The 42,607-nt window shown below is 40.4% G+C and carries 41 protein-coding genes and 1 other annotated feature (1 of these 42 only partly in view); of the genes, 32 read left to right on the plus strand and 9 right to left on the minus strand.

Going from position 1 to position 42,607, the window contains the following annotated elements; translation table 11 throughout:
* A protein-coding gene (locus tag AAV98_RS07180; protein ID WP_060664879.1) for a valine--tRNA ligase crosses the window boundary here: on the plus strand, nucleotides 1-2,289 show its 3' portion. Its footprint begins 360 nt before the window's first position; only the last 2,289 of its 2,649 coding nucleotides appear in the window; its start codon lies beyond the left edge, outside the window; its stop codon occupies nucleotides 2,287-2,289.
* A gap of 358 nt (nucleotides 2,290-2,647) precedes the next feature.
* Here AAV98_RS07180 and AAV98_RS07185 read toward each other — a convergent pair whose 3' ends face one another.
* The 3 genes from AAV98_RS07185 to AAV98_RS07195 are packed head-to-tail and all read right to left on the minus strand — an operon-like array spanning nucleotide 2,648 to nucleotide 5,756.
* The gene (locus AAV98_RS07185) at nucleotides 2,648-3,979 is read right to left on the minus strand and encodes a bifunctional folylpolyglutamate synthase/dihydrofolate synthase (protein ID WP_060664880.1); all 1,332 of its coding nucleotides are present in this window, start codon (nucleotides 3,977-3,979) and stop codon (nucleotides 2,648-2,650) included.
* Nucleotides 3,976-4,854, minus strand: a complete 879-nt coding sequence (locus tag AAV98_RS07190) for an ATP-grasp domain-containing protein (protein ID WP_060664881.1) — start codon at nucleotides 4,852-4,854, stop codon at nucleotides 3,976-3,978. Before AAV98_RS07190 ends, AAV98_RS07185 begins: the two co-directional genes overlap by 4 nt.
* The gene (locus tag AAV98_RS07195) at nucleotides 4,851-5,756 is read right to left on the minus strand and encodes an ATP-grasp domain-containing protein (protein WP_060664882.1); all 906 of its coding nucleotides are present in this window, start codon (nucleotides 5,754-5,756) and stop codon (nucleotides 4,851-4,853) included. The genes AAV98_RS07190 and AAV98_RS07195 overlap by 4 nt, the downstream gene beginning before the upstream one ends.
* Nucleotides 5,757-6,295: 539 nt before the next feature.
* On the opposite strand from AAV98_RS07195, the gene AAV98_RS07200 reads away from it, so the two are divergent.
* Together AAV98_RS07200 and AAV98_RS07205 are read left to right on the plus strand one after the other, a co-directional pair.
* Nucleotides 6,296-7,573: a bifunctional folylpolyglutamate synthase/dihydrofolate synthase gene (locus AAV98_RS07200; RefSeq protein ID WP_197284238.1), complete on the plus strand. Its 1,278-nt coding sequence runs from the start codon at nucleotides 6,296-6,298 to the stop codon at nucleotides 7,571-7,573.
* Between the two features lie 107 nt (nucleotides 7,574-7,680).
* Nucleotides 7,681-9,414 carry a sensor domain-containing diguanylate cyclase gene (locus AAV98_RS07205; RefSeq protein WP_231687715.1) on the plus strand — a complete coding sequence of 578 codons (1,734 nt, stop codon included), beginning with the start codon at nucleotides 7,681-7,683 and terminating at the stop codon, nucleotides 9,412-9,414.
* Between the two features lie 77 nt (nucleotides 9,415-9,491).
* Here the strand turns inward: AAV98_RS07205 and AAV98_RS07210 are convergent, their stop codons facing one another.
* Both AAV98_RS07210 and AAV98_RS07215 read right to left on the minus strand, forming a co-directional pair.
* Nucleotides 9,492-10,619 (minus strand): anti-sigma factor, encoded by a 1,128-nt coding sequence (locus tag AAV98_RS07210; protein ID WP_060664885.1) that lies wholly within the window; start codon nucleotides 10,617-10,619, stop codon nucleotides 9,492-9,494.
* Nucleotides 10,612-11,118, minus strand: coding sequence for a sigma-70 family RNA polymerase sigma factor (locus tag AAV98_RS07215; RefSeq protein WP_060664886.1), 507 nt, complete (start codon nucleotides 11,116-11,118; stop codon nucleotides 10,612-10,614). The genes AAV98_RS07210 and AAV98_RS07215 overlap by 8 nt, the downstream gene beginning before the upstream one ends.
* 166 nt (nucleotides 11,119-11,284) lie before the next feature.
* Between AAV98_RS07215 and AAV98_RS07220 the strand changes: the two genes are divergently transcribed.
* Entirely contained in the window at nucleotides 11,285-14,242 is a 2,958-nt protein-coding gene (locus AAV98_RS07220) for a VWA domain-containing protein (protein ID WP_060664887.1), read from the plus strand.
* A gap of 44 nt (nucleotides 14,243-14,286) precedes the next feature.
* Here the strand turns inward: AAV98_RS07220 and AAV98_RS07225 are convergent, their stop codons facing one another.
* The 3 genes from AAV98_RS07225 to AAV98_RS07235 are packed head-to-tail and all read right to left on the minus strand — an operon-like array spanning nucleotide 14,287 to nucleotide 17,353.
* Nucleotides 14,287-16,008 (minus strand): hypothetical protein, encoded by a 1,722-nt coding sequence (locus AAV98_RS07225; RefSeq protein ID WP_060664888.1) that lies wholly within the window; start codon nucleotides 16,006-16,008, stop codon nucleotides 14,287-14,289.
* 21 nt (nucleotides 16,009-16,029) lie between these two features.
* Complete coding sequence (locus AAV98_RS07230) at nucleotides 16,030-16,677, minus strand: type II secretion system protein (protein WP_060664889.1); 648 nt, start codon at nucleotides 16,675-16,677, stop codon at nucleotides 16,030-16,032.
* Nucleotides 16,661-17,353 (minus strand): type IV pilus modification PilV family protein, encoded by a 693-nt coding sequence (locus AAV98_RS07235; RefSeq protein WP_060664890.1) that lies wholly within the window; start codon nucleotides 17,351-17,353, stop codon nucleotides 16,661-16,663. Before AAV98_RS07235 ends, AAV98_RS07230 begins: the two co-directional genes overlap by 17 nt.
* 101 nt (nucleotides 17,354-17,454) lie before the next feature.
* Here AAV98_RS07235 and AAV98_RS07240 point away from each other — a divergent pair, with 101 nt between their 5' ends.
* From AAV98_RS07240 to pheA, 28 genes are all read left to right on the plus strand, one after another.
* Nucleotides 17,455-17,751 (plus strand): hypothetical protein, encoded by a 297-nt coding sequence (locus tag AAV98_RS07240; RefSeq protein ID WP_060664891.1) that lies wholly within the window; start codon nucleotides 17,455-17,457, stop codon nucleotides 17,749-17,751.
* A 33-nt stretch (nucleotides 17,752-17,784) separates the two neighbouring features.
* A complete protein-coding gene (locus AAV98_RS07245) occupies nucleotides 17,785-19,224 on the plus strand; it encodes a hypothetical protein (protein ID WP_060664892.1) in 1,440 nt (479 codons plus the stop codon).
* Between the two features lie 22 nt (nucleotides 19,225-19,246).
* Nucleotides 19,247-20,917: a GspE/PulE family protein gene (locus AAV98_RS07250; protein ID WP_060664893.1), complete on the plus strand. Its 1,671-nt coding sequence runs from the start codon at nucleotides 19,247-19,249 to the stop codon at nucleotides 20,915-20,917.
* Between the two features lie 10 nt (nucleotides 20,918-20,927).
* Nucleotides 20,928-21,974: a type IV pilus twitching motility protein PilT gene (locus AAV98_RS07255; RefSeq protein ID WP_060664894.1), complete on the plus strand. Its 1,047-nt coding sequence runs from the start codon at nucleotides 20,928-20,930 to the stop codon at nucleotides 21,972-21,974.
* The gene (locus AAV98_RS07260) at nucleotides 21,967-23,175 is read left to right on the plus strand and encodes a type II secretion system F family protein (protein WP_060664895.1); all 1,209 of its coding nucleotides are present in this window, start codon (nucleotides 21,967-21,969) and stop codon (nucleotides 23,173-23,175) included. Before AAV98_RS07255 ends, AAV98_RS07260 begins: the two co-directional genes overlap by 8 nt.
* Before the next feature lie 95 nt (nucleotides 23,176-23,270).
* Nucleotides 23,271-23,786: a prepilin-type N-terminal cleavage/methylation domain-containing protein gene (locus AAV98_RS07265; RefSeq protein ID WP_060664896.1), complete on the plus strand. Its 516-nt coding sequence runs from the start codon at nucleotides 23,271-23,273 to the stop codon at nucleotides 23,784-23,786.
* A complete protein-coding gene (locus AAV98_RS07270) occupies nucleotides 23,773-24,528 on the plus strand; it encodes a prepilin peptidase (protein ID WP_060664897.1) in 756 nt (251 codons plus the stop codon). Before AAV98_RS07265 ends, AAV98_RS07270 begins: the two co-directional genes overlap by 14 nt.
* Before the next feature lie 29 nt (nucleotides 24,529-24,557).
* Nucleotides 24,558-25,541 carry a type IV pilus biogenesis protein PilM gene (pilM, locus tag AAV98_RS07275; protein ID WP_060664898.1) on the plus strand — a complete coding sequence of 328 codons (984 nt, stop codon included), beginning with the start codon at nucleotides 24,558-24,560 and terminating at the stop codon, nucleotides 25,539-25,541.
* A complete protein-coding gene (locus tag AAV98_RS07280) occupies nucleotides 25,541-26,185 on the plus strand; it encodes a PilN domain-containing protein (protein ID WP_060664899.1) in 645 nt (214 codons plus the stop codon). The genes pilM and AAV98_RS07280 overlap by 1 nt, the downstream gene beginning before the upstream one ends.
* On the plus strand, nucleotides 26,182-26,892 hold the full coding sequence (locus AAV98_RS07285) for a hypothetical protein (RefSeq protein WP_060664900.1): 711 nt from the start codon (nucleotides 26,182-26,184) through the stop codon (nucleotides 26,890-26,892). Before AAV98_RS07280 ends, AAV98_RS07285 begins: the two co-directional genes overlap by 4 nt.
* A 165-nt stretch (nucleotides 26,893-27,057) precedes the next feature.
* The gene (locus AAV98_RS07290) at nucleotides 27,058-28,179 is read left to right on the plus strand and encodes a hypothetical protein (protein ID WP_060664901.1); all 1,122 of its coding nucleotides are present in this window, start codon (nucleotides 27,058-27,060) and stop codon (nucleotides 28,177-28,179) included.
* A 260-nt stretch (nucleotides 28,180-28,439) separates the two neighbouring features.
* Nucleotides 28,440-28,997, plus strand: coding sequence for a Maf family protein (locus tag AAV98_RS07295; protein ID WP_060664902.1), 558 nt, complete (start codon nucleotides 28,440-28,442; stop codon nucleotides 28,995-28,997).
* A 72-nt stretch (nucleotides 28,998-29,069) separates the two neighbouring features.
* Complete coding sequence (gene radC / locus AAV98_RS07300; RefSeq protein WP_060664924.1) at nucleotides 29,070-29,741, plus strand: RadC family protein; 672 nt, start codon at nucleotides 29,070-29,072, stop codon at nucleotides 29,739-29,741.
* Nucleotides 29,742-29,934: 193 nt separating this feature from the next.
* Nucleotides 29,935-30,951 (plus strand): rod shape-determining protein, encoded by a 1,017-nt coding sequence (locus tag AAV98_RS07305; RefSeq protein WP_010195904.1) that lies wholly within the window; start codon nucleotides 29,935-29,937, stop codon nucleotides 30,949-30,951.
* Nucleotides 30,952-30,965: 14 nt separating this feature from the next.
* On the plus strand, nucleotides 30,966-31,859 hold the full coding sequence (gene mreC, locus AAV98_RS07310) for a rod shape-determining protein MreC (protein ID WP_060664903.1): 894 nt from the start codon (nucleotides 30,966-30,968) through the stop codon (nucleotides 31,857-31,859).
* Complete coding sequence (mreD, locus tag AAV98_RS07315; protein ID WP_060664904.1) at nucleotides 31,856-32,380, plus strand: rod shape-determining protein MreD; 525 nt, start codon at nucleotides 31,856-31,858, stop codon at nucleotides 32,378-32,380. The genes mreC and mreD overlap by 4 nt, the downstream gene beginning before the upstream one ends.
* A 295-nt stretch (nucleotides 32,381-32,675) precedes the next feature.
* Nucleotides 32,676-33,395 (plus strand): septum site-determining protein MinC, encoded by a 720-nt coding sequence (gene minC / locus AAV98_RS07320; protein WP_060664905.1) that lies wholly within the window; start codon nucleotides 32,676-32,678, stop codon nucleotides 33,393-33,395.
* A gap of 3 nt (nucleotides 33,396-33,398) precedes the next feature.
* Nucleotides 33,399-34,199, plus strand: a complete 801-nt coding sequence (minD, locus tag AAV98_RS07325; protein WP_060664906.1) for a septum site-determining protein MinD — start codon at nucleotides 33,399-33,401, stop codon at nucleotides 34,197-34,199.
* 147 nt (nucleotides 34,200-34,346) lie between these two features.
* Nucleotides 34,347-35,129 carry a M23 family metallopeptidase gene (locus AAV98_RS07330; protein WP_060664907.1) on the plus strand — a complete coding sequence of 261 codons (783 nt, stop codon included), beginning with the start codon at nucleotides 34,347-34,349 and terminating at the stop codon, nucleotides 35,127-35,129.
* A complete protein-coding gene (locus AAV98_RS07335; RefSeq protein WP_231687711.1) occupies nucleotides 35,122-35,991 on the plus strand; it encodes a M50 family metallopeptidase in 870 nt (289 codons plus the stop codon). The genes AAV98_RS07330 and AAV98_RS07335 overlap by 8 nt, the downstream gene beginning before the upstream one ends.
* A gap of 31 nt (nucleotides 35,992-36,022) precedes the next feature.
* Nucleotides 36,023-37,474, plus strand: a complete 1,452-nt coding sequence (locus tag AAV98_RS07340; protein ID WP_156317680.1) for an Rne/Rng family ribonuclease — start codon at nucleotides 36,023-36,025, stop codon at nucleotides 37,472-37,474.
* 58 nt (nucleotides 37,475-37,532) lie between these two features.
* Nucleotides 37,533-37,622 (plus strand) — a sequence feature (ribosomal protein L21 leader region).
* A 15-nt stretch (nucleotides 37,623-37,637) separates the two neighbouring features.
* Nucleotides 37,638-37,946: a 50S ribosomal protein L21 gene (rplU, locus tag AAV98_RS07345; protein WP_060664909.1), complete on the plus strand. Its 309-nt coding sequence runs from the start codon at nucleotides 37,638-37,640 to the stop codon at nucleotides 37,944-37,946.
* A 15-nt stretch (nucleotides 37,947-37,961) separates the two neighbouring features.
* A complete protein-coding gene (locus AAV98_RS07350; protein WP_060664910.1) occupies nucleotides 37,962-38,288 on the plus strand; it encodes a ribosomal-processing cysteine protease Prp in 327 nt (108 codons plus the stop codon).
* A 12-nt stretch (nucleotides 38,289-38,300) separates the two neighbouring features.
* A complete protein-coding gene (gene rpmA, locus AAV98_RS07355; protein ID WP_060664911.1) occupies nucleotides 38,301-38,591 on the plus strand; it encodes a 50S ribosomal protein L27 in 291 nt (96 codons plus the stop codon).
* A gap of 237 nt (nucleotides 38,592-38,828) precedes the next feature.
* Nucleotides 38,829-39,359 (plus strand): Spo0B C-terminal domain-containing protein, encoded by a 531-nt coding sequence (locus AAV98_RS07360; protein WP_060664912.1) that lies wholly within the window; start codon nucleotides 38,829-38,831, stop codon nucleotides 39,357-39,359.
* A 55-nt stretch (nucleotides 39,360-39,414) separates the two neighbouring features.
* Complete coding sequence (gene obgE, locus AAV98_RS07365; RefSeq protein WP_060664913.1) at nucleotides 39,415-40,698, plus strand: GTPase ObgE; 1,284 nt, start codon at nucleotides 39,415-39,417, stop codon at nucleotides 40,696-40,698.
* A gap of 83 nt (nucleotides 40,699-40,781) precedes the next feature.
* A complete protein-coding gene (locus AAV98_RS07370; protein ID WP_010195933.1) occupies nucleotides 40,782-41,225 on the plus strand; it encodes an ACT domain-containing protein in 444 nt (147 codons plus the stop codon).
* 49 nt (nucleotides 41,226-41,274) lie between these two features.
* The gene (gene pheA, locus AAV98_RS07375; protein WP_060664914.1) at nucleotides 41,275-42,135 is read left to right on the plus strand and encodes a prephenate dehydratase; all 861 of its coding nucleotides are present in this window, start codon (nucleotides 41,275-41,277) and stop codon (nucleotides 42,133-42,135) included.
* Between the two features lie 281 nt (nucleotides 42,136-42,416).
* On the opposite strand, the gene AAV98_RS20720 is transcribed toward pheA, so the two are convergent.
* Nucleotides 42,417-42,607: hypothetical protein (locus tag AAV98_RS20720; RefSeq protein WP_231687712.1), on the minus strand; the 191-nt coding region annotated here is incomplete at its 5' end.

A 42,607-nucleotide genomic window follows, 5' to 3' on the forward strand; every position in this document is an offset into this window, starting at 1 on the left:
TGGAAATGGAAAGACGAATACGCGAAACATATTAGAGAACAATGGTCCAAGCTAGGACTTGGCCTTGATTACAGCCGCGAGCGGTTCACATTGGACGAAGGGCTTTCCAAAGCGGTTAACGAAGTGTTCGTAACGCTTTATAGAAAAGGACTTATCTACCGTGGGGAGTACATCATCAACTGGGATCCGGCTACGAAAACGGCTCTTTCTGATATTGAGGTAATCCATCAAGATGTTCAAGGTGCCTTCTATCATATGAGATACCCTCTGACTGACGGTTCTGGTCACATTGAAATCGCAACTACCCGACCGGAAACAATGCTTGGAGATACAGCCGTTGCGGTTCATCCAGAAGACGAGCGCTACAAGCACTTGATCGGAAAAATGGTAACACTGCCTATCACTGGCCGTGAGATTCCGATTGTTGCCGATGACTATGTGGACATGGAATTTGGTTCAGGTGCCGTGAAAATTACACCTGCACACGATCCGAATGACTTCGAAATCGGAAACCGTCATAATTTAGAGCGCATCCTTGTTATGAACGAAGACGGCAGTATGAACGAAAAAGCTGGCAAATACAATGGTATGGACCGTTTTGTATGCCGTAAGCAGCTTGTAAAAGACTTGCAAGAAAGTGGCGTTCTTTTCAAAATTGAAGAGCACATGCATTCCGTTGGTCACAGTGAGCGCAGTGGCGCGGTTGTTGAACCGTATCTTTCTACACAATGGTTTGTTAAAATGCAGCCTCTTTCGGACAAAGCGATTGACCTTCAATCTCAAGAAGATAAAGTTAATTTTGTACCAAACCGCTTTGAAAACACTTATATGCGTTGGATGGAAAACATCCGTGACTGGTGTATCTCCCGTCAGCTATGGTGGGGTCACCGCATTCCTGCTTGGTATCATAAAGAAACAGGTGAAATCCATGTTGACCATAACCCGCCTGAAGACATTGAAAATTGGGAGCAGGATACAGATGTACTTGATACATGGTTCAGTTCTGCACTATGGCCGTTCTCTACCATGGGCTGGCCGGAAACAGAATCTCTCGATTACCAACGTTACTATCCAACAAGTACCTTAGTAACTGGTTATGATATCATTTTCTTCTGGGTTTCCCGTATGATTTTCCAAGGACTAGAATTTACTGGCGAGCGCCCATTTAAAGATGTTCTCATCCACGGACTTGTTCGTGACGAGCAAGGGCGTAAGATGAGTAAATCCCTTGGTAACGGTGTCGATCCAATGGAAGTTATCGAAAAGTACGGAGCGGATTCTCTGCGTTACTTCCTATCAACAGGAAGCTCACCTGGTCAAGACCTACGCTTCAGTTATGAAAAAGTAGAATCGACTTGGAATTTTGCCAACAAAATTTGGAACGCATCCCGTTTTGCTTTGATGAACATGGGTGACATGAAGTTTGAGGATATTGATTTGAGCGGAGAAAAGTCCGTTGCAGACAAGTGGATCCTGACTCGTTTAAATGAAACGATTGAAACAGTAACGAAGCTTGCTGAGAAATATGAGTTCGGTGAAGTAGGCCGTGCCCTTTACAACTTCATCTGGGATGACTTCTGTGACTGGTACATCGAAATGGCGAAAATTCCATTGTACGGCGAAAATGAAGCGGAGAAAAAGACAACACGCTCTATTTTAGCTTACGTATTGGATAACACTATGCGCCTGTTGCACCCGTTCATGCCATTCATCACTGAGGAGATCTGGCAGCAGCTTCCTCACGAAGGAGAGTCTATCACGACTGCCAAATGGCCGGAAGTTCGCGATAGGTTAACGGACAAGGAAGCGGCAGCAGATATGCGTTTACTTGTAGACATCATCCGCAGTGTTCGTAACGTTCGAGCAGAAGTGAACACGCCAATGAGCAAGCAAGTTAAATTGCTTGTAAAAGCGAAGACTTCTGAGATTGCAGAGAAGCTTGAGGGCAACCGTTCTTACCTAGAGCGCTTCTGTAACCCAAGCGAGCTGTTGATTGGAACCGATGTTGCTTTAGATGGCGGCGAAAAGGCGATGACAGCAGTGGTAACTGGTGCGGAATTAATTCTTCCTTTGCTTGGACTAATCAACATGGACGAGGAGATTGCCCGTCTGAACAAGGAACTTGCGAAGCTTGATAAAGAAGTGGAGCGCGTGCAGAAGAAGCTTTCCAATCAAGGATTCATCGCGAAAGCACCTGCAAATGTTATCGAAGAAGAGAAAGCAAAAGAGAAAGATTATGTAGAAAAGCGTGATGCTGTTCAAGCTCGCATAGATGAGTTGAAGGGATAAGTGCTTTTTATGAGATAAATCCTGAGTGGGTGTCCTTTTAGGTGGGATATCTGCTTGGGATTTTTTTTGATTGGGGACGAGGGGGAGATGTCGATGGTGACAATGAGGTAAGCTGTGCCGATATGTTAACATGCTATGTGTGTCGAAAATTGTTGAAAGGTCGAAGGTGGCGTGTAAATGGTAGAACCTCACTTGTTAAGAGTAGAAGGTTTCAGCAAAACGGTAGAAAGTCCTTTGGGAAATGTAGAAGGTCATCTGGGAAATGTAGAACCTCAAAACTTCAAACTCTAAAATTCCCCCTATAAAATCAATTCAACTACGCTCCGGCGAACCTCCTGGAGGTAGCCGAAGCGTCATTTTATCCAATATCCATCAATGAATCCTTCCAAATCTCCTTGGCACTTCCGATCATTGACTGAGTTCCAACAACAAAAATAAGAGTAGGCTCCAAAGTCCGTACCATCTCAACAGCCTCTGATAGCAACTCAGCTTCCATCGCCCCAGCATGATATTTCCGTGCAACCTCAAGTGCATCTTCAGGAAACGTTTTATGCGAGTTATCCGGTCTCGTCACAACCAAAATATCCGAAAACCCACTGCAAACCTTGATGACGCCTTCATAATCTTTATTAGAAGGCACCGCAATAATAGTAACGACCTTCCTGGAATCTACGAATGGCAGGATTTCCTTTAAATAGGCAGCGGAAACGCGATTGATGGAACCATCCAACACAACAGTTGGGTTATCAGCTACAACCTCTAGTCTACCAGGCCACCTTAACTCCCGTAATGCCTCTTTCAATAAGTTGCCTGGAAGCATTCTTCCAATTACTGTTTCACATGTCTGAATCGCAAGTGTCGCATTTTCCACTTGAAAGGATCCCAATAATGGAAGCGATAGATCATAACCTCCCAATCTGGTCTGTAATGTAAAACTACTTCCATTCAAACTAGCAGAAACATTTGAAACCGTGTACTCCTTACCAAAATAAGCCGCTGACCCGCCAAGCAAATCACGCATCATCCCCAGCGCTTCCTCGGACTGTTTCCCAATCACAGCATATTTCGTACTTTCTTTCACAATCCCAACTTTATGCCCCACGATATTTTTCAAAGAATGACCAAGGAAACCTAAATGTTCTTCCATCACCTTTGATACAACAGCCCATTTATTTTCCAACACATTTGTGTCATCATACGTGCCGCCGCGGCCAATTTCAATTACATTGATGTCGGTGCCTTCAGATTGAAAGTGAGCAAGTGCGATAGATAGCAAGATTCCTGTCGGCCCAAGGTAATGTTGAGGATTTTGAATAGAAGCTGTAATGCTATTAATGGCAGGTACATGTCGGTTTAAATAGGTAAGAAATGCTTTATCGGATATTGCTTTTCCATTCACTCGAATGCGCTCATTATAGTTAATCAGGTGGGGGGAGGTAAATAATCCAACCTTCCACCCCATCTTTTGGAGGATAGCAGCAATCATCCTTGATGTGGAGCCTTTTCCTTTACTTCCGGTAACGAGAATTACTTTGTCACCGGAGGGGATAAGGTCAAGAGTATGCAATAGTTCCTTCGTTAAATGGGGTGCCCGTGTTAGCGCATCATTTTCCTCCTGTTGAAAGGGCTTTGCTTTTAGCAGAGAGGAGTAGATATAAGGAACAGCTTCCTTCATTGTATGAAATGTCATGCAGGTTCCCCTCCATATCCAAGCGTTTGTAAAATAAATTCTAAGTACATTCTCACGATATTAATGTCACTTGTTAGACATAATGTTCGACAACCAACCACATCTTCTATTTCATTGAAAAGGAGACGCCCGTTTTCATCAAACAAAAAATCAATGCCAACGAGGCCGAAATTAAACTGTTGAATTATTTTATTTACGACAGTACGCTCAACTTCATTCAGAGTATAGGCTTCTGCCTGTCCCCCTAATGTGAAGTTGGCTTTAAAGCTTTTTGGATTAGACCGAAGCACAGCTCCAACGATGGTCTGCCCTAATACATACACTCGTAGATCTTTACCAGGTGATCCGGCAAGTGGTTGAAGAATAATGGAACCTGTAGATAGGTGCTTATGGACTGCTTCCAACTGTTCAACTCTCTCCACCATAAACACATCCCCGCCGCCTCTGCCTGTCCGCGCTTTTACGATAAAGGGGAATGGAAGTGGCAGATTTCCTGTCAGGAGATCCTCCGATGACTTGAAATACGTATTCAACATCGGTATTCCTTTGCTTGCTAAGTATTGATGGGTCCTCGCCTTATCATTACAAATAACGGAAACGTGGTGGGAGTTAAAGCATGGAATGTTCAAGCGTTCTAGCTGCTCATTAAAAAGTGGATCGATGTTTCTCATGATCACAAAGTCTGGTTGAGCCATCGATTCTTCATCTAACATAATGACCAATTCATTATGTTGAACTCCAAATGAGATTCGGGACTGGAGGATGAAATCCAACTCCATATCCAACTCTTTTGCCTCGTCCAAAAACCATTGAATAAAAGCTTGATTCTTTTTTGCGTGTTCTTCTTCGTATATAAGCCAGCCTTTCGTCCTCATTGCTTGAACTCTCTCCACTTCTGCAAAATATGTGGAACGATATAGGTCGCAACATTGACTCCCGTACAATCATAAATATTTTTGATATGGGCATTGGAATTAATTTCACACACAAGCGGAGAACCGTCTTCAGCAAACAGGAGATCTACCCCAGCGAAGTCTGCACCAACAAGTTTTGCGCTTTTAATCGCGACTTCTTTTTCAATGTCTGTTGGTTCATACTTCAACATTTTTCCCCCGTTGCTCACGTTAGCCCTGAAATCAGTTTCTGAGACACGCATCATAGAGGCAACTACCTCATCTCCCACAACATTCAGGCGAATGTCCTTGCCTTTACTGGAAGAGATGAATTCTTGCATAAGGAAAGGTCGGTTACCTAACTCCTTTACTTTCATGAGCAGTTCATCTATAGAATGAATCAAATAAACCTGCATGCCAAATGAACCGTAGGCTTCCTTTAAGACAAGTGGAAAACCAAGGATTTCTGCAGCGTGGTAAAAGGGTTCTACATTCTCATGGGCGTGAAAAACCATTGGCGCTAAAAGGGTTTTGGGCATTGGTATCCCGTGATCTGCAAGAGTTTGAAATGTGAGCGATTTGTTATCACAGATTTCAATGCAGGCAGCACTGTTATAAACGGGGATTCCCATTTTTTCGAGGTGGCGTGCAAGTAACACATCTTTATCAAGAAAAAAAACGAAATCTGGCAGCTCCTGATGGTTATGCACTCCTTCTACTATTGCGCGGCCGTCTGCAACAGTCGGAAACAGTTCATTATTTTTCAATAGCTTAGTGGAGATATGATATTTTCTAGCTTCCTTATCAAACCATTCTGCTAAATGGATAAATTTTTGCTGAGGTAGATTTCCGTTATAAATAATCCAGCATACTAAATTTTTCATGTGTGATCCTCCATTTATGCGAGATAATGAATGATAGTCTCCAGTACTTTTAAGAACTTTCTTGAAAAAAAGAAAATAATTCGTAGGTGAGTCCTAATTGTTGATGGCTCTGCTACCGATATATTTAACAGACTGCTAAAGACATCTTTATCATACATTTTCAGTACTTAGGCTTTAAGGTTTTGTTACGGTACAATAAGATTACCTTATCCACTTCTTCAATACCAAGCAAAGGTTATGATTCTATTGGTTAAGTAGATGATATTGCTTGTTCCAAAAGTGGTTTAATATTGGCGTTTTTCTAGATTCTTTATAATAATGTTTAACAGGATAGATAAAAGTATGATAGTATCCTGCTTTTTTAATAAACTCTTTCTAATTCAAGTGATGTGCCGTCTTATGAATAAGAAGTGGCTCATAACAGAAAAATAGGGAAAACTCGAAGGCGTTTGGCAATTTGTTAATCATAGCTCCACCTTGAGTTGTTAATACTTTTCATTTTAACCTAACAGATAAGCAAAAAGGAGATTAATATGTTTTTGTCATTTAAAGATTTGCAAGAGCAAGTGAATTTTACGATCAAAAATGAAATAAACCTAGGTTTGAACAGGATTATACAGTTTCTAGAACGAGTCGGTAATCCGCAAAATCAAATCCAGGTTGTACATATCGGTGGAACAAATGGGAAAGGATCCACATTGCGTTTTTTAGAAGGGGTATTAAGAGAAACAGGAATGAAGGTAGGCGTGTTTCATTCACCAGCTTATCAATTCATCAATGATCAACTCTCTGTTAACGGAACGTACATAACAGATGAAGAAATGATAGATATTATTCAAGTGTTTACTAAACATGGATTAAATGAAGCGGGGTTAACTGAATTCGAACTGCAAACAGCCATGGCATTTTATTATTTTGCCACCATCCAAAAGGTCGACATCGCGTTGATTGAGGTAGGACTTGGGGGAAGAGATGATTCCACGAATGTGATGACACCAGTGCTTAGCATCATCACTAACGTTGGACATGATCATATAGGTTTCCTTGGATCATCAGTTGAAGAAATTGCCTATCATAAAGCAGGTATCATTAAAAATGGGGTGCCGATTATTTCCGGGGAACATAAGTCGGCGGCGAAAGAAGTAATTCAAAAAGAAGCTTTGCAGAAAGAAAGTCCCGACTATTTTATTGAAGAAGATTTTTCATATCGATTAGAAGAAGGAGATACGTTCTCTTTTCAATCTGCGGCCAACACCGTAGAGGATTTAGCGTTATCCCTGTATGGAGAGCATCAGGTCACAAACGCTTCATTGGCCATCATGGCTTATTTCTTATTAATAGAAAAGTGGGAAATAGAATATAATGAAAGAGTGTTAAAAGGTGGGCTATTGAAAGCCGTGCACCCTGGAAGATTTGAAATCGTTCAAAAAGAGCCTCCCATTATTCTTGATGGTGCCCATAATGAAGAGGCTATGGACGCGTTAGTGAATACTATAGATAGGAAGTTTTCCAATAAAAAGATAATAGTACTTTTCAGTGCCTTAAAAGATAAACCTATTGATAAGATGGTGGGTATATTAGAAACTATCGCGGATGAAATTATTTTCACTTCCTTTGATTTTCCTAGGGCGGCTCGTGCAGAGGATATTTGTAAGGTGAGCAAACATCATAAAAAAGAGTTTGAAGAGGATTGGAGAATGGGGTTACAGACTGCTGTATCAAGGATTGGAAACGATTCAGTGTTACTGGTCACCGGTTCCTTATACTTTATCTCAGAAATTAGGACTAAACTCACAAAAGAAAGGGGAAAGAAATAAGGGATAATCATCCTATTTTTGTTGTGACAAATGTTAGAAAATTTGATAATATTTAATTATTATGAAAGTGTATTGAAAAAAGGATAAAGAAGGGAGGGGTTAGTTTGGTGGTTCAAGCAGTAAGTCGCCAAAAAGAAGTGGTAATCTGGACAAGCTTTTTTCTGATGGTTCCCGTCTTTTTGTGGCTCGGATATCAGCTTTCTCCTGTTGTGGTAGAAGATTTGCCGATGTGGCATATTATTGGATTTCTGGCGCTGGCTATCATACTCGCCCTAATCCCAATCGTCGTCGGAGAGGTACCTTTGTTTCTGGCACAGGGTGTTTCCTTGGCAGCCCTCTTATCCTTTGGTATATTCATTGAAATGATTGTGACCCTGGTTTCCGTACTGGCATTGATGGCTTATATGCGCTTAAATAGGGAAAACAGATTGAGGATTCCTATCAATATGCTTATGTTTTCAAGCATTTCCTTAATTGCTGGTTTCGTATTTTTTATATTGGGTGGAACCCCAGGAGATACGAGACTATTGAACATTGGTGTCATCACGCCAATTCTAGCGCACGAACTAGTTTATTTTACGCTCAATACTGTGGCACTTTATTTTATACAAGTACAAATCTATGAACGCAAAAGCAAATTCATCACACCTGATACCAAATGGGATGCTGTTACAAGTATCATGGTCTTACCGGTAGGCTTGATCTTATACATACTCTACGAGCAAGTTGGTCCAATAGCATTGCTATACGTAGGATTGCCTTTTGTCATCCTTACACTGATTCTTCAACTCTATCATTCTAGCCAAAAGGTTAATGTTCACTTACAGCAAGCAGCGGATGTGGGCCATCAGTTGACAGAAAGACTTGATACACAAGGTGTACTGGATGTATTCCTAGATAAAATATCGACGCTTTTTAAGGTGGACTATGCTGCCATTATTGATGTAAATGGAGAAAAAATCATGAATATCCTTCGCGTCATGGACAAGCAGAACAGTGTGGAGGCAAATGCTATTTTACATACAGACGATGAAGAGCTTCTGGCTTATGTGCTGAGACGTGGAAAAAGCGTATGTTATATCACCAAAAAAGAGTGGAAGCACATGTCTAAAACGCATCTTCCCGCAAATATTGAGAGTCTAATGTGTGTTCCGGTTATTCGAAATCACAAAATTGAAGGACTTGTATTGCTAGCGAGCACATCTAAACGGACTTATGATAAATCTCAATTGATGATTGTGGATATCCTTTGTTCATACTTTGGAGTTGCAATGGAAAAAGCTCGCCACTATCAAGAGACCAAACAAAAAAGTGAACGCTGTGCATTAACGAAACTATACAACTATCGTTTTTTTGAAAGTGTATTGGATAAAGAATTCGATAAATTAAACAAAGGACATTCCAAATCTCTGTCCCTCATGATGCTAGATCTGGATCACTTTAAGAAAATTAATGATGTGTATGGACACCAGAGCGGCAATGAGATTCTCATGCAGGTTGCTGAAAGGCTCACCTTCCTTGTTGGAAGTAAAGGGACAGTTGCTCGTTATGGGGGAGAAGAGTTCGTCATTTTACTCCCTGATATGGAACGAGGACAATGCTATGAACTTGCTGAACGTATCAGGGTGAACCTTGCGACAAGATCTTTTGCATTGAAACAACATATTAGAGATACGCAGGGAGCTCAAATGGTGAAAGTAACAGCAAGCATCGGCTTCGCCACAGCACCTGATGATGCCGAGGATACACTTGACTTGATCCGGCACGCTGACAGAGCGATGTATGTAGGGGCGAAAAAGGCTGGAAGGAATAAAGTTGCAGAGTATCGGAAAACTTCATAAATAAAAAAACTCTCGCCGGGTTTGCTCGCGAGAGTTTTTTGTTGTTTGGTTAGTGGATGGTAATTTGCGTGTAAATCTTATTCAGCGCTCCAATTCCACAACGCCACTTCGTCAACTTGAATGGAGCCTATCCACTCTTCTTCCTTTAATGAGAGTACTTCCTTTGTCGGTCCGGTAATGACTACACCATGATGGGAGATGCCTTGATCTTCTAAGTAAGAGAGAGATTCTTTTAGTTGGATATCTCCATGCATCTGTTGAATTTCATCGAATTCTTTTTGATAGTCAGCTAAAAAGCGGAGTGTTTTTTTAAAGTATTTGTGCAGCATTTCAGTATCGCCTTCTACATAATTTGGTGCAGCACGAGTTTCAGAGCTTGAAGAACCTAAGAAAGATTTCTCTTCTGTTTTAGATATAAGCTTCCAATCATCGCTATGGAAAATTGGATAGTTGGGGAAACCAATATTTGATGTTGGATAATGGTCCTCTGCTTCTATAGATAGTACGACAGGAAACCAAAGTAAGTCCAAATCTTTTGCTTCAAATAGTTCAAACACCTTTTCCGTCGGAAGAACCTCATCAAATGTCACGAAAGCTGTAGAAACAGTTCCTTCTGGCAGCATTTCTAGCCTATCCCACTCAGAGGACGAATCTATTTCGTACTCTGAAAGTAAGGAAGGGTGATGGATTTCTGGGAGTTGGTCGTCTTTACCATAAAACTTCTTATCTACAAATCCCATCTTTGAGAATAGAAAATTCACTTCCATTTCGCCAATAGGGTATGATTCTTTCCCTACTGTTTTACGAAGTTCCTTTGTTGCGTTCATAGTTAAAAACATTCCTACTTTGGTATCTGCAGTGTACTTGTTTGCATATGGATCTGTAATCACTAGGGAAAAGTTGATCACGTCACTTAATTTTTGCGACCGGCTATACTCATCGGAAAACCCGTAATAATAGAGATTTGTTGAAAAAGAAGATACCATGAGAATTACTAGTAAAAGAGGAATAACTGTTAGTGCAGTATTTATCCGCGCCTTCCACTTGCTTGCCCGCAATATTTTTCGTTGCTTTGATTTTTCCAAAGTGGGCTTCATCCATTGTTCTTCCTGGGCACTCATTTCTTTTTCAAACTCTACCTTTTCTTCGGATGTCATGTCGTTTTTATCATAGCGTTCTAATTTTTTCTTAAAGTCATCATTCATTTATTTCGCTCTCCTTTCTTTGAATGGTTCTTAATTTTTGGCGAGCGCGGTAGAGCAGGACCTTAAAGTAGGTATCCGTTACGCCCATCGCTTCAGCAGCTTCCTTGTAGGTGAAACTGTGATAATCATAGAGAAGAATCGCTTGCGCCTGCTGCTCATTCAGCTTGTTAATGGCGTCCATCGCCTCGGCAACCTCTGACTTTAAGAGAACTTCATGTTCTGTTCCTTTCCCTTTGCTAAAAAGTCGTTGAAAAAAGCCTTGTTCCTTCACGATGGTCCGTTTGTGTTTCCTGTAGTGGTCAATAAACGCATTATGAGCAATTCGGAACAACCAAGGCTTCACGTCCTCACCCCTGTAATTCTCCAAAAACAAATAAGCCCGTAAAAAAGTCTCCTGTACAAGATCTTCCGCAAGGTGATGCTCCCTGCATAAAGAAAGGAGGTACCGGAATATATCCTGCATGTGTTCTTCGTAAATATCATCAATGGATTGTTTCATCTGGCCCCCCTTTCACAACACTAACGGCTGAAATGAAGAAATGTTTCAAGCAAAATGAAAAAACTTAGAAAACTAGAAAAATCTATAATAATTGTTGTATTTTGTAGAAGTCGTTCTGCTATAATTGTAGATATATAGGAAAATGTTACTAGGAGGATGGGGAGTTTTGAAATATATTATACATGTTACCGTCTGCTTACTGATTGTACAGGTGCTTTTATCGTCAATATCACCGAATTCAGTTTCAGCGACCACTCCAACCAACAATGACCAACTCTCATTGAATTTAAATAAAGTGGAACCTGCTAGAAAAGAATTAATTCTTCAAAAAGAAGGAAATCAAAATGTTGCAAGAACTTCATTGAATTTTGAATTATTCCGTGAAGGGATGCTCCTTGAAAATCCTAGGAAACCATTAGACGTGGTGTTTGTATTTGATAAATCTGCCTCCATGAATTTTTCGTTGCAGAAGAATATTTCACGATTAGAAAAGGCTAAGGAAGCAATGCAAACTGCAGCGACAGTGTTTAGTGCAGCAAATGCAGAAAGAATTAATAAAGATAGATTTGGCTTAGTCGAATTTAATAGTAAGGAAACAGTCAGGAAGTTTAATGGACAAGACCTTACCTCAAATATTAATCAAATAAGTGATGTTGTTAAAACCATTACTGCTCCTGAAGGTACTACGCTCAGTGGAACCAATTATAGTGCTTCCCTTCAAGCAGCAGAGGATCTACTTAAGAAGTATAAAGAAAGTTCTAGGGAACAAGTAATAATTTTCCTGACAGACGGTGAACCGACAGTCCTTTATACCAAGGATAAACCTCTAGGGGAATATGAAAAAGTCATCCAAAAATGTGTATGGATTTTCTGTAGGGAAGAAACGGAAAGCTACTCATATGATTTAATAAAAAACCATAAAGACACATCAGATAGAGAATTTATAATATATACAAATGGAACATATAAGATAAACCCTAATACCTTTAATCATGCAGGAAATAAAATTAAGTTTGCTAGCGACGCCAAGGTCTATATAGAAAACCATGCTCAAGAAGTCGCAGCAAATATTACAAAAAAAGAAAGTGGAATCATCCTTTACCCTGTTGGATTTGGGGAAGCCAGCATCAACTATTTAAACAAGCTTGCCAGCAAAACAAGCAATGGTGAATCCATGGCCATTGAAGCGGGAGGCACGGATCTGAATCAAGTATTTGAAGCATTGGTTAATGAAATTGATACTCCATCTTTAAATAATGTAGTAATTGAAGTGAAAATTCCAGAAACCGTTACTGTTGAAGAAGCTCCTGGAGTTAAAGTAGAAAAAAGGAATGGGCAAACCTACGCAATGGTTACTCCATCTAACGGTCGTGTCCAATATCATGTAGGAGAGCCTCCCGGGGTAGTATCCGTTCCAAACCTACCATTAAAGTTCAGTGCCCGTGGTGATTATTTTTTTGAAGTAAAATGGAAATACACCGACATTAAAGGCAAACCAACAGGATACACCTATTCTAAGGAAGTAAAAGTGTCCGTACAGGATCAAGTTGCTCCATCATTTGAATTAAATATGAGTTTATCAAGTGAAGCGCCAAAAAGTAATGACATCATTCGTTTGCAAAAATCAAATGTGGCGAATGAGAACTGGGACAGCTTTTCAATAGAATACACCATTAAACCTTATGGTAAGCTTGCAAACGGAATCAATGGTTCTTTAAAGAACATCCAGTTAAAGCAAAAGTTACCTGCTGGTTTAAAAGCAGAACTAAAAAACGGAATGATTGAAAATCAATTGAGTGACGGCTCTACTGAAATTGTCTATAATATCGATGCAATTCGTTATAACTCTGTTAATGGTAATCTTCAATTCTCAAAAGAAAATGAAAAGTTGTCTATGACGGTAAAGGGCATACACAGTTTCAATGCCCAACCTTTACCTGACCCAATCATATCTTTTGTAGACAATGAAAATCAGTCTAAAACAGCTGTTGTTACCAACAAGCCGCTAGAAAAAATAGAAATGGTTATAAAACTAGTAGATGGGGATATCAATCCTGTAGTGGAATATCGTGGCAACCATGCAGGAAATATTGGTAAATACAATAAAGGAACCGGACAATTATTGTCATCCATCACCCTTCGTGACAATAATAATGAAGCATTCATTAACCCTATCTATTCTATGGAGTTTGGGGAAGGAAAAAGGTCCATTACTATTAAATATGCCAATGGGACGACAAGGGAATTCCCGTTAACTCCTCAAGTAGCAGTCAGGTTAAAAGATTCTTTGAACAAACTGTCTATCGGAGATAACGGAGAATACACATTCAATAAGCAAGCGGAAGTGTTTTTTGATAAAGTTGTCCCTGGTTCTTCAACTCAGAGTCAATATGAAGTTCGCTTTAAAAAGCCAGGCTCATTAATCTACTCTAATTGGCAAACTATCAATCCGTATGAATATCTGTATTCTGTGAGCGAATACGGAAAAACCATTGTTCAAATTAAAGCCAATGGAGGATTTATTAGAACTCCCTTTGAGGAGACAGTCATCCTAAATTACAATGGTGTGAACGACTTCAGCCTTAATTATCTTGACGAAATGTTTATTGGAGAATCGCAGCAGATAGGAACTATTTTTGAAGGTGCAGCTGGTCTAATTGATTTAAAATTGAATTGGAACACTTCTAATAATCAAGTGGCTACAGTTGACTCTGCTGGTGTAGTGACTGCAAAAGGAGTCGGAGTGGTAACCATTACTGCTTCGTTGCAAGGTCAGGAGCTTACGAAACAGGCCATCATTAGGGTGGTAGAGGTTCCAGACTATACACTTGAATTCAAAAAGCCAGTCTATACTACCGAGGTAGATAATTCATTAAACCTTCAAAGTCAAGTAAGTATTAACCCTCCAGATTTAAATGGAAGAATACAAGTGAAGGTTGTCTGGAATTCGAGTGATCCTTCTATCTTTGCAATAGAACAAAATGGAAACGGAGTGGGTATGTCTAAAGGTGTTGTAATGGTGACTGTGACATCCACCGAAGATAGTTCTATACGTGCTTCTACCGTCGTTATGGTAGAGGAGAAAGATGATGGAGGGAGTAATCCTTCAAAATATGAATGGTGATCATAAATAAATCAAGGAGCTCCTACGCTTAAGGAGCTCCTTGATTATTTTACTGTTGAGTCATCTACTATAACTCTTAATCTGTCTGCTATAGGTAATCTTGATACTTGACTGACAAGTACATTTGGGTCATGAACTACTTGAAAACGTGTTTTCATTCCTTCTTGATCTTGGGCAGGAGTAATAACTTTACTCCGTTCAGTGTTGCCTCGGAAAGCGTTAACGATTAATTCCTTCTTTGCGAATAACCCTCCATGAATATGAAACATTGATCCTACACCATACAAAGTCGCTTTGTCTTCGGTATAGAAAAAAGCTTTAAGCGGGGTGGTTTCATTTGACAAGTCGTAGATGTTTTCATTTTCTTGTTCCATTTTAAATTCGTTGAACTCGTTAATTCGCGTGATGGTTAACGGCCCGTTTGAGAAAAGAACTAACTGTTTTGACTCGTCGATCCCCTCAATATTAGTATTAGAGATAAAACTTTCTCCAAAAGCATATATCACACTATCAAATTTAATTGTATCGTTTTCTTTTATTGCGGCTAGGGGTTCTTCATTACCATTAATGATTAGATCTCCATGTACAACTACTGTCCCGGTGATATCCACAGGAGTATCTACCATGTCGATAGATAGATCTCCTACAACCACAAGAGGTTTTTTGATAGAAACAGAGTTGTTGAACGCGGCAGTAATGGATAAATCTCCGTTTATCACCATTTCTTTATCTAATACAATGGGACCTACTGCGCTGTTAATGGCGACAGGTTGATGGGAAACAATGGGCCCGTTTATACTATTTATCGTTCCCATATCAAGCAGTATATTATCTCCTTGCATAACTTGGGGCAAGGTACTTTCATCTAACAAAATGACCTTGTTGCGGATAGCCTGTAGAGAATCTCCTGTATCAAGATCTGAGGTTAAGACAGGCTCAGGTAGAGACAATTGGTCATTTAACACCCTTAAATAAGTCTGTTTGAAATCAACATGAACAAAATCTTCGTTCCCTGAAAAAATCTCTGGCTTGTCAGATTGATAAAAAAATGATGGAAAGAGTTTGTCAGTAGGTAACCATTCTGCTGGGATATTAATTTCTGCATTTGCAACGAGAGTGTCCTTTACAGTAATGTTTTTTTGCACATCAACATTTCCGTTAATTGCTGCAAAAGGAGTAGAAGCCGTTCCATCTCCGTTTAAATCTGTAAACTCTGCTTCATTTTTTATCAGTAAGTGATTTGCAATGACATCCCCATCCACATTAGGAGAGCCATGAATATTTAGTCGTCCTTCTTCCTCTGAAGCACTATAAGAACCAAGAGCATAGTCTAGAAAACTTGGTGCAGGAGATAATACAATCCGTTTCTTAACGGTTTTTGTATTGGGTGCTTCGCCATTTACAACGGAAAACTCATAAATTCTTGTAAAAAGCTCCTGTTTCTGGTCAGTATATAGATTAGTGATATCTTTTACGGTGAAGTCAGGGTACTTTTTCTGAAGACCATCCGTAATCCTATCTAGAGAGGTTTGATAATTAGATGGTAAATCTTCTGCTTTAAGGGGTATGTCTACCACTTGTTCTTTAAATGTTGCAATGAGGAAGTCAAGTTGTTCTTTTCCTTCATAAATATTTTCGTACCTATCAAGTTGAACTTGTGTCCGGATTGTACCACCCAGTGCAACGGTTAAAAGGGAGATTCCCAAAATCATGAACACCGTAACAGTAATCAAAACCACTAATAGACTAGATCCCTTTTCATTCATCTGAACACACCTCATACACTATTAATATCCGAACTTGTTATAAAATTCTATTGGTTCTACATACAATCTGTTTTTCTCATTACTATATATTTCATGAGAAAGGCTAAACTGAAAGGTTATAATGCCACCTTTACATGAAGATTTTTCCAAACTTGTACATTGGAAATCAAAAATAGGCAATTCTGCACCTTTTTCATCTTTAATCGCTTTGATATGATAATTATCGTTATTTAGCTTAACAGATCTTTCTTTCATTTCATCTTCAACTAATAAAGTAGTGGTGAGAAGTATATCCTTTTCAGACAGAGCGTTATCCACTAGTTGAAGTTCCACCTTTTGAATATTAGCACTATCTTTTTCCGTTGAAGTAACAAAATCTTTATTACTTAATTGAAGTTCCGTTTTTCTAAAAAGAGATATCTCTTTTGTATTTTCATCAAAGACTACATCATCTGGCGAAAAAGCATAGAATTCGTTCAATACGTTGGCAACAATATAGTCTGCTTCTTCTTTCAGCTGACTTTCAATACCGATTTTTTTATATAAGTTAATGCCAGTGATAAAAACTCCATAGACTGTACTAAGAACAATACCACTGATTGCTAGGACAGCCAGCAGTTCAAATAACGTAACACCATCTTCCTTTTTCCAATCATCTAATCGTTTCATGGCTTAGTACTCCCTGGATTACGACATCATCTCTTTTATCCTTCCACTCTAGCACTACATACACTTTTAGTAGATGGTCGTGGATAAATTCATTTGGCTGAAGCAAATTACTGAAGTTTTCTTTGTCATTATCAATTAATTCCTTAATACTTGCAGGAAGATTTTGAACGGAAGGGTCATCTTGGGAAATTAGATTTGACAAAGATGATAGCGTCTCGGAATCATTGTATTTCATCAAAAAAATCGAAATATTAGTCTTAGATGAATAAACTTCATTATTAATTAAAGGATCTAATATGGACAGGCAACGCTCTTTATCATCAAAGAGGACAATACCATCTGAGGTGGCATCACTTGTTTGAGAGTCATTGTTCTTTTTGATCGTAACTTCTTTATCACAATACGTTTTATCTAGTGCAATGATATGTACATTTTCATTTGAATCAACCTCGTGAGACAAGTACCCATTGAACTTATTGTAATTTTGTTTCTCCACGTAGTTCATAACATTACGGGCTATCTGCGCAGCAATGGTCTTATCCTCATTTTCATTCACATAACTGTAACTGTTATGAAAGAAGCTCATCATCCCAATAACAACAACAGAAAGTATAGTCAGGGAAAGCAATACCTCTAATAAAGTGAAACCATTTTGTTGATTAAAAAGTTTTTTCATCTATGATTCTCCTATTTCAAATTACCTATCTTTATTATACAATAACAATAGTCTACTTAGTTCTACAATTTTTGTAAAAATAGATAGAAAGTGGTGAGATTTTGGAGTTTTTTAATTATGGAATTGCAGTAGTGTCATTTTTCCTGTTACTATTATTTTTCTTCCTGGTTCCATTAAAGTTAACGAAGACAGGAAAATGGTTGTTGCCTGGGATCTCACTTTTAGTTAGCTTAATCGGCTTATACATAATTGATATGTTTACTTTATGGCACAGTATTATCTTAATGGTGTTTCTTCTACTTCTAGCTGCAATTCTTCTTCAACGATTACCATTATTCATTAACACTTCTCCTTATGATGAAAATAATTCAACTAATCAAGGTACAGATGATAAATAAATTTTTTCAAGAGAATAAAACGGGGGTTGCGGGATGCGGAGCTTAAAATTATTGATTGTCCTAATAGGTTGTACCGGATTTGTTTTTGGATTCTCACAAATTGGGGGGATATTGGCAGGAAAGTGGCTTCCAGAGAATACTTCTTTTGCGGAAGAGACCATGATTGCTAATGAAGAAGTAAGTAACCACTCAAAAGACGAAGCAGCTGCAAAACTGGAAAAAGCAAAAAATGAATGGGTTACAAATGATACAATCTATCTCGAATGGACAGGTGAACTTCTTCCTTTTCCAAAAGACGCATTTATCTATCAAATACCCGAAACAATTGATTTTGTGGAAAGTGGATCGGAAAACGGATTGAAAGTAGAATTACCTATAGGAAAATTACTCGAACAAATAGAAACGATTGCACAGAGCAGTGATATTTTTTCATCGCTCGATTCAGAAACTTTGAAAAAAGATATGGAAAATGTAGCTTCACAGCTAAAAGAAGGCGACCATACTTTTTCTCTAGCAAACTATTTGACAGAAGAGGGGATCGCTGGAGAAACATCTTTGATTGCCGAAGTATCTTTATCTGGAACATCTAGTGTGGAAGAAATGACGGACGTGTTTGGGAATCTAGAATTCATTATTCCTGGGAACACAAGTTTTTCTGTTAATGAGTGGATAAAAAACGAACATACTAATCTATCAGATGAAGCAGCAAGTATCTTTGCATCTTTAGTATATGAACTTATTGGCTCTACAAACTTCCATATTTCAGAGAGGCACATTTCCATTGAGATGCCATTATGGGCATCTGAAGGATACGAAGTTCTTATACAAAAGGATAAAATGGATTTTGTTTTCCATAACCCAAACCCTAATGATTATAAGTTAACATTCAAGACAAGCAACTCCAAAATTTCAGGTGAATTAAATGGTGGGCCACTTCCATATGAGTATATTGTAACTCAGGTGGAAAGAAAGACCCTCTCTCCCAAAACAATTGTCCAATATTCAGCTACACTTCCAAGCAATAGGAAAAATGTAAAAGAAAATGGTCGGGACGGGACATACATACATCTTGTAAGGACTGCAACGGACATGGAAGGAAATGTGGTAGAATCCACCGTCTACAGTGAGGATTTCTATGCTCCAATCCAACGAGTGGAGCAACACAGTCTGTCTACACCAGCGGTAGTAAGTAATCCAATTGTTACTACTCCCCCAGTGAATATTGGTTCTAATACTGGTACGAATAGTAATACGGTTACTCCTCCAGGTGCAAGTGGTCCTATTACCTCGAATACAGGATCTAATACGAACACAAGTAACAATACTAACTCGTCTGGAAGTACCCAATCCAACACTTCTGTAAGTACGGGTACAGAAAAAAGCACTGCCCCATCAAGTCCTGAAAATGGAAATGGTGGATCTAACACTGGTACTACTCCGCCATCTAATCCTGGGCAAGGAACAGGAAAATAAAACGAAAGGATGATCTGTTAAAATGGTTCAAATAAGAAAACGCCTCGGTGATCTCCTTGTTGATGCCGGAATCATTTCAGAGGAACAACTTCACAGCACGCTAAAAGAGAAAACAAAAGATCAGAAATTAGGAGATGTACTGCTTCAAAAAGGATATATCACCGAACAACAGCTAATTGAGGTTTTGGAATTCCAACTGGGAATACCCCATGTTAGCCTATATCGATATCCTTTTGATGAAAAGCTAATACATGTGATATCCAAGGAATTCGCTAAGAGAAATTTACTTATCCCTCTAAAGAAAGAACATGATAAGCTTTTCGTTGCGATGGCAGATCCAATGGACTTCTTTGCTATAGATGATTTAAGGTTATCAACTGGCTTTGAAGTGGAACCTGTAATCGCGACAAAAGATGATATTCTACGTTCCATTACGAAATATTACGATTCAACGGATTCTATAGACGATTTATTTATTGGATTTGACTCTGTTGAGGAAGTAAAGGTTGTACAAGAGGAGAGGGTGACAGAAGAGGACTCTCCAATTGTTCGTATCGTAAACCAATTATTGCAGAACGCAATTCAGCAAAGAGCAAGTGATATCCATATTGATCCACACGAGACGAAGGTTGTGGTGAGGTATCGAGTAGACGGAGTTCTACGCACGGAAAGGACATTACCAAAACATACACAAAATGTGTTGATTGCAAGAATAAAAATCTTGGGGAAAATGGATATTACCGAGCACCGCATTCCACAGGATGGCCGAATTAAAACAAACGTAGATTATCACCCTGTAGATGTGCGTGTTTCAACACTTCCAACCGTATTTGGAGAAAAGGTCGTAATGCGAATTCTTGATATGAGCAGTACATTGAATGATATCTCACAGCTGGGTTTCAATGGGAAAAATTACGACCGTTTTATGGAACTGATCAATCGCCCAACCGGTATCATCTTAATTACAGGCCCTACTGGTTCCGGTAAATCTTCTACCTTGTATGCTGCACTCAACAATCTTAACAATGAAGAGGTAAATATTATCACAGTAGAAGATCCTGTTGAGTATCAATTGGAAGGGATCAATCAAATCCAAGTCAATACGAATGTTGGAATGACCTTTGCTAAAGGGCTGCGCGCAATCCTACGTCAGGATCCAAACGTTATCATGGTAGGGGAAATTCGTGACCGTGAAACGGCAGAAGTAGCTATTAGAGCTTCCTTAACAGGTCATTTAGTCTTAAGTACCTTACATACTAATGATTCGATTAGTACTATTACTAGATTAATTGATATGAAGGTAGAACCTTTTCTTGTAGCTTCTTCCATTAACGGTGTATTGGCACAACGTTTAGTAAGGAAAGTGTGTCGTGATTGCGTTAAACAAGAAGAACCTACCGCAAGGGAAATAGAAATTTTTGCGAAACGTGGATTAACAATTGACCATATCTCAAGAGGCCGGGGTTGCGGGACTTGTAATATGACTGGTTACAAAGGCCGTCTGGCAATTCACGAGTTGTTGATAATAAATGATGACATGAAAAAACTCATTATGAACAATGAACCTTTCTCAAAAATTAGAGACCTTGCAAATGAAATGGATACCATTTTCTTAATTGATGACGGTCTTGAAAAAGTGAAAAAAGGATTGACGACAACTGAAGAAATATTACGTGTCGCTTTATCAGAGTAGGTGAATGAGGATGATTGAAAAAATTAATAATTGGCTTCATGCAGCATATGAATCCAAAGCTTCTGACATTCATCTATCGGTTGGTGTGCCGCCTGTCTTCCGTATCAATGGAGAACTCAAGCGATACGGAGAAGACACGCTTAGCCCTGAAGACACGGAAAAATTATCAAAACAGATGATACCTGAATTTATGTGGGATCGCTTTGAAGAAAAAGGGGAACTGGACTTCTCTTATAGTGTACCTGGAATTTCACGATTCCGCGTAAATGCGTACAGGCAACGAAACTCTGTAGCGATAGCAATACGTATTATCCCAACTAGAATTCCGTCATTGGAAGAATTGCAACTACCATCCATTCTTCAAACACTAATGGACAAGCCTCAAGGACTGGTTCTTGTAACAGGCCCGACAGGAAGTGGGAAGTCGACCACATTAGCTTCCATGATTGACTTTATGAACAAAACCCAGAAAAAGCATATCATTACACTGGAAGATCCGATTGAATATTTGCACCGGCATAATCAATGCATGATTGATCAACGTGAGGTGGGTATTGATACAAGAAGCTTCGCATCAGGTTTACGTGCTTCTTTGCGTCAAGATCCAGATATCATCTTGGTTGGAGAATTACGCGACTTAGAAACAATACAAACAGCAATTACGGCAGCAGAAACGGGGCACCTTGTGCTTGGTACTCTGCATACAACAAGTGCACCATCAACCATTGACCGTATTATTGATGTATTCCCTGGCCCTCAGCAGGCGCAAATCCGTATCCAACTTGCATCCGTACTGGTTTCTATTGTTTCACAACGGCTGTTTCCAACCATCGATAGACAAGGACGCAAAGTGGCCACCGAAATTTTAGTCAATACACCTGCAGTGGCCAATCTTATCCGCAACGAAAAGATTCATCAAATTCAAAACGTGATGCAGACTAGCAAGGCTCAAGGGATGCACACACTTGATATGAGTATTAAAAGACTCATTCAACATGGAGATATAAGTCGTTTGTCAGCCGAAAGCTTTTTACAGGAGTCGATGCATTATGCCTAGGTTTACCTATACCGGCAGAAATACAGCCGGCAAACAAACTGGAAACATTACAAGCAGCTCACGCCGTGAAGCTTTTGTCGCTCTAAAAGAAAAAGGAATACGTGTTATGAATTTAGAAGAGGTACCTGAGTCTATTTTTACAAAAGAAATAACCTTAGGAAACCCTGTCAAACTTCGTGATTTTGTTATCTTTCTTCGCCAGTTTTCCACGCTAATCCGTGCAGGGATATCAGTGGTAGAGGCGACAAATGTTCTAGCTCAACAAACCTCTAGTAAGGTATTAAAACGGGTTCTTTTTGATGTGGAAGAAGAAATGAAGCAAGGAAATCCCTTATCAGAAGCAGCAGCCAAGCATCCGAAAATCTTTTCCACGGTGTTCATAAACATGATCAAAGCGGGGGAAGCAAGTGGAGCCCTTGATGATACGCTTGATCGCCTCGCAACACAATTTGAAAAACAGAATGAAACAAGACAAAAAATTGTTTCAGCATTAACTTACCCACTAGTGCTAGGTGTAATAGCAATCGGCGTAGTTATTTTCTTACTTGTTGGTGTAGTACCAACATTCGTCGCCATGTTTAGTGATTTTGGAGCGGATCTACCATTGATTACGAGATTCGTCCTCGGAGCGAGTGAGTGGATGCAAAGCTTCTGGTGGCTATTCTTGTTGTTGGTAATTAGTGCTGTAACAGGCCTGATGGCGATGAATAAAAAGAAGCAAACAAAGTACTATATTGACTATGTTTTATTGCGTGTTCCTATTTTCGGACCGCTACTTCAGAAAGCGGTTATTGCCAGGTTGACTAGGACGCTCAGCTCCTTATTTTCCAGCTCCGTACCTATTTTACAAGCAATATCAATCGTCGAAAAAATTGTCGAAAATGAAGTCATCGCGAAAGTGCTTGCTGATAGTAAAATAGAACTAGAAAAAGGGGAATCACTAACAGGCCCAATGAAAGAACACTGGGCGTTCCCACCACTCGTAACGCAGATGATCACCATTGGAGAAAGCACAGGATCACTGGATTCTATGCTGGATAAAATCGCAGAATTCTATGAAAAAGAAGTTGATTATGCGACCGATAGATTAAAAAGTTTAATAGAGCCATTAATGATTGTTGTACTTGCGGTGATAGTCGGGACTATAGTCACGTCTATACTAGTTCCAATGTTTGATATTTTTAATCATATACAAATGTAGAAACGTGTAAAATCTTATTGAAATTTGAAAGACAGTATAATAGAATGATAGTAGAATATGATACTACATATTTCCATTTAGGGAGGAAAATTACGATGTTACAAAAATGTAGAAAAATGCTAAAGAACGAAAAAGGATTAACCCTTATCGAGCTACTAGCAGTTGTTGTTATTTTGGGAATTATTGCTGCGATTGCTATACCTAGTATTGGTGGGTTGATAGATAATACAAAAAAAGATGCACATGTTGCTAATGCTCAACAAATGGTAAATTCCGCTAGATTGGCGATTACTGGAGATTCAAAATATCAAACAGGTACTTGGTATGTCAGTTTAGGATATTTAGAAACTGAAAACTATATTGAGGTCTTAAAAGACCCTCATAGTGGTGACACTACAGATGCTGGATCAAAAGTAGGTTATATGAGAGGCGGAACCGGTGCACCAATAGCAGAATCGGGCTCAGGACTAGCGACAATTACTAATGGTTCTTATGTAAAAATTGAAAATGGTACCCCAACTCAAGTAAGACTACAAAATGAGCAAACAACAAAGAGAGGAATTACTACTGCAGTTAATGTTTCCAACTTAAATAGAGATGTTGTTAATTAATACTTCTTTTGTATTTGTATCCGCCCTGCTCCTAGGCTCCTTCTACAACGTAGTCGGCCTACGAATTCCAAAGGGTGAATCAATCGTAACACCAAGATCACATTGTACAAATTGCAAGACCACATTGACGGGGCTAGATTTAGTTCCCGTCCTTTCATATGTTTTTCTTAAAGGGAGATGTCGGCACTGTCATAAGTCCGTGTCTCCTATTTATCCATTATTCGAGCTATTAACGGCTGTGCTTTTTGTCCTCGCTCCTCTTTTAATGGGATGGACGTATGAACTGATTGTTGCTTGGACCTTCATTTCTATGTTGATTATCATTGTCATATCAGACTTGCATTATATGATTATCCCAAACAAGATTTTACTTTTCTTTTTAGGACTTTTTATCATAGAACGTTTTTTCATTCCGTACCAAACGATACCCGAGCATCTAATAGGAATGGCAGTTGGATTCATGATCCCCTTTTTGGTCGCCATCATCTCCAAAGGCGGTATGGGTGGAGGGGACGTTAAATTATTTGCTGTACTAGGTTTTGTTTTAGGCTGGGAATTAGTAATACTTACATTCTTTCTTTCATCACTAATCGGCATGATTGCAGCACTAATTGGAATGCTGTTAGGAAAAGTGAAAAGAGGTGTCCCGTTTCCATTTGGGCCATCTATCGCCCTCGCTGCAATTATTACTTATTTTAAAGGGGAACAAATACTGAATTGGTATTTTACTTTACTCTTCTAGTAAATTATCTTACATAAGGAGCTTTCTGGATGGAATTCTCGTTTCTGCAACCAAAGCAAAACAACTTCATAAATATTATTATCCGTGACCATGTCATTCGAATGGTAGAGTTGAAGAGTTTGGATCCTCTCACCGTCAAACGCACAAATGAGCGTTTTTTGCCGCCTAATATCATTCGTGATGGGAAAATTGTCGATGAAAATGTTTTTCGTCTGATTTTAGAAGAATGTGTAGAGGATTGGGGACTTAAACGAAAGCATGTACGTTTTGTCGTGCCAGATCAATATGTTGTCACACGAAAACTGACCATCCCGTCTAACATTATGGATGATGAAATAATTGGTCACTTGTATTTGGAGTTAGGTTCCACCATTCACTTACCTTTTGAGGATCCAGTATTTGATGTGCATGTACTTCATCGTTCGGAAAAGACAGAACTTGTCCTTTTCGCTTCCCCAGAAGAAGTCGTCACTCAAATGTCCACTTTACTTGAAGAAAGTAAATTAAAACCAGCAGTGGCAGATGTTTCATCTCTCTGTCTGTACCGCCTCTATTATGAGTTCGGTCAACGAAATGAACAGGATCACCTGTTAGTCGTTCATTTTGATGTAAGCTGTATTACGTTAAGCATCTTCGTCAACCATGTTCCTGTTTTTATGCGCACGGTTGCTTTTCCTCAGGACATGAAGGTTTGGGAAGTATCGGTTACCAATACGCAGCTGGAATGGGCAGGGGATATAGTTCAATTTAATGTCTTCTTAGAAGATTTTATTGTGGAAGTGGAGCGAATCATGAACTTCTTCCGTTACTCCTTAAATCAAGGAAATGAAGAAATCAAGCGTATTCTTCTTCATGGCGACCATCCAAATTTCCCATTAATATTATCAAAACTCCGAGAAAAAATTTCTGTAAAAGTAGATACGTTTGAACAAGTTGTTTATACACAAGACCAAGATACGGTTGACCCGAAATACTATTATTCTCTAGGGTTGGCATTAAAAGAGGTGCAATAATGCTAGTTGATATCGACTTATTACCAAAGAGAAAATCACGAAATCTCACCACACCTCTTGTGTATGGCATTTGTGCCTTTTTCCTATTGTTTGTAGCAATCATTCTTTTTATTTTTTCTAATATGGTGAATAATGATGTGGAGACGGCGGAACAGGACCTTGAGATGGTGCAGCAATTAAGGATTGCAAAAGAAGAGGCGATAAATACACCCCAAAATTCTTCTTCCGCAAAGCGTCTAGAAGATACAGTAGCATGGGCAGAAGAGTATCCTCTTGAAATGGTTCCAGTCATGCAGGACTTGATCAGATTGCTTCCAGAACGCGGGTTCATCCAAAGTTTTTCTTATGATGAAACTGGACTATTAAACCTTTCTGTTCAATTTGACGAATCAAGAGATGCTGCGTACTTTCTCTATCATTTAAATGAATCACCTCAATATCATTCTATTGATCTTTCATCTATCTCTACTGTTGAGGTCGGGGATGAAGATTCGTTAGATGTCCTTCCAAGGTATGTTGGTCAATACACGCTTGGTTTTGACAGAACTGCATTTCAGACAATGGATCAGTTAGAAGAAGAAGGTACAGATGATGGCACGGAAACTGATACAGAATCGGACGAGGACGGGGGCGAGGATCTATGATGATTGAGTTAGAGCGCAAACATTATATTCTTCTTAGCTCCTGTGTTCTCCTTATTGTATTAGGAATTGCAGGCTTCTATTATTTATCCTATGCACCAAAGGAAGTTCGTGCTGAACAAATTCAACAGGAAAAAGCAATTGAAGAGCAGCTTATTCAAGTACTAGAACAACAAGAAGAAACTGCACAGGTAAATGGTAGTACAACAGTTGAACTGCAACGTAAAATTCCTGTGACTCCTTTTCTGGAACAACTCATTTTGGAACTAGAAAAAGCAGAAGTGTTATCTGACAGCACCATTGTAAATATGTCTTTTGGAGAAGCGGAATTTGTACCTGCTTCTACAACTTTGGAAGAATATGAGACGATGCATGATGAAGAAGTTGAGACAGTAGAAGAAGAAGCGTATCTTCCGGAAGGATTGAAAAAAGTAACAGTCAATTTGTCCGTCGAATCGGAAGTATATGAGGATCTGTCCACCTTTCTTAGTTCACTAGAGAGTTTAACTAGAATTACTCAGATAGAATCGGTTAATTTCACTGGTCAGCCGGAGGTCACATCAACAGAGCAAGAACTGCAACCATTAACTTATTCTGTGACGCTTTCAGCTTTTTATCATCCAGAGTTGGAAGATTTAATCGAGGAACTTCCTCCTTTGTCCGTCCCAGAACCTGCTAATAGAATTAATCCATTTATCGACAATGATTAAATTATTTCCGTGGAAATGGTCGAAATAGTTAGTCCGTCAAAGAAAGTGTCGGAAAAGAATTAGGACAAGACGACAAAAGTCTTGTTCTTTTTTTTATGGCCTATGATAGGATGAAACAAATCTGATCAAGACAAAAATTGTCAAATGTACACGGAGGTGGGAAAAGTGGACAATCACCAGGTGAAAATAAAAATTAATGGGAAAGAAAACTCGTATGGCTATGGTAAAAAGAAGAAAAAACACAATAAGGAAAAAGTTCAGACACAGCAAAAGGATGTTCCGGTAAAAGATAATCTCCCTGAAGAGGAAAAGCCAATTATCATAGTTGATGAAACTGCAGCCGCAGCGGAAAAAAAAGAGGAAGAATTCGAGTGGGTCCTTCCAGAAGAAACACCAGCGAAACCGAAAAATAACAGTAAAGATTCTTCAACTAAGCCCTCTTATATTGAAGATCTCCGTCAGCTAAACAAGGAAAAAGGAAAAGGATCAAAAGTGCGGCCAGCCCCGTTTGGAAAAAAGAAAAAATTAGTCCCTCCATCTTTCTCTAAACAATTATTAGTTTCCATAGGAATGGCAATCGGAATTGGAACCTGTCTCGGTTTTCTCATTCTAGGAGTCATGAACATGTCAGAATCACCGGGGAACCCTTCTGTGCCTACATCTGCCCCGGCCCCAACAGGTTCAAAGGAATCAACAGACACTCCAGCAGCTGCAAATGGAGATGGCAGTGCAACCATTCCTGCTCAAAATATATCGGTTCTTCAAGCAGGTGCTTTTTCCACACAGGATGGTGCAAAGGCGGAAATGGACAGACTGAAAGCTGCTGGTTTACCTGCAGTTGCTGTCGGGTCTGAACCAACTTTTGTTTTAATGGCGGTAGGTCATAGTGTAGATGGAATGAAACAGATTGCAACTGGAGTGCTTGATAAAGGCTTTGAACCTTTCGCGAAAGAAATGACCATATCAGAAAAAACATTTGATTCCCTTACGCCACAAGATACGCAGTTATTGCAGGAGGGACAAGTACTGTATAATCAGTTAACGGTGGCGACTGCACTTTTAATACAAGGTGGTTCTCTAGACAACGCAACAGCAGAAAGTCTAAATGCTTCCTTTGAAAAAGTAGCAGCCATTAAAGATGCTGAACTATCAGAAGCAACTAAAGGATGGAAAACATCCCTTGACGGAGCCTACCAAGACCTAAAATCCTACCAAGATTCTAAAAATGCCCAAACCTTATGGGGTGCCCAACAAAAACTTTTAGATGCCACGGCATTTTTGTATTAGAGGATAAGTGGATTGGAGCGAATGTCACTTGACTCCTGCGGGAGGAGGCTTCCGGACCGACCGCGGAAAACAAGTGACTGTAACGGGAAGTAACGTGTAACGTATAACGAAAGCCTCAAAACCAAATTTTGAGGCTTTTTTTCTGCTCAAAAAACAATCTTTCTAAAACGCCATAAGATATTTGTTCCAACGACTTTCTTTGTGTTAGGATTAACCTGTATCTCTCAAAATTTCTAACTATTTGCGGAAGGTGATAAAACATGAAACCTCTTATTTTAGCCTCAGGTTCCCCCAGAAGAAAGGAACTTCTCCAACAAGTACATCTCCCATTTAAAGTAAAGGTTAGCAATATTGAAGAAACTTTTGACCCAGAACTAACACCAGAAGAAATCGCCACTACTCTTGCTTATCAAAAAGCCCAAAGTGTGTTCCAAGAAAATCAAGAAGCGGTTGTGATAGGCTCTGATACGATTGTCGTCCTGGGCGATAAAGTTCTTGGAAAACCAGAAGATGAAGAAGAAGCAAGAGCTACGTTAAGAACATTAAGTGGAAACACTCACTATGTCATCAGTGGAGTGGCTATTCTCAGTAAGGAAAAAGAGCTAACTTTTTATGAAAAGACATCGGTTACGTTTTGGGAACTGACGGATGAGGATATAAACTTCTACATTCAATCAGGAGAACCGATGGATAAGGCAGGTTCTTATGGTATTCAAGAAGTAGGAGCTCTTTTTGTAAAAGAAATTAAAGGAGATTACTTTTCTATTGTGGGGCTTCCGCTTTCAAGAACGGTTCGTGAATTGAAAAGTTTTCGGTAAAATGAACGTAGCATGACCCTCCATTTACTTAAGGAGGAAAATGTATTGGAATCCACTAAATCCACAGCACTGATGATTAAAGACTACCCTGAAGATCAACGTCCAAGAGAGAGAATGATGCAGGATGGCCCCAAAAGTCTGTCTAATCATGAGCTACTGGCAATTCTGCTTCGTACAGGATCCAAAGAGGAATCGGTTCTGCAGCTTGCAAACAAGTTGTTAGTGAACTTTGAAGGACTTCGATTGTTAAAGGATGCATCTATGGAAGAGATTACGGACACAAAAGGGATCGGGAAAGTAAAGGCTGTCCAATTAATGGCTGCCGTGGAGCTTGGGAGAAGAATTCACCGGCTGCAATATGAGGACAGGTATGTCATCCGGTCGCCTGAAGATGCAGCGAATTTTGTCATGGAGGATATGCGCTTTTTATCACAAGAGCATTTTGTCTGCCTTTACTTGAATACTAAAAATCAAGTTCTACACCAGCAAACTGTCTTTATTGGAAGTTTGAATGCGAGCATCGTACATCCACGCGAGGTGTTCAAGGAGGCTTTTAGGCGTTCAGCAGCATCCTTCATTTGTATCCATAATCACCCTTCCGGTGACCCCGCTCCAAGTCGTGAAGACATAGATGTGACGAAACGACTCAGCGAATGCGGAAAGCTTATTGGCATAGAGCTTTTGGACCATTTAATCATTGGGGATCAGAAATTCATCAGTTTGAAAGAAAAAGGCTATGTGTAAGTACTATGCTTTTTTCATATCCTACGCTATAATATTACTCATGAGTTTGGAAGGACAACCTTCTTAATCCATCAAATTTCTACAATAAACGTTATCCACATGTTAATGAAAATATATGGGCATGCTTCGTCCTTTTTATCACTTTTCATTTACCACTATTACGCATTAGTATCAGAAAGGGAGATACACTTATATGTTTGGAACGAGAGATCTTGGTATTGACTTGGGAACAGCCAATACATTAGTTTTTATTAAAGGAAAAGGAATTGTTGTGCGTGAGCCGTCGGTAGTGGCGCTGCAAACCGACACACGCTCCATTGTTGCTGTCGGAAACGACGCAAAGAACATGATTGGTCGTACGCCGGGGAATGTTGTCGCATTGCGTCCGATGAAAGACGGAGTTATTGCAGACTACGAAACAACGGCAACGATGATGAAATACTATATTAAACAAGCGTTAAAAAATAAAAGCTCCTTCTCTCGCAAGCCATATGTGATGGTATGTGTACCATCCGGAATCACGGCTGTAGAGGAAAGAGCGGTAATTGATGCCACTCGCCAAGCTGGCGCTCGTGACGCGTACCCAATTGAAGAGCCGTTTGCAGCTGCAATTGGTGCGAATCTTCCGGTTTGGGAACCGACAGGAAGCATGGTGGTGGATATTGGTGGCGGCACAACAGAAGTGGCCATCATTTCTCTTGGTGGAATTGTTACCAGCCAGTCCATTCGTGTTGCTGGAGATGAAATGGATGATGCAATCATCGCGTATATCCGCAAAAATTATAACCTGATGATCGGGGAGCGTACAGCGGAAGCATTGAAGCTTGAAGTTGGTTCTGCAGGAGATCCAGAAGGCATTGAACCAATGGATATCCGTGGCCGTGATCTATTGACAGGTCTACCTAAAACGGTAGAAATCACTGCTAAAGAAGTGGGAGAAGCGTTAAAAGACACAGTAACTGCTATCGTTGATTCTGTAAAAGCGACATTAGAGCGCACTCCACCAGAATTAGCTTCTGATATTATGGACCGTGGAATCGTTCTTACCGGTGGCGGAGCCCTACTTCGCAACTTGGATAAAGTAATCAGTGAAGAAACGAAAATGCCGGTTATCATTGCTGAAAACCCGTTGGATTGTGTTGCCATTGGAACAGGGAAAGCATTAGATTATATTGATGAGTTTAAAAAGAAATCAAGAGATTATCGCTAAGTAGGTGTTAAGTCATGCCACAATTTTTCCTCAATAAAAGGTTGATTATTTTGTTGGTGAGCTTAATTTTTCTGGTGGCATTGATTGGTTTCTCTTTAAAAGAACGGGACGATTTGACATGGCCTGAACAGTTTGTGAAAGACACGACAGGTTTTGTCCAATCTATCTTTTATAGGCCCGCACATGTTGTCGCGGGTTTCTTTGATAATATAGGATATCTAAAGGATACGTATGAAGAGAATAAAGTGCTGCGTGCTAGACTAGAAGAATATGCTCTCTTAGAAACGAAAGTCCAAAAGCTAGAACAAGAAAATGAAGAAATTCGCGAAGTGATCGGCGAGCTTGATTCACTAAGCGACTATGAACCAAAACCAGCCACAGTGATTGGCAGAAATCCAGATCAATGGGTCGAACAAATTACTCTGAATAAGGGTAAGCAAAATGGTGTGGAGAAAGATATGGCCGTTATCACATCAGGCGGCTTAATTGGTAAAATTAAGCAGGCCAATGCTTTTACTTCCACTGTACAATTGTTGAGTTCATTGGATCCTAAGAATCGAATCTCTGCCTACATACAGGGAGAAGAGGACATCTTCGGATTGATTGAAGGATATGATGAAGAAAAAGGTGCCTTGCTGTTAAAAAGAATTCCTCACCAAGCAAAAGTAAAAGAAGGGGAGAGCGTCCTATCCTCTGGCCTTGGTGGTGTATTCCCAGAAGGATTAATGATTGGGGAAGTAACGGAAGTAGTGGCAGATGAGTATGGATTAACGCAAATGGCCTATGTAAAACCTGCTGCTGATTTCTATGACATCAACCAAGTAATGATCGTTAAACGAACACTAATATCAGGTGATGAACCAGTCGAATCAGAAGAAGAAGCAACTGAAGAGGGGGGCTCTGAGTGAGAAAATACGTCTTACCAGCCCTGCTTCTTTTCTTGTTTATCCTAGAAAGTATGAGTGTCGACTTCTTTGGCCTGCACAGTTTTCATGAAGAATGGATTATAGTGCCAAGGTTTATGCTGATTGTCATTGTTTTATGTGCCATTTACACAAGCCCATATGTCGGTTTAATTTGCGCGATGCTCTTTGGCTTTTTGTACGATGTAGTGTACACAGAAATTTTAGGTGTGTATCTGTTTGCATTCGGAATATCCGTCTATATCGTGTCTAGTATCTTACGATTTGTGAATACTAACTATTTGATCTCTTTCTTAATGGTGCTAGTGTCCATCTCTATTACAGAGCATCTCGTATTTGGCATTCACTCTCTAATTGGAACCACCGAACTGACACATTCCGACTTTCTTTCCATTCGCATGGTACCAACACTCATCTTCAATGCCAGCATCGCTTTACTACTGCTCTTCCCAATCAAACTGTTCATGGAACGCCTGGCAATCGAGCAGAAAGATGAGTTGACTTAAAAGGAAATATAGAAAAGTTGATTAATAAATTGGATTTCTAGCTGTTGATTGGAACGGAAGGCTGAGACTCCTGCGGGGGAGTAGCGACAATGTTGAGACCCCGCAGCGAAGCGAGGAGGCTCAAGGTTGCCCCGCGGAAAGCGAAGCCTGGCGTGGAAATCACAGCGGCGTTTAAACAATTCTAAAATTTATATAAGCCCAATCCCTACCAAAAGGGACGGGCTTTTCCATTACATACTAATTCTAGCAATCTTTTTTTATTTTATAAGAATAGGAAAAAGGAAATAGAAGGACAATGTCGAATTATATACTTGTTGAGGTGAACGTCGTGAATAGACAAAAACAACAGTATGTAACCATTAAGGGCACAAAAGAGGGCCTAACTCTGCATCTCGATGATACATGCTCATTTCAAGAACTTTTAGCTGAAATAGAAGCAAAACTAACGTCGAATAGCAATCCAGACGAAACCCCGCTCCTTGGAGTACGTTTAAAAGTAGGGAATCGTTTTCTAACTAATAAGCAACAAGAAAAACTGCGAGATGTCATACGAAGCAAGAAAAATTTTATCGTAGAAGAAATCGAAAGCAATGTCGTCACAAAAGAACAGGCCATTCAGTGGAAAAAGGAATCAGAAATTGTTCCCGTTGCACGGATGATCCGTTCTGGACAAGTCCTTGAGGTAGAGGGAGACCTTCTCCTCATTGGTGATGTGAATCCCGGTGGGACAGTGAAGGCGGGCGGCAATATCTTTATTCTTGGCGCATTACGAGGTAGCGCGTATGCAGGACTTCAAGGAAAAAAAGATGCTGTCATTGCAGCGAGCCTTATGAAACCAACCTTGCTTTCAATAGATAACACGATAAACCGCGCTCCAGATTTAAGTGAGCAACTAGAAGGAAGCAGTGAAATGGAGTGCGCCTATATAAATGATCAAGATCAAATTGTCATAGACCGCTTACAATTGCTTTCACAACTAAGACCGATGTTAACACGGCTTGAAAGGAGAATGTAACAAGTGGGAGAGGCTATCGTAATAACTTCTGGTAAAGGTGGAGTCGGAAAGACAACAACTTCTGCAAATATCGGGACGGCTCTTGCCTTGCAAGGAAAAAGAGTATGTTTGGTAGATACAGATATCGGGCTTAGAAACCTTGATGTTGTCATGGGTCTTGAAAACCGTATTATTTATGACCTGGTGGACGTGATCGAAGGACGTTGCAAAACACACCAGGCCTTAATCAATGATAAACGATTTGAATGCTTAAAACTTCTTCCGGCTGCCCAAACGAGTGACAAGACGGCAGTCAAGCCAGAACAGATGAAGAAACTGGTTGCAGAGCTAAAACAAGACTATGACTATATCATTATCGACTGTCCGGCAGGAATCGAACAAGGGTTTCAAAATGCCATAGCAGGCGCCGACAGAGCCATTGTCGTGACCACACCTGAAGTTAGTTCTGTTAGGGATGCAGACCGAATTATCGGACTGCTTGAAAAAGAGGAAAACATGGAACCACCAAGACTTGTCGTCAATCGTATCCGTAACCACATGGTGAAGAACGGTGAGATGCTGGATGTTGATGAAATTGTATCTATCCTGGCAATTGATATTATCGGAATTGTGGCTGACGATGACAGTGTCATCCGTGCCTCCAACAGCGGCGAACCAATCGTCATGGACACAACAAGCAAAGCATCCATTGCCTACCGCAACATTGCAAGGCGAATCCTGGGTGAATCCGTTCCATTACAATCCCTTGAAGATGAAAACAAGGGAGTTATGTTTAAAATTAAAAAATTCTTTGGTGTACGCTAAAGAATAGGTGAAGTCGTCTCTTTAATAGGGATGGCTTTTTTATTTTTAGAGAATAAATGAGCTTTCAATAAAAACAGTTTCCCTCGTCATATCCTCCCCGGACAAGTCATAAAATGGTACAAACCTATTTGCGGGAAGGGTGTTTGTATGAATGAACGGATAGCAGAAATAAAGAGAAGGGCCGCAAAGAGAAGACGTCAGAGGCAGAATCAGTTGCCGAAACGGAACAACATAGGATCAACACAACAGTTAATGCGTGATGAAGAAAGGTATGGGGGCGCAGGTTATACCTCTTTTGAAGGAGGTCCAGATGGAGGCGGAGGTCATCCGTTATTTAACAAGGAGCTTTTCCTGTTTAAGATTTTGGCATCGGCGATTCTTGTGCTGGTGGTAGCCATTATGTTTCAGAATCCTACAAGTACTTTGGAAAAGCCGCGTCAGTTTGTTTCTAAAACGATGGAGCAGAGTTTTCAGTTTGCAGCGTTCACTTCTTGGTATGAGGATAAGTTTGGGAAATCATTGGCGTTGTTGCCATTGCCAAAGAGTGCCGATCAGCCAAACGTCAATGCCGATGATTATGTTATACCTGCTTCTGGACGAGTTTTCGAAAGTTTTGAAGCGAATGGTCAAGGTGTGATGGTGGAAACAATGGCTCATTCGAATGTAGAGGCAATGAATGGTGGGTTCGTTTCGTTTGTGGGGAACAGAGAGGATACAGGCAAGACCATTATCATTCAGCATCCTGATGATAGTTATACGTGGTATGGACAGCTTGGCGAAGTAGAAGTAAAGCTCTTTGATTTTATTGAAACAGGCGATGTGCTCGGCAAAACGACGGTGCTTGAAGATGGTTCGAAAGGCATGTTTTATTTTGCCATCCAGAAGGATAATGAATTTATCGACCCTATGCAGGTGATTTCATTTGAATAATAAATGGCTGAGGCTAGTACAGAAGATTCATGTACATCCACTAATGTGGTTTCTCGCCGGATTGGCCATTTTAACGGCAAATTTTCGGGAGCTGCTTGTTTTATTTATTATTATATTTATCCATGAAATAGGCCACGGGATTGCGGCAACTCACTATAATTGGCGCATCAAACAGGTATTGTTGCTGCCATTTGGCGGGGTTGCCGAGATGGAGGAGCATGGAAACCGTCCGTTAAAAGAGGAATTGGTTGTGACGCTTGCTGGTCCGCTGCAGCATGTATGGCTTTCAGCAGGCGCATTTCTTCTTTTCAAGTTTGGCTATCTTTCTGCAGGCATGTGGGAGATGTTTTTTACTTTTAATATCATGATTTTTCTCGTGAACCTTTTGCCGATATGGCCGTTGGACGGTGGTAAGATCATGGGGTTGTTGTTTAGTCGTACTTCTGCTTTTGCGCAGGCGCATGAACGAACGTTACAAGCTTCCTTTGTGTTTTTGGCGCTTTTCTGTGCAACATATCTGGTTATTGATCCGTTGCACATTAATATATGGATCATCACAGTGTTCCTGTTTTTCTCCATATATACAGAGTGGAAACAGCGGCACTTTGTCTTTATGCGCTTTCTGATGGAACGTTATTATGGAAAGAATAATTCGTTTTCTACGATTACCCCGATTGTTGTGGATGAAAAAGAGAAGATACATCAGGTGCTTCAGAAGTTTAAGCGTGACTGCAAGCACAATATCATCGTAATGAAGGGGAATGACAAACTGCCTCCGCTTGACGAAAATGAATTGCTGCATGCTTATTTCAAGGAGAAGTTGACGACAATTGATATAGGAGATATCCTGTATTCATACTAAAAACTTCACTTCGAAAGCTGAGGCTAATTCATTGATAGAGTTAATTATGGATATGAAGGCGACGGAAAAAAGAGTCGCGATAAAAGAGGATGATAAAATTGTCGAGTTGCTGATAGATCGGCCGACAACGCATCCGATAGAAGGGAATATGTATGTTGGTCGCGTTGTGAATGTCCTGCCAGGCATGCAAGCCGCTTTTGTTGATTTTGGACAAAAGAAGCCAGGGTATCTTCACCGCGACCATTTGTGTTCCTATCAAATCTCCACCCTTTCTAAAACGGAGAAGGAACAGAAAGGGATCTCTCATTTTGTCCATGAAGGGGAAGCGATTCTTGTGCAGGTAGTAAAGGAGGGGGAGGGAACGAAAGGGGCAAAATTGACTGGGCTTCTAGAGTTTCCAGGTACACATATCGTGTATCAGCCTTATGGAAAGTACAAAGCGATTTCCAAGAAAATGTCGGATGCAAAAAGGCAGGAATGGCGGAAGCTTCTGCAAGAGTGGCTGACTTCCGATGAAGGGGTTATTTTACGAACGGCAAGTGAGCATGTTGCGGCAGATGTGGTAGAGGCAGAACTGCTGGAGTTGCAGCGACAGTTTCTTGAGGTGCAGGAGAAACAGAGTGCATCAGTAAAAGTACCTTCCCTTGTCCATGAAGAGGATCATTTCTTATCAAAAATCATCCGGGAGATTCCACCTGCTGAGGTAAAACTTGTGGAGGTAGATCATGCGGGGACTTCCCAGCTTTTAAAAAAGAATGGCTATCCTGTCCGATTTTATCAAGGTAAGGAAGGCATTTTTAAAAGAAGGGGCATGGAGCAGGAACTTGAGAAAGCGTTGAAACGGATTGTTTGGCTGCCAAGCGGCGGATATATCATTATCGAACATACTGAAGCGATGACGGTCATTGATGTGAACACAGGTAAATACATAGGGAAAACAGGGCTGCAAGAGACCGTGTTGAAAACTAACCTCGAGGCTGCGGTGGAAATAGCGAGACAGCTTCGGCTAAGGCAAATCGGTGGTATCATTATTGTTGATTTCATTGATATGGCAAATGACTCGGAGCGACAACAGGTTTTTAGTCAAGTGAAGGGAGCGGTTCAGAAAGACCGCTCACATGTGAGAGTGATTGGATTCACGGAATTAAATCTGTTGCAATTGACGCGTAAAAAAGTTCGAGAGCCGTTAACGAAGATGTTGTTGCAACCATGTTCTTCTTGTGACGGGAAAGGTGTGGTGTTTTCTGTTGATACCGTCACCTACCAGCTGGAACGGGAACTGTTGGAGTTTAAGGGGAGCGATGTGGAAGCGGTAGTCGTGGAAGCAAGTCAGGAAGTGGTGGACAAGCTAATGGGGTTGCCAGATATATTGGAGCGAAGCGGTCTCCAGATTTATTTTATAGAAAAAGACGTAGCACCACGTTTTGACATACGTTTTGCCGGTTCTGTTGAGGACGCGAAAGAAAGGGTAAAAACGCTGTGAAACCTTATTGACATAAGGGTTTGGAATATGCTAAGATGTTCTTTGTTAGTTTGTAGCACCCGTGCTACAACCGCACAGTCCAGGTTCCATGAAATATGGGCGTGAAATTCGTTACATATACCTGACACTGGCGAGTCTGAGTCTATTGAGGAGGTGCAAGAGAATGTACGCAATTATTGAAACAGGTGGTAAGCAAATCAAGGTTGAAGCAGGTCAAACGATCTACATCGAAAAACTTGATGGTGCTGCTGGAGATGTAGTAACTTTCGACAAAGTTCTTTTCGTTGGTGGCGACAATGTTAAAGTTGGTAGCCCACTAGTAGCGGGAGCAACTGTAACGGCTAAAGTTGAGAAACAAGGTCGTGCGAAGAAGATTACTGTATTCAAGTACAAAGCGAAGAAAAACTACCGTAAAAAACAAGGTCATCGTCAACCTTACACAAAAGTTACTGTTGATGCAATCAACCTGTAATTTAAAGGTGATCGGATGATTAAAGTTACAATTAAGCGAGACGATCACAAGCTGATCCAATCGTTTACCATAACTGGACATGCTAACTTTGCCAAAAAGGGTGCAGACATTGTGTGTGCCGGTGTATCAGCTGTATCTTTCGGTACAGTGAACGCGGTCATGTCATTATGTCAAGTCACTCCTGATATAGAGCAAGGTGCAGATGGATTTTTAAAGTGTTCGGTCCCATCCGGCTTGGATGAGTCGACATTTGAAAAAGTACAACTGTTGCTAGAAGGTATGGTTGTGTCTTTAGAGACGATAGAACGTGACTATGGAAATTATATAACCATTTCTAAGTAGGAGGTGGAATACATGTTAAGATTAGATCTTCAGTTCTTTGCTTCCAAAAAGGGAGTAGGTAGTACTAAAAACGGTCGTGACTCTCAATCCAAGCGTCTTGGCGCTAAGCGTGCAGACGGTCAACAAGTTTCTGGTGGTTCTATTTTATACCGTCAACGCGGTACTAAAATTTACCCAGGAGCAAACGTTGGACGTGGAGGAGACGATACATTGTTCGCGAAGGTTGACGGAATCGTTCGTTACGAGCGTCTAGGCCGTGACCGCAAACAAGTTAGCGTATATCCTGTTGCTCAAGAAGCATAATTCCAAAGGAACTCTAGCCTATGTTTAGGTTAGAGTTTTTTTAATGCCGCGGATTAATGCGCCGCATAAACTGCCCAGCTGTAGATAGCACATGTAACTTGAAGGTAACTTTACATTATTCGACGTCGTTAACGAAAATCCTTTGGGGGTCTGACCCCCTTTTCTTCTTTTTTTATGCTATAATCGACATAGTTAAGTAGGATTTGGAATTAAAGTTTGGACTAGGAGTACGGTATTATGAGAAATAGAGGGACGTTGGATGTGTTGCGTCATTCGAGGCATGATTGGCTTAATCAGATTCAGTTGATTAAGGCGAATTTGTCGCTTGGGCGTTTGGAGCGAGTGAACAATTTGATAGAGGAGATTGTGCTAGAGGCCAATCATGAATCCAACTTGACGAATTTACAAGCCCCTGCATTTGCGGAATATCTGATTACTTTCCATTGGGAACCGAGATTATTTTCGATGGAATATGAAATTATCGGAGAGCCTGTAAATCTGTCAAAAGCGGATGAGCTATTGTACAAATGGATTTCTTCTTTGTTTACCGACCTAGAAAATGCGGTAAACAAAAAAGCAGATAACCATTTGTTTTTAAGTTTGCATATAGAAGAGGCGGAAATTCGTTTCTTTTTTGATATAAATGGAATACTAGAAGATACAGACTTTTTAACGGAGTGGCTGCAAAGACAGCCGGAGAGTTTCTCAGTGGTTGAACAAGAAATAACCCTTGAGCAAAGTACCATCCAAGTGTCTTACAAGTTTTAAAAAATGAACGCAAAAGGTATTTATTTACCTTTTGACATATCGGAGTGAATAATCAATGTTTGTCGATCAGGTCAAGATTTATGTAAAAGGTGGCGACGGTGGGAACGGAATGGTTGCCTTTCGTCGAGAAAAATATGTACCGGATGGTGGACCAGCCGGCGGTGATGGTGGAAAAGGAGCGGATGTCATTCTTCAAGTAGAAGAAGGCTTACGCACACTGATGGATTTCCGTTACAAACGTCACTTTAAAGCAAACCGTGGAGAACACGGAATGTCTAAAAACCAGCATGGAAGAAATTCTGAATCCATGATTGTAAAGGTTCCACCGGGAACTGTCGTTATGGACGATGATACAAAAGAAACATTGGCTGACTTAACAGAACACGGTCAGCAATATGTAGTGGCAAAAGGTGGACGCGGTGGTCGCGGTAATACACGTTTTGCTACACCAAGAAACCCTGCTCCAGAAGTTTCCGAAAACGGGGAGCCAGGTCAAGAGCGCTATGTTGTCCTTGAATTAAAAGTTCTTGCAGACGTTGGACTTGTTGGCTTCCCAAGTGTAGGAAAATCAACTCTTCTTTCTGTCGTTTCGGCAGCAAAACCGAAAATTGCAGAATACCATTTTACTACTATTGTCCCTAATCTTGGGGTAGTAGAAACCGAAGATGGCCGCAGCTTTGTTATGGCCGATCTACCTGGCTTGATTCAAGGGGCACATGAAGGCGTGGGGCTTGGACATCAATTCCTTCGTCACATCGAGCGTACAAGAGTCATCATCCATGTCGTGGATATGGGTGGATTAGAAGGCCGCGATCCTTTTGAAGATTACAAAACAATCAATGAAGAGTTAAAAGAATACAATCTGCGTTTGACTGAGCGTGCGCAAATTGTGGTAGCAAACAAAATGGACATGCCGGATGCTGAAGAAAATCTTGAGACATTCAAGCAGCAAGTAGGCGATGATGTAAAAGTTTTTCCTATCTCTGCGCTAACTCGCAGCGGTCTGCGTGACCTTTTATATGCAGTAGCGGATGAGCTGGAACATGCACCAGAATATCCATTATATGAAGAAGAAGCAATTGAGCAACGCGTAGTTTACAAGCACGAGGAAGAAGAACTTCCATTTATGATTACACGTGATCCGGACGGTGCCTATGTACTATCAGGTGAAAAACTTGAAAAACTGTTTGTCATGACAAACTTCAACCACGAAGAGTCCATCAAACGATTTGCCCGTCAGCTTCGTGGTATGGGAGTAGATGAAGCATTACGTGCACGAGGTGCAAAAGACGGCGACATCGTTCGTCTACAGAAATACGAGTTTGAATTTGTTGAATAGATTGGTCAGAGGGGATAATTCATTTTATCCTCTCTTCTTTACATATGTATAATTTTGATTGATAAAAAAAGGAGAGATATCCGATGTTAGAGGAGAAGTTCTTTTTAGTGCGGGAGGACGTTTTGCCAGAAGCGATGAAAAAGTCGATTGAAGTAAAAGAGATGCTCGCACGCGGAAAAGTGGATTCCATCGCTGAAGCAGTTCAAAAAGTGGACCTCAGCCGCAGTGCCTTTTACAAATATCGGGACACCGTTTTTCCGTTTCACACCATGGTAAAAGAAAAAATTATGACCTTGTTTTTTCACCTGGAAGATCAAACAGGTGCATTATCACAACTTCTGGCAACGGTAGCAACTGTCGGCTGTAACGTGTTGACCATTCACCAGACCATCCCGTTACAGGGAAAAGCAAATGTCACACTTTCCCTTGATATGTCTGGCTTAAAAGGTGATATCAACGCTTTACTTTCGATGTTGAAGCGATTAGAATTTGTAGATAAAGTAGAGATCTTAGGGACAGGCGCTTAGCTTTAGTGCTACCCTTAGGAAGCATAGTGGAGATAGGGGAGTAGAGAGCATGACGAAAATTGGATTTTTAGGACCGAAAGCAACATTTACCGATATGGCAGTTACAAAATTTTTTCCGGAGTCTAGTAAAAAAGCATTTTCCACGATACCTGAGTGCATGGATGCGGTGTTAGAAGGCAAGGTCGACATGGCAGTCGTTCCACTTGAGAACGCAATTGAAGGCTCTGTAAATGTGACACTTGATTACCTTATTCACGATTGTCCTTTGCCGATTGTAGGCGAACTGACCATTCCAATTAGTCAGCATTTATTAGTTCATCCTGATCATATAAAAAATGGCGGAGAGCTGGAAGTAATCTACTCCCACTCCCACGCAATTGCCCAATGCCATAAATACTTACATAAAAATTTTCCGAATGCAGTATATGAAACCACGTCCTCCACTGCCGCAGCCGCAAAACTGATTTCCGATCACAGGCTTTCCAAAATGGCCGCGTGCATTGCGAATTCGCTTGCTGCAAAAGAATATAACTTAAGTGTGTTGCAAGAAAATATTCATGACTATGACAACAACCATACCAAGTTTATTATCCTCCATCGAGATGAGACGGTGATGCTTCAAAATAAAGAGTACACCAATGCGGGGGAGAAGACTACCCTCATGGTGTCGCTCCCTACGGACCAATCAGGTGCACTACACCAAGTGTTATCAGTATTTGCATGGAGAAAGTTGAACCTGTCGAAAATAGAATCCCGCCCAATGAAAACGGGTTTGGGTAACTATTTTTTCATTATTGATATTAATGAGGAAGTAGAGCATCCGTTAATTCCACCAGCGATCGAGGAGCTGGAGGCACTTGGTTGCTCGGTAAAAGTGTTGGGGAGATATAAAAGTTATTTGTTGAAATAGTTTTGTTTTGTTGGGAAAACTCGTCTAAGGGCGCTGAAATTAGATGCATCTTTGGGCGGTTTTTTTGTTGTTGATGGGGGAGGGCATTTTATACGACATTGAAGAGAAGAAGAAGCAGGGTGAAAAGTGAAATAAACCGTTGTATACGCCCGAAGCCGAGAGAAAGTAGGAGGAAAAGTGAAATAGATGCGTTCTATATGCCGAAGCGTGAGAAAGTAGGAGGAAAAGTGAAATAAAAGCGTTCTATATGCCCGAAGCGGGAGAAAAAGCAGGTGATTGGTCTAATAGAAACTTGTCTCTCTGGCCGAAACCATATCGACCTTTGCAAACCGGTAGTAGAGAAGCCCTGTCTCCGCCCGAAATAACAGCAACCTTCGCAAACCGGTAGCAGAGAAGCCTTGTCTCCGCCAGAAACCACCGCAATCTTCGTAAACCGGTAGTAGAGAAGCCTTGTCTCCGCCCGAAACCGCCG

It is taken from the genome of Bacillus sp. CHD6a, assembly GCF_001293645.1.
Lineage (GTDB): Bacteria > Bacillota > Bacilli > Bacillales > Bacillaceae_I > Sutcliffiella_A.

What these genes read in the sequence shown, in the direction of transcription:
- AAV98_RS07215 (WP_060664886.1), bottom strand. Translation starts at nt 11,118, where the DNA reads ATGAAACAATCCATTGATGATATTTACGAAGAACACATGCAGGATATA.
- AAV98_RS07225 (WP_060664888.1), bottom strand. Translation starts at nt 16,008, where the DNA reads ATGAATGAAAAGGGATCTAGTCTATTAGTGGTTTTGATTACTGTTACG.
- AAV98_RS07185 (WP_060664880.1), bottom strand. Translation starts at nt 3,979, where the DNA reads ATGACATTTCATACAATGAAGGAAGCTGTTCCTTATATCTACTCCTCT.
- AAV98_RS07350 (WP_060664910.1), top strand. Translation starts at nt 37,962, where the DNA reads ATGATTAAAGTTACAATTAAGCGAGACGATCACAAGCTGATCCAATCG.
- AAV98_RS07245 (WP_060664892.1), top strand. Translation starts at nt 17,785, where the DNA reads ATGCGGAGCTTAAAATTATTGATTGTCCTAATAGGTTGTACCGGATTT.
- AAV98_RS07235 (WP_060664890.1), bottom strand. Translation starts at nt 17,353, where the DNA reads ATGAAAAAACTTTTTAATCAACAAAATGGTTTCACTTTATTAGAGGTA.
- AAV98_RS07250 (WP_060664893.1), top strand. Translation starts at nt 19,247, where the DNA reads ATGGTTCAAATAAGAAAACGCCTCGGTGATCTCCTTGTTGATGCCGGA.
- pheA (WP_060664914.1), top strand. Translation starts at nt 41,275, where the DNA reads ATGACGAAAATTGGATTTTTAGGACCGAAAGCAACATTTACCGATATG.
- AAV98_RS07280 (WP_060664899.1), top strand. Translation starts at nt 25,541, where the DNA reads ATGCTAGTTGATATCGACTTATTACCAAAGAGAAAATCACGAAATCTC.
- radC (WP_060664924.1), top strand. Translation starts at nt 29,070, where the DNA reads ATGATTAAAGACTACCCTGAAGATCAACGTCCAAGAGAGAGAATGATG.
- mreC (WP_060664903.1), top strand. Translation starts at nt 30,966, where the DNA reads ATGCCACAATTTTTCCTCAATAAAAGGTTGATTATTTTGTTGGTGAGC.
- AAV98_RS07265 (WP_060664896.1), top strand. Translation starts at nt 23,271, where the DNA reads ATGTTACAAAAATGTAGAAAAATGCTAAAGAACGAAAAAGGATTAACC.
- rpmA (WP_060664911.1), top strand. Translation starts at nt 38,301, where the DNA reads ATGTTAAGATTAGATCTTCAGTTCTTTGCTTCCAAAAAGGGAGTAGGT.
- AAV98_RS07210 (WP_060664885.1), bottom strand. Translation starts at nt 10,619, where the DNA reads ATGAATGATGACTTTAAGAAAAAATTAGAACGCTATGATAAAAACGAC.
- rplU (WP_060664909.1), top strand. Translation starts at nt 37,638, where the DNA reads ATGTACGCAATTATTGAAACAGGTGGTAAGCAAATCAAGGTTGAAGCA.
- obgE (WP_060664913.1), top strand. Translation starts at nt 39,415, where the DNA reads ATGTTTGTCGATCAGGTCAAGATTTATGTAAAAGGTGGCGACGGTGGG.
- AAV98_RS07230 (WP_060664889.1), bottom strand. Translation starts at nt 16,677, where the DNA reads ATGAAACGATTAGATGATTGGAAAAAGGAAGATGGTGTTACGTTATTT.
- AAV98_RS07190 (WP_060664881.1), bottom strand. Translation starts at nt 4,854, where the DNA reads ATGAGGACGAAAGGCTGGCTTATATACGAAGAAGAACACGCAAAAAAG.
- AAV98_RS07360 (WP_060664912.1), top strand. Translation starts at nt 38,829, where the DNA reads ATGAGAAATAGAGGGACGTTGGATGTGTTGCGTCATTCGAGGCATGAT.
- AAV98_RS07330 (WP_060664907.1), top strand. Translation starts at nt 34,347, where the DNA reads ATGAATGAACGGATAGCAGAAATAAAGAGAAGGGCCGCAAAGAGAAGA.
- AAV98_RS07270 (WP_060664897.1), top strand. Translation starts at nt 23,773, where the DNA reads ATGTTGTTAATTAATACTTCTTTTGTATTTGTATCCGCCCTGCTCCTA.
- AAV98_RS07295 (WP_060664902.1), top strand. Translation starts at nt 28,440, where the DNA reads ATGAAACCTCTTATTTTAGCCTCAGGTTCCCCCAGAAGAAAGGAACTT.
- AAV98_RS07195 (WP_060664882.1), bottom strand. Translation starts at nt 5,756, where the DNA reads ATGAAAAATTTAGTATGCTGGATTATTTATAACGGAAATCTACCTCAG.
- AAV98_RS07255 (WP_060664894.1), top strand. Translation starts at nt 20,928, where the DNA reads ATGATTGAAAAAATTAATAATTGGCTTCATGCAGCATATGAATCCAAA.
- AAV98_RS07285 (WP_060664900.1), top strand. Translation starts at nt 26,182, where the DNA reads ATGATGATTGAGTTAGAGCGCAAACATTATATTCTTCTTAGCTCCTGT.
- pilM (WP_060664898.1), top strand. Translation starts at nt 24,558, where the DNA reads ATGGAATTCTCGTTTCTGCAACCAAAGCAAAACAACTTCATAAATATT.
- AAV98_RS07370 (WP_010195933.1), top strand. Translation starts at nt 40,782, where the DNA reads ATGTTAGAGGAGAAGTTCTTTTTAGTGCGGGAGGACGTTTTGCCAGAA.
- AAV98_RS07260 (WP_060664895.1), top strand. Translation starts at nt 21,967, where the DNA reads ATGCCTAGGTTTACCTATACCGGCAGAAATACAGCCGGCAAACAAACT.
- AAV98_RS07305 (WP_010195904.1), top strand. Translation starts at nt 29,935, where the DNA reads ATGTTTGGAACGAGAGATCTTGGTATTGACTTGGGAACAGCCAATACA.
- minC (WP_060664905.1), top strand. Translation starts at nt 32,676, where the DNA reads ATGTCGAATTATATACTTGTTGAGGTGAACGTCGTGAATAGACAAAAA.